This is a genomic window from Streptomyces sp. CA-106110 (assembly GCF_050936285.1).
In the GTDB taxonomy this organism is placed as follows: Bacteria; Actinomycetota; Actinomycetes; order Streptomycetales; family Streptomycetaceae; genus Streptomyces.
In genome coordinates this window covers 4,376,394-4,434,064 of record NZ_JBNJNB010000001.1, presented here as the reverse complement: position 1 = coordinate 4,434,064, position 57,671 = coordinate 4,376,394, and the positions used below count along the sequence as shown (strand labels likewise).

Genomic DNA, 57,671 nt, shown 5'->3' with positions numbered 1-57,671 from the left:
CGACGCGTTGTAAGGGCTGCCCGCATCGTCGATCGCGAGGCCGTGACTGCACCGGGAAGTGTCCCCGGCCAGCGTGGCGGTACCGGTGTCGAGGTCCATGCGAGGAGCGTTGACGGTGCCCGAACAGAACGAGATACCGGTGGGCAGCAGGACGACCGTGCCGTCCTTGGGGTCGATGGCCAGCTGCGACCACTGGACGGGGGCGGCGCTTGGGTCTGTGACTCCCGCGCCGGAGACGGGGATCGGAATCACCGGGGAGGGGGCACCCGTCGTCAGACTGATCGGCAGCAGGACGTCGGTGTTGTCGGACACCCGGTGGAGCAGGACGACGCCCCGGTTCCGGGCGGGATCGACCTTGGCGTTCACGAAGGCGTAGTCCGAGGCGGACAGCGTCTGCTGGGCGACCATCGTCCGGTTCGCGGTGTCCCAGATCTGCAGGTCGACGTCGCCGTTCGGCTGGGCCTGGTGGGCCACAAGGGCCCGGTGGGTGGTGGCTGACACCCCGGTCACCGCGTAGGTGGACTTCGGTGTGCTGTCGGTGGTCAGGGCGGGGCCGTAGGTGCCTGTTGCTGGGTCGTAGGGCCGCACCATGGACGTACCGTCCGGGTCCAGCAGGGAGACCAGCGAGTCCTTGCCGGCGAAGGCGAAGTCGAGCACCCGCGCGCCGTCCGGAGCGAGACCGTCGTCGACCTCCAACTCCGCGGTCGGCGAAGCCTGTCCGATGACCTGGTGGTCGCTGTCCAGCGCTAGCACGCGCACGTTGTACAGCTCGGATGTGGGCAGCCCGAGCTTCAGGATGTCCAGGTCGGCCGTGCCCGACGTTCCGGACAGCGTCTGGTGGAGGACGGACGGCGTGTTGATGCCGTCATTGTCCAGTTGCGACCCATTGGGGTTGTCGAACGTGTTGTACCTGTTGCCACCCGTCGGCCCCGGCGCGGAGAACTCCACCTCGGCCGCGGCCGCCCCGTGGACGGCACTGGCGTCGTACGTGAGACGGAACTTCGGGTGGGCGCGGTCGGCCATGGCGAAGTGGCCGGGGACTCCGCTCGCGTCGGTGATCAGCGGCGCCACCGGGCGGTCTTCGGCACGGTCGGTGCCGATGCGGATCGGAGTGAACTCGGCGTAGACGTTGTTCGCGAGGTTCCCGGACCTCTGGATGATGCCGATGCCGTAGAGGCCGGCACCGCCGTGGAAGGCGCTGGCCGGAATGGTGAGGCTGCCGGAGGTGCCGGTCAGAGGCTGCGTCCAGGCCGGGTAGAAGATCGGTCCGAGTCCGGGGTTCCAGTGGCCCACGCCGGATACGGCGATGGCCGGGTTGGACATTCCGCTGACACCGGTCAGGTCGTAATGCACGGTGACCGAGTGTCCCAGCGGGGCGACCGCGGGCGCCGTCGGCCCGTGGGCTTCCGCATATGTGCCGTCGGAGGGACCGACGGTGATCGTACGGGCGGCACTCGCCACCACGTTGCCCTTGACCAGCACGTCGTAGCGCAGGTCGACGGTGCGGTCGCTCGTGGACACGACCGGCAGACCGGCCGCGGTGAGCAGTTGACGCGGCGTCACACGGATCGCCGGGGTGTCGGACGTCCACACGGTTGAGCCCACGGTCAGCCGGTACTGGGCGTCCGTGTCGCTGGGCAGGCCCGTGACGTCGCCCGCGAAGGTGACCGGACCCACCAGACCCTCTCCGTTGCCCCCGGAGGCAGCGTCACCGAGATCGATGCGGTTCGGGTCCGAGGTCTCCGTGAACATGCCGCCGAGACTGCCGCGGGTCACCCGGTGCGCGACCGACAGCCGCACCAGGGCGGGCTTGTCCTGGTACGCGGAGCCGAGAGCCGCCTGGGTGGCCGCGGTGACGTCGATCTGCGGTCCCACATGCAGGGTCTGGTCGATCTGCCGCGGGCTGGCGACGCGTCGCCCGGTGTGCTCCAGCAGGGTGCGGACATCGGCGGGCGTCAGGTGGTGTCCGGCCAGCTGGGACGCCTGCAGCACCACGGCCGCCGCTGCGGCGATCTCCGGTGCGGACGCGGACGTGCCGCCGTTGAGGCTCACATTCACGTCCGAGGGCCCGCCGGCGGGAGTGAACAGCGTCTGGACGGGGTGGACGAACGCGGGGATGTTGTCGCTGGGCGCGGAGAGGTCGACCCGGCTGCCGAAGCCGGACGAGAACGTGCCGAAGCCGCTGATGCGGGTCTCGGCCACGGTGGGGCTGCCCGCCGGGTCGGCGAGCGTGTCGTCCAGGGTGGTGCCGCCGGCCGCGATGGCGCCGGTGTCCGGATCCCGTGACGGCACCGACGAGAACGCGACGTCGTCGATGTTCGTGGCCGCGGCATCGTCGGCAGCCAGGTCGGTCGGTGTGCTGCCACCGTCCGGGCCCACCGCCGCCTTGGTGAACAGGCGGGTGCCGTCGTTGGAGGAGATGACCACCACGATGCCGTCTTGCTTGACGATGTGCTGGACCGTGGCGCGGACGACCGGGTCGTCCTCCAGGTAGCGCCCGGCGAAGCCCAGGGTGTCAGTGCCGATGCCGAGACTGGCGGTGATCACGTTGGGGCGGGGCGACTGGTTGGCCGCCGCCATGAGGGCCGAGGCTATCTGATCGGTCGTCGGGGTCTGCGGGACGACGAGACGGTACTTGGCACCAGGCGCGATGCCGAGCAGGTCGGTGTAGCCGCTCCCGACCCGGTCAGGCCGCTGCAGGTCGTGGGGCAGCGGGCTCATGACGCTGAAGTCCAGCAGGACCTCGTCCAACGCGGGGTCCTCACCCTGGACCGCGGCGGAGCCGCTGAGGCCGCCCTGCCCATCGGACACATAGGTCGGGATGAGCGGCATCGACGGCAGGTCGAGGTAGCGCTGACCATCCTGCAGGATGGTGGTGGCTCCGCTTCGGACAGCTGCCGGGTTGCTGTCGTTCACCATCGACTGGTCCACCAGGTCTCCGATGGAGACGTTGGTGATGATCTCGCCGTCCCCGGGCTCCTGCCCGAACTTGTCCTTGAGCGTCGCGAAGGCGCCCGTCGCGTCGACCCCGCCGGCGTTGAGCAGCGCCTGAGCGGAATCCGCCAGGCCGTAGTTGCTGGGAATCCCATCGGAGTCGGTGGTGGCACGTGCCGTATCCGACGGCGTCGCATGAGCCTGCGCTGCCGCCGCCCGTGCGGCGGCCTTGACCACGGACGCGGGCAGCTGCTGGCCCGGCACGTCCAGCGTGTTGACGTAGCGGTCCGGTTCCGCGAACGCGACACCAGGCGTCTTGCGCAGTTTCTTCGCCACCGCATCGGAGTCACGCTCTGCCGTCTGGAGCACGTAGGTGCGCGACAGAGCGGAGGCCGCGGCCGGCTGCGAGGCGGCGTTCTTGCGGAGCGCAGTTCCAGAGGACTGGGACAGCGCCGGGATGACGGTGCGCATCGCCTTGGCGCCGACCGCACGAAGGGCGGAGTTCACCGCCGCTTTGTCCGTCTGCGGAGCCAACGTCGCCAACCGGTGGCCGGTCAGTGGCTTCCCGGTGACCGACGTGCCCGCGGACAGGGTCACCACGACCTGGCCGGGTACCACGCCGGTGCGCTGTCGTGGCTGCTGAACCGGCAGGCCCTTGCCCAGTGGCGTCTTGACGGCGGGCGCGTGGGAGGCGGAAGACCCGCTCGAGCCCGGAGCCGGGGAAGACGACGCAAAGGCGGAGGCGGCCACCGCAGACGTGGAAGGGAGCATGGCAGCACTGGTGGCCATGACTGCGAGAAGGACGGTATTGAGTCGCCTTCCCGGTCTATGGAAATTCATCGAGGAACCTCCTGCAGGTCGAGCCAGTGCGCCGCGGAGCAAGGCGGGGCGGCCCGAGAGATGTGGATCGCACGGTTCCGGATGAAGGGTTCGGGCCGCAAGATCTTCGGATGGCGAACTCCCGCCATGCGGCATAGATCCGCCAGGTGATCGGGCTCTGTTAGAAGCCGTCTCTCAAGCCGCCCCTGGCGGGACGGGCTGCCGGTGACCGTGCTGGCGCCCGACTACCAGCGGATTCTGGGCGTGTTGGAAGAGCAGCGATCAGCAGGCAAGGGTCCGGTGAAGGCAAAGGAGATCGCAGCGGAGCTGGGCCTGGAGACGACGCTGGCGAAGGTCGAGGGGGTGCGGTCAAAGGCCAGGCGCCCGGCCGAGCGCGGGGGGCCTGGACCTTCAGGCGTCCATCCTCGGAGGGCGGCCGTACGACCTGCGACACACCTGCATCACGACGTGGCTGAACGCCGGCGTACCCGTGGCCGAGGTCGCCCGTCGGGTCGGCAACTCGCCTGAGGTGATCCATCGCGTCCACGAAGGGTGCATTTACGGCCAGGAGCAGGCCATGAACAAGAAGATCGAAAAGGAGCTGGATTGGTTCGAGTGACGGGCCGGTGTGGCTACGGCCGGGGCATGCGGATGTGCCCCGGCTATCGGGTGGTTCTCGGTATCTACCAGAAGGCGTTACGGCGTTCCCGTCCGGAGGCTTCCTGTTATTGGCCCGACACTCCCTGCTCGCTGCAAACACCTTCGAGCGTGCGGCGGACCATGACTGCCGTGGCTGTGTACGCCTTGGCCTTAAAGCACTGGCGTGCTTCCTCGTGTTCTCGCCGCAAGGACTGAGGAACGTGATGACTCAAGGGACGGAGCTGCTCGGGCCAGAGCACGCCTGGCCCATCCCAGCCTTGCCCGTAGTCCTCTTCGACGGTGAGGAATGGTTGGTTGCAAACGCTGCATCGGGCCAGCTCAAGCAGGTATGGCGGTTCTTCCTCGCCACCGCCGGCGGCTTCGCCAGTGATCGTGGCCAACGCAGGCTTCTCGCAGTGTGGACATATGAGGGGGAAGGTGTACCCGACCGTGTACTCACGGCTCATGAGGCGAGGCTAGTGCTCTGACCGGGAAGGTTCACCGGGTGAGTCCTGCGAGATGATCGCGTTATGAGTGAGATCGTCTTGATGTCGGATCCGAAGGTTGCCGCCATACCCGTTGCGGAGTGCGGTGAACGTCTCGTAGACGTCCGCCGGGGCGGCTCGTTGCTGATCGATTCGCGCAAGCAGGACCCGGCAGATGCCTACGCATATCTGCGGGAAGGTGTGGTGGAGCGGCTGATGAAGGCCCAGGAGCTTCTCCCGCAGGGCTTGCGACTGCTGTTTGTTGAGGGATACCGGCCACCCTCGCTCCAGCGCGCGTACTTCGAGGAGTACGCCAGCCAGCTGCAGGCCATCCATGCCGACTGGTCCGCCGAGCAGATCCACTCGGCGGCGAGTCGGTACGTATCACCGCCCGATATCGCTCCGCACAGCGCCGGCGCGGCCGTGGACCTCACCCTGGCTGATGCCGAGGGGCGCGAGCTGGACCTGGGCACCCGGATGAACGCGGACCCCGAGGAGAGCGAGGGCGCCTGCTACACCCACGCCGCCAACATCGGCACGGAGGCCCGGGCCAACCGGAAGCTGCTGGGTTCCGTACTCACCGACGCGGGGCTGGTGAACTACCCCACCGAGTGGTGGCACTGGTCCTTTGGCGACCGATATTGGGTTCTGATCACTGGTGAGACCGCAGCCCTCTATGGCCCGAAGGAGATGGCCTCGTCAGCCTGACCGGCCCCGGACTTGCTGGACGACTGGTCACGCGGCAGCGGGACTTCCGCCCCAGCGGATGCTCTTCTTGCTGCGGATGCGGGCGCGCTCGTGGCGTTGGGCGGCGAGCACGTCGGGTGGAGGGCAGAACTGACGCGTTCCAACTCGCCTTCCTGTTGGACCAGTCAGCCGTGGCGGCGCACCGCGTCTAGGGCGCGTGAACGTCTTCCACGGCTCGGTCGCTTTCGCCGCTGGTTCCGCCCCGGTCGGCCTCAGCCCACCGCCTTCTTCACGAGCGCGCTGATGAGCTGTTCGTCGGCCGCGGTCAGCTCCTTCAGGGCGTAGGCGGTCGGCCACATGGCGCCGTCGTCGAGTGCCGCCTGGTCGCTGAAGCCAAGCGTGGCGTACCTCGACTTGAACTTCTCCGCGCTCTGGAAGTGGCAGACGACCTTGCCGTCCCTGGCGTACGCGGGCATCCCGTACCAGAGCTTGGGCGCGAGGTCCGGAGCGGCGGTCTTGACGATCTCGTGGATCCGCTCGGCGAGGACCCGATCCGTCTCCGGCATCTCGGCGATCTTCGCGAGCACGTCCTGCTCCGCTGCCGCCTCCTTCTCAGCCCGGGACGAACCGCGCCGCGCCGCCGTCTTCTTCTGCTCCTGCGCGTGTTCCTTCATCGCGGCCCGCTCCTCGGCGGTGAATCCGTCGTACTTCTCGGTGGTCGTGCCGGAGTTCTCGGCGGGCGACTTCGTGGACGGCATGGCAGGTTTCCTCTCGTACAAGGTGAGACAGGGCGGTGCAAAAGTGCAGGGTCGGGAGTCAGGACGACGTGGGGCGAGCTACGCCGCGGCCTCCCAGGCGAAGCCGTCCGGGTCGATGAAGGTGTCGGCGGTGCTGCCGAGGACGATGTGGTGCGAGCCGGTGCCGTCGGCGGGAACGCCGAGGTCCTTGGCCAGGGCGCGGCGCTTGTACAGCGCCAGCTTGACGGAGCTGGAGGCGTCGGAGGCGAACTCGGTGTACTTGCCGCCGAAGCTCTTGGCCACGGTCAGACCCCGGCCGACGTAGAACTGCTTAGTGGCCTTCACGTCCTCGACGCCGAGCAAGAGGACGACCTCGTCGATCTCGCGGGTGGCGGGGCCGGTGTCCTTCTTCGCCGAGGTCGCGATCTTCCAGATCGTTCCGTCCGGGGCCTGGACGACGCCGCCGTAACCCCAGAGCGACTTCGCGGCGGGCTTCAGCACCGTGGCTCCGGCATCCACAGCTGCGGCGACGTAGCCGTCGACGGTGGCCGGCCCGGACACCGTGAGCGCCAGGGTGAAGCCGCGGAATCCGGTGGAGTGGACCTCGGACGCCCGCAAACGTATGTACGTGTCCACGCCGAAGGCGCTGTAGAGGCGGCGGGCGGCCTCGGGGTTGGCCACCTCAAGGGTGACGGACGCGAGGGACGTGTGGGCTGCGGTGGAAGTGGTGGTTGCCATGACCATCACGCTAGGGGCCGCGCGGCGGCCGGGGCTTCTCGATTCCTGACCGGTCTCGCGACTTGCTTTGCCACGCACGCGGGCATCCCTTCCACCGTGATCGCCGAGCCTGCGTCGTGGGCCGTACCCGCGGCATCGGCATCGTCGGCGGCCGCATAGACCGCCTGGCGCCGGAAGGCTCCGGGCGGCATGCCGACCAGCTCGGTGAAGCGGGTGGTGAACGTGCCCAGCGACGCGCAGCAGACCTCGGTGACGCTGAGGTCGCCCCGCCGCAGCAGTGCCGCCGCCCGCTCGATGCGACGCGTCATCAGGTACGCGTACGGCGACTCACCGTAGGCGGCCCGGAACTGCCGACTCAGGTGCACGGCGGACAAGTGCACATCACGGGCGAGCGCCTCCACGTTCAGCGGCCGCGCGTACTCCCTGTCGATCCGGTCTCGGACACGGCGCATCCGCGCGAGATCAACCAGGCGCTGCGCCTGGACGCGCGCACGCCGCCATTCAGGCTTACACATGAGAACACTCCCCTTTGTCGTTCCTCTTCCATTGCCATCGACGTCTTCGAGTGTCTGGGGGCGCCCGCCGAGGCGGGCACCCCCAGACACTCGAAGGTGTGGACCGGCCCGTCGGACTCGACGAGCCGGTCGAGCAACTGCCGGACATCGGCGGGACGGAGTCCGGGCTCATGGCCGGTTCAACGAGGCCCCGAACGCGGCCCTGGCGGGCGGCCGGCAGGGCCGGCACCTCCGCTCTGGTGCGCCGCCGCGTTCCTCATGGGAGGGGTCGCGATGTCGGCCCCCACGGCCACACCGACGCCCGCAGGGCTCAGCGCAGCTCCTGGATGTGAGAAAGGCATCCGCTGGGGGGACGGAGGTCCATCCCGGTGTCCTGACCATCGGTGAAGGCGAGCTCGCAGGCGAGGGATAGGGTCACCCGCGTGCGGTCCCGGCGCAGGCCCACCGCAGGCGGCACGGGAGGACGGATGGCCAGATGGCGGCGGTTCGAGCGGCAAGAGGCCACGCTCGAATACTGGGAGATCCGTCAGGAAGGGATCCGCTGCTTCCTCAAGTGGGGCTCCGACCGAACCCCGGGCAAGGGGAGCACGACGACGCTCGACGACGAGGAGCAGGCACGGCGCCACGCAACACGCAAGATCAACGAACGTCTCCGCAAGGGCTTCACCGAAGTGGACCCGCCCTGCGATCCGGCAGAAGCCGAGGCCGATACACCGGTGCTGGACGTCATCACCGGGGCCGCCGGCCCCTACGCGCCGGTACCCCAGTTCCTGCCGGTCGACGGATTCGACCAGGTCTACCGCTGCGCGCGCACGCCCGAGCACCCGATGGGCTTCTTCGAGTACTACGTGCTGCGTGAGCAGGGACGCAGCGCGGTCCGCTTCGCAGTGCGAGCCGGCAGCCACCAGGACACGGTGGTCGCCGGGTTCCTGGAGTTCCTCTGCTCCAGGCGCGACCTCGCCTTCGACGGCCGGTCCCACCACAAGGTCCCGTTGCCAAGCCCGGTCGGGTCCTTCGACCACGCACTGTTCTGCTCGTCGGCACTGGGCCGAGCCTGCGCTGCATACCCGGGAGCGGCAGCGCGGGTGGCGACAGCCTTCCCCGTGTTCAACTGCGAGATCGGGGACGAGGACCCGGAGGTGCTGGTCGACGCCCGCATCCACGGTCACGCTGCGCTGCCCTATAGCGACTGGGGACGCTCGCCGTATCCCGTCGTCGACATGCGCTTCGACATCCAGCCGTCGTACTACCGACCATCACCGAAGTTCAAGGTCCACCGGTCGGCCGACCTCCAGAAACTCGTGGACATCCTGCCGACCGCATCGCCGCAGAGCTGGCTAGAGGTGCGGTCCTTTCGAGGCGAAACGACGCGCCTCGAACCCAACACGACCGTGTCGTTCGCTGACGTGTTGTCCCTTCTAGCCAACTGAAGAAACGGCCTGGCGGCCGGTCCCCGGACTACCAAACGGCGAACAGACCCCAACCGGTGAACCTTCTTGGTCACAGCACTAGTAGGGCTTGGTTAGGTTGGGATGGGCTTGGTGTGTCTGGGTGGGGGCAGCGGCGTCCGGCACAGCGGGCAGCGCCCGGCCCAGCAGGCCAGCAGGACCTGCAGTCCGGCCACGACCTGGTAGGTCGTCAGGCCGTGGCCGCCGCTTTCGGGGACAGTCGCTCCAGGGTGCAAAACGCCTGGGCGACCGAGGCCAGGGTGAGGTGCCGGTGGAAGCCGTTCCAGGTGCGGCCCTCGAAGTGACCTAGCCCCAAGGCGGTCTTCAGCTCGCGGTAGTCGTGCTCGACCCGCCAGCGGAGCTTCGCCGAGCGCACCAGGTGCCGCAGGGGGGTGTCCGCGGGCAGCGTGGAGAGCCAGTACTTGGTCGGCTCCTTCTCGCCGGCGGGCCACTCGGCCAGCAGCCAGCACACCGGCAGGTCCTCGCCGGGGTGCGCCCGGCGCAGCCGCACTCCGGCGGGGCGCACCCGCAGTGCGGCGAACCGCGAGCGCAACGGGCCCTTGGAGCCCTGCCGCCAGGTCACCCGGTGCAGGGCGCCGTGCCCGGCGTCCTGCACCAGCGTGCGCACCGAGGTGGGTGCCTGCCGGTAGCGGGGCACCGGGGGCCGGCCGGTGCCCGACCAGGCCGGAGCGGTACGCGTGGCGGTCTCGGGCAGCACCGCGGTGTCCGAACGCACCCCGACCACGTAGTCGATGCCGCGCTCTTCCAACGCCAGCCGGAAGGCACCGTCTTGACCGTAGCCCTCGTCGGCCACGATCAGCGGCGGGTCCAGCCCCCAGCACCGCAGCTCGTCGACCATGTCGACGGCCAGCTGCCACTTGGCGACATGCCAGACCTCGTCGGGGATGTGGGCCCGGCGGCGGCGCTTGGCCACCTGGTCGGCGTCCTCGGCGGGCGCGGCGGTCACGTCCCACTGCTCGGGCAGGAACAGCCGCCAGTTCACCGGACAGGAGGCCGCGTCGGTGACCAGGTGCACGCTCGGGGCGACCTGGCAGTTGGCGGTCTTGCCCAGCGCCCCGCAGTACTGCGCGGCCACGCCGGGCGAGGCGTGGCCGTCCTTGGGAAAGGACACATCGTCGATCACCCAGGCGGCCGGGCGGATGACCGGCTCCATGCGCCAGGCCAGCTCGGCCAGCACCATCTGATGGGACCACGGGGCGTCGGCCAGGAACTGCTGCAGGCCCTGCCGGTCCACCCCCAGCCGGGCCGCCATCGGCTCCATCGACTTGCGGCGGCCCGCACCGAGCAGCCCGCGCACATACCGCTCGCCCCACCGCCGCTGGTCGGACCGTCCCAACGGGGCGAACACCTCGGCCGCGAACGCCGCCAACCGGTCCTGGGCCTCCACGAGCTCCTGCGGAGTCATGGCCCTCACCTCCGCGAGGCCAACACGCCCTCCTTCCCCCAAGATAACCAAGCCCCACTAGCGATGGCGTGTACGTCGCGTAGCTAGATCGCCACGGCTATCGCAGGTCTATCGCGAGCAGTGCGCAGCAGTGACAAAGGGCGGGACTCAGTGAGACTGATCCCCGCCCTTTGGCATCGGCATTCGCCCTGGTCAGCGCATGATCTGTGCTGGTTATCGGCGAGTGCCCCCGGCAGGATTCGAGCCTGCGCACGCGGCTCCGGAGTGAATGCGTCGATCACTCTGCATAGCTCTCTGACCTGCGGCGATGTCCATCTAAGGGCGCCAGCGACACAGACTGTGTCGGAGGTGTGTCGGACGCCTTGGCGCAGCTGACCGTGTCTGTACCTGAGGCGGCTCCGGACCACTGCAGGGAAACCCCGCCGCTCCATCTATCGCGGCAGCGAGATGCCTCGACCTCTACCGCGGCGCACGCTCTGGTCGATGGCCCCAAGCTGTTCCATCCTGTCGAGCTGGTAAGCCACGGAGGACTGGCTCGACAGGCTAACGACTTGACCGATCGCCCGCACCGAGGGTGTCTCTCCGTACTCGCTGATCCAGTCCCTGATGCACTTCAGGATTCGTTTCTGACGCTCGGTTAGGTGATTGTTCACGACACCTCTTCCTTCTGGGAGCGGGCGTGACGGCGCAGTTCCACCTAGGCCGCCGATGGCGCGGCGTTCATGCGCGAGCCAGGCGTCGACGTTGTCTGGCAGGTGGGGCATCCGGCCTACGCCGGGCCGACCGTGATCAAAAGTCAGCCCGGAGAACCGGGCATTTTCTGATCTTGAAACTCGTGCGACGGACGGCCACTCCCTCGTCGTAAAAGAGGCAAAGGTCCTCGCGTCAACTGCAACTGACAGTGCAAGCCCGCACTACACAGCCCTGCGGCGACGTGGCATATGCCGCAGGGTCACAGGTAGTGTCCTAGAATCGAACGCTTGTTCACTCCTTCGGATGAACCGTGTTTGCCCAGCGCATCCCGCGCACCAGACGCGGGAACCAAGGCCACGCACCCCCCACGCTCCCCTCACATGCCACTACACAGGAGATAGGTATGGATCGCGAGCAGATCCTCAAGCTGTACGCCTGGGAGTTGGGGGCCTGCTTTCGGCACCCAGGCAAGGGTGAAGTGCCGACCACTCACGTCTGGACGGTGCGGAGCGCGGCCGGCGGCACCCAGGACATCCGCGCCTGCGAGGAATGCGTCATCGCCATGGAGGACATGCGGCGCGAGACCACTTACCGCCGGGGAGTCGAGTACGAGCCCGGGCGCGTCTCGCAGGCGTAGCAGTAGGCTTGGTGCAAGGGGGTTGGCGCAGGTGGGGAGTCTGCTCGCGGCGCAACTTCAGGGAGGATTCAAGGGGTGAATCACTCTCAGAGAGCCGTGAGGGAGCGCTGGATGCCTCCCTTCGTCTCAACGACGCTCAATTCGTCTCACCACGTCTCTGTACTTCAGGGGCCTGAAGTGGGCAAACGCGAGCGTCTCCGCAGGTGCCAGGCTCAAGGAGTTGAGATGACCGTCGTCTGGACCCTGCGTTCCAACGGCTGACGGAATCGCGTTGAACCTCGAAGGGTCCCGGCCGGGGTGCACTCCCCGGTCGGGACCCTTCGGCGTTTCGCCGCCTGTGGCGTGCCTGCGGGCGGCTTGCAGCCTGGCCAGGACCTTTTCGCGTCGGTCCAGCTCGGTGGGCAGGTCACTCTCCTTGCCGTCGATGCCGAAGGCCTGGTCCCTCGGCGGTGTCGCTGGTCTCGGCGTCGGCCAGCAAAGGGCCGCGTTGCCCTCCAGTTCAGCGATCTCGGCCTCGATCCGCTCCTCCTTGTCGACCAGGCGGCCGTAGCCCATCACCTTGTGCTTGGAGGCGTTGGCCTCCAGTTTCGTGCCGTCCAGGGCGCCGCGAACCATCTGGACCATGCCGAGCTTCTGCGCGAGATACAGCGACTGCAGGAACAGATCCGCGAGGGAGTCCAGGTGGCGGCGGCGGAATCGGGCGATCGACCGGAGTCCGGGGCCTGGCCGGCGGCCGGGAAGCGAAACGCGACATCGTCCACGCGCCGGCGCTCGATCTCCCAGGAGGAACGGACCCCGGTGGTGTAGCCGTAGATCAGCAGCATCAGCCGCGGGTCGTAGGGCGGGAAGCGGCGCTTTTCGGTGTGGTCCGCCAGGATCGGTGAGAGGTCGAGCACGTCGTCGACCTGCTCGGCCACGAACCGGGCCAGATGATCCTTCGGCAGCCAGTCATCCAGCGACGGCGGTAGCAGCAGGACCTGGTGCGGGTGGAAGGCCCGGAACGTCTTATCCACCGCCCCCGTACGACGGGGCGGCTGTTCACCCTCGACCGGCTCGACCTCGAACAACCCCTCCCGATCACGCATGCCGGGATCATCCCGCACGAGTGATCACCAGACACACACGGGTTGCCGGTTACTGAGACACGCTCCCAGTGAGGCCAGCCTCGGACCGCCGAGGTGGGTGTCCGGGCGTTCGAATGACAGCCGCGGTGGGTGGGTGGACGCTGCGAGCAGCTGGTTCGTGTGCTCGGTTGGGCGGTGGTCAGGGTGACGGCTGGTGCACAGGCGCGCAGGGCGATCGCAGCGGGCAACGCAGCCGGAGCAGTCACCGTCCACGACGTACTCGACGGACATGTCGCGCTCGATCTGGAGTGCCTGGACCGGATCTACCTCAACGGCTATGTGCCGAACCTTCAAGTCGGCGGCCAGGTGGTGACGTTCCTCACCGGGCACTTGGGTCACCCGGTCCCCTCGCCGGCACTGCTGGGGCAGATCGGCGACCGCTTCCGCGCGGCAGTGGCCCGCTTTGCCCGCGACGAGCACATCCCGGTGGTCCGCTTCGCGAAGGACGCCCGCAAGGCCGACGTGATGAAGCCGTACCTGGCCGCCGCGCAGGCGTCCGGTCGCCCACAGGTGGTCGCGATCGGCGTGGCCCAAGAGTTCCAACGGGTGTTCACCGGCTACGACCGGGCTACCACACCCGGAGCCGTGTGCTTCGGTTTCGACAAGGCTGACCGGCGGGTGACCTGCTTCTACTTCTACCTGTGGGACTCCGACTTCGGCCCGGCGTTCATCAAGATCTGCTCCTACTTCCCTTACCCGATCAAGGTGTGGGTCAACGGCCACGAGTGGGCCAAACAGCAGGCCGCCCAAGCCGGGATCGCGTTCACGGCCCTGTCCAACGGGTTCGCCTCCTGCGGCGATACGCCCGGACTACAGGCGATCTGCGACCGGCTGGACTCCGGCGCCATCGCCGTGTTCTTCGAACGCTGGATGGCCCAACTGCCCCTGCCCTTCGGTCCACGCGAACGCGACGGCGGCTACTGGTGGGAGCTGTCCATGCGCCAGATCGAGGTCTCGCGCACCCTGGTCTTCGACGCACCCCGCAACGCTCGAACGTTCTTCGACGCCCTGGTCAGCGACAACCTCGGACTGGGCCGCCCGGACGAGATCTCCTACATCTTCGACCGACGCATCCGCTCGGACACCCAGACCGGGTTCGCCACCAAGGTGGTCACCCGTGGCGTCGACGTCACGGTCAACCTGTTCTACAAGCACTCCAGGATCAAGCAGTACCTCAAAGAAGGCCGGGCACTGCGCATCGAGACCGTCGTCAACTCCCCGAAGGACCTCGCAGTCCTGCGCCGCCTGGACCACCTCGAGGAACTTCAGACCAAAGCCCGTGCCGTCAACGCCCGACTGCTGCACGCTGAACGCGTCGGCCAGGGCTGCGTCCTTGCGAGCCCAGCCTTTGAGCGGGTCGCGCTGCCCTCGGTGACCACCGACGGCAGGAGGGCCCCGGCCCTGCGGTTCGGCGACCCCGGGTCATGGCCCTGGCCGGCGCCCTGTCCATCCTGCTAACCACCGTCGTCGGGTTCACCAACCGGAGCCTTCGCGCCCAGGTGAGCGCCCTGCTGGGCACCCCATACTCGACCAATCAGATGGGCTACGACCTTGCCCGGCTACGCCGCAACGGACTGATCCGCCGCCTGGAGCACACCAACACCTACGTGCTGACCGACGACGGCCAACGAGTCGCGATCTTCTACACCAAGGTCCACGACCGGCTGTTACGGCCCCTGCTGGCAGCCAACACCCCACCCGCACCCCCACCGCTGCGCGACGCCCTCGCCGTGATCGACAAGTCCGTCGCGCACTACACCCGCACCGCCCGACTCAAAGCCGGATGAAACTCAAGCAAAGTGCACGTGTTCTGACCACCAAGGAGACCTAGCGCTTCGGCCGCCCGCATGCGGTCGTTCATGAAGGGCCATGTGGCAGCGGGCCGGATGGAGATCGGGCAGCTGGTGCTCAGGCCGACCCGGAGGCCACCGAACTCCAGCTCCATCTCCAGCAGTTGAGCCTCAACACCGGCGAGGGCAACGGCAACTCCAACACCAGGTCGATGACGCGGTGCGGAACTGGCAGGTGGGCGCGCGGCATCAAGAGCGACGAGCTCGGAGTGCAAGGCAAGGCGGCCCCGGCGCGACTGGAATCGGAGACGTCGGAGCCGTAGGGGGCCCGTACCAGCGCATCCGGCCGATGCTCGCGCGGCTGCGCGTCGTGCGCCCGAGCCGGTGCGCCCCGCGCATTCGATGTCCGCGCGCCGAGCGTGCGCGCCGCCAACTGCCGCTCCCGGTTGCTCAAGGTGCGGCGCAGTCACGGCGCGCGCATCCGCAACGGATTCACGGAATCGCGTGTGGATCGGCGACGAGCTCTGCATAATCGCAGGCGTCTATAGGGGGAAGGATTCACATATGGATGGGCAAAGGTGTTCGAAGTGTTCCAATGAACGGGCGACGGGGGGCAGTGACGCCTGTCAGTGCACTCAGCAGGTGGCCACCACGGCCCGCCGCGCCGGCCCGTCCGAAACGGCCGCGCCGGAGGACTTCCAATCGCTGGGCGTCCGCCCATACATCTACGTCAAGCTGCCGAAATCGCCCGGCACCAAAGAGCTCCCCTCCAACCCGCCTCCGGGCCAGAGCCCCACCGCTCCGCGACAGCACGGAACGCCGTCGGCCCCCACCACCCCGCCTTCTGCGACCCTCCCGCCGGGCATGAGCGTGGTGGGCGGCCGCACGCTGAAGGTGCCCCACTCGCTCTTGGAACCGTCGGCACCGCCGACGACCGGGCCGGACGAGGCCGACACCCAGCCGCTCCAGAAGCCGCACGAACCGGTAGCGCCGAGTGATCCACGCACACGGCGCACACCAAGTGCCACGCACGGGCCGGACAGCCCGCTGTCGCCGCCGCGCCCCCCTTCCCGCAACAGTTCCCCCGGGAGGCAGAGGCGCCGACCGAAGGGCCGGCGCCGACAGGCCCTGATCGTCGCGGCGATCGCGGTCGCCGTCGCCGGCTTCACGAGCGCGCTGCTCATCCCGGACGAGCCAAGGCGCGACACCGCGCTGCAGGACGGACGCACCAGCGTGCCGGAAGAGTCCGGCCGCACCCCGGCCTCTTTGTCACCCTCCGCGTCGGCGTCCACCGAGCCATCCGCTGCGAAGCGCGCGAGTTCCTCGGCGTCGACGGCAAGACCGGCGCCGGCCACGCCGGCAGCGCTCTTGGCGTCGACGTCGAGGTCGGCGCTGGCGTCGGCGTCGGCCACGCCGACAGCCCCGAACCGCGTGCCGACGGTCCCTACCGCTGGCTCGGTCGGTTCCGCGCAGCCTCGTGAGAGCCAGACCGTCACGGGACCGGTGCTGCGCCGCGGCGACAAGGGCCCCGAGGTCGTGGAACTGCAGCAGCGCCTGCGCCAGCTCTCGTTCTACACCCACGACATCACCGGTAACTTCAACATCCAGGTCGAGAACTCCGTGCGCCGCTACCAGAGCGCCCGAGGCATCTCCGGAGAGCCGGGCGTGTACGACGCGGCGACGCGCCGCAGTCTGGAGTCGGAGACCTCGGAGACCTCGGAGACCGACTGAGCGTCTGGCCCGCTGATCGGCCGACACGGTCACGTCTGTCATCAGGTGTTACTTCCTGCTCGAAGATCCACCGCTGACCGTACGGACCCTCCGCCCGCCTCGGCCTGAGGGGAGACCTCTGGAAATCCCCCTCAAAGAGGGATGGTTGGGTGTGTAATCATCGCCGGATAGCCCCTGTGGGTGGGCTCTTCGGCTTGGAGGAGCGTTGGAAGAGCTGAAGGTGGGAGACCCGCGACGGGTAGGGCGGTACCGGATCGTCGCGCGCCTGGGAGCGGGTGGGATGGGCCGGGTGTACCTGGGGTGCTCCCCGAGCGGACGCGCCGTGGCCGTGAAGGTGGTGCGGGCGGAGCTGGCGGAGGACACGGGGTTTCGGCGGCGGTTCGCCAGGGAGGTCGAGGCGGCCCGGCGGGTGACCGGGTTCTTCACTGCGGCGGTGGTGGATGCCGATCTCGAGGGATCCCCGGCCTGGTTGGCCACCGCGTATGTGCCGGGGATGTCGCTGGAGGCGGCGGTGCGCACCCACGGGGCGTGGTCGCAGAGGTCGGTGCTGACCCTGGGAGCGGGGTTGGCCGAGGCACTGGAGGCCATCCACGGGGCCGGGCTCGTCCACCGGGACCTGAAGCCGTCGAACGTGCTGCTGTCCGCTGATGGCCCACGCCTGATCGACTTCGGAATCTCAGCCGTAGCCGGGGCGAGTGTCCTGACCCAGACCGGGACGATGGCCGGGACTCCCGGATTCATGTCGCCCGAACAGATGACCGAAAAAACGGTTGGCCCGGCCAGTGACGTGTTCTCCTTGGGCGCGGTACTGGCTTTCGCGGCCACCGGAGTCGGCCCCTTCGGGACCGGCTCTGCGCTCGCGGTGAACTTCCGTGCCGTGTACGAAGAGCCTGACCTCGGCGGGGTGCCGCCCGGCCTGGACGTGATCGGCCAGTGCCTGGCCAAGGACCCCGGCCAGCGGCCCACCGTACCCGACCTTGTGGCGGCACTGACCCGAGCGCTCGGCGAGAGTGATGGGCACACCACTGCCACCCAGGTGCTCGCCGAGGCCGGCTGGCTCCCCGATGCGGTAGCACAGGCCCTCCTCACCCACGCCCCGTCGCCACAGCTCCAGCGCCAGGACCAGGGGCATGACGATGGCGAGACCGCCGACGACGGGGCCACTGGGCCATCTGCTACCTCCGCCGATGCCTTGCCCTCACCGTCCGCAACCCCGACGGTGCCGCCCGAGCCGCGCCACCCGAACCGCAAGAAAGTCCTTGCGGTGACGGCGGCCATGCTCACTGTGGTCCTGGGCGTGGTGGCCCTCACGGTGGCGCCGACCATGCCTTGGCGCGAGAAGTCCTCCGGCCAACACGACTCCACCGTCCCGGCCAGCACTACCACCTGGCCCGGCACAAGTACGTTGCCGACCAGACCGGCTCAAGAGCCGGTCTCCGACCTTTCAGGCACCCCCGTCAACACCGCTGACGCCATCAAGGTGACCACGGCAACCTCCACCTCCTCGCGGCCCCCCGCTACACCCGCAGACCTCACCAGCGGCGGAACCACCAGCATGGATTCCCCTCCCACCCCCAGCCCTACCGCAATCGACGGCGGCGGCTTGCTCGGCGGCTTGCTCGGTGCCTTGCTCGGCTGATCAGCGCCATAAAGCGCGGCAGACCACGCCTTCGCCAATCGTCATGGATCGCGACCGCGGAGGCCCGTCGGATCTGTTGGTCGTCGCGACGGTGGCTGCCGTCAGCTACCGCTGGGTAGCGGTCCTCACGGCCCTGTCCGCCGCCGTGTGGTTCGCGTTCTTCTTCACCACTCCGCACGAAAGCTTCACCCGCTTCAGCAACGCGGACGACATCGTCACCGCCGGGCTGCTGCTCGTGGTCGGCCTTGTGGTCTCTCAGCTGGCTCGCCGCTATTCCCGTGAGCACGCCATCGTCATCACGCTGCAGCGCAGCCTGCTGCCCCGGGTGCTGCCGACACCAGCGCCGTCCAAGTGGCGTGTCGGTACGTGCCCGCCGAAGCCGAGGTCGGCGGGGACTGGTTCGACGTGTTTCCCTCCCAGGCCACCGCACCGCTCTGGTGGTCGGGGACGTGGTCGGCCATGGCCTGCGCTCCGCGGTCACCATGGGTCGGCTGCGCACCGCGGTGCTCGCGGTCGTCGACTCGTCGGGCTGTTCGCCTGTATGTACTACGGCGCCTTACGCCCGGCCGAAGCCGTCGGTCTCACGGTGGCGGACCTGAAGTTGCCCGAGGACGGCTGGGGAACGGCGCTGTTGAACCGCACCCGTCCCAGCGTCGGCAAGCAATGGACCGATTCCGGAGAGACGCACGACGACCGCGGACTCAAGAACCGGCCTGTGGAGGAGGTCCGGCTGGTGCCGATCATGCCTCAGCTCGTCGTGATCCTCCGGGAGCACCTGGCCGTGTTTGGCACCGCGGGGGATGGGCGGCTGTTCACGAACGAGCGTGGGGGAGTGGTCGCTCCTCGACGTACTGCCGCGTCTGGCAGGAGGCTCGGGCGCTGGCGCTCCCGCCGGCCGCGGTCGCCTCACCGCTCGCTGCCCGGCCGTACGACCTCCGACACTCGGCGCTGTCGACGTGGCTCAACTCCGGAGTGGACCCGACCGAAGTGGCCGAACGTGCGGGCAACAGTGTTGAGGTGCTGCTGAGCCGCTACGCCAAATGTATTGATGGACGACAGGAAATCGCCAACCGCAAGATCGAAGAGTTGTTGCGCGAATACGAGTGATAAGGCAGATCGGCATTAGCCCCTGGTTCGCATGGGCCGGGGGCTTCGTCGTGTCTCAGCCGTACGACTGGCACGCCGAGCTGTTGGACGCGCCCAAGGCGGCTCCTAGCCGAAATGCGCAAATTTGTTACGTTATTTCGTCTGACTCGTCAGGTCAGGGCCGCTCCCAGCGGGACCGGCCCCTTGCTAGGACGGCTGGAAGATGGCTGACAAGACGAAACCGATGTATCTGGGCAGCGGCGACCCGGCGCGGCAGCGCACGGATTATTACCCCCATTGGCTGGACAACCTTGCCGACGATGTGACGATGGAGGGCTCGACGCTGAACGGGGTCGTGCGGGGGGTGGAGGACGTTCGCACGGTGCTGTCCCATGCGCGCACTCTGTACGAGTACCAGGACTTCATCTACATCGGCGGGTACGGAGAGAACGGCTTAGTCGAGGACTACACGTCGACGGTGGGCGGTGAGCCGATCGCAAACATCGCTGTCGTCTACAGGAACGCAGAGGGACAGACGCAACATCTCGTGGTGAACCACCGTCCGCTGTCGTCGGTCCTGCTCCTTTCTCGGTTGATGGGGGAGCACTTTGCTGGGACGCGGTACGCCCAGTACTTTGCTGCCCCGTCGGTCGATGCCGACCGTGGCTGAAGAGGAGCTCTCATGCCCACGCCATGACAGGGGTCCTCATGGTCACCGGAACCGTTGACGTCCTGCTGGGCACCGTTGATGGCGCATGTCTCGGAGCGGTCGGGCGCGGCATGACGTCACGCCGGCCGGGTTCAGGAAAGGCCTCGATGACCTGGGCCGATGCACCAAGATCCTGTCCACGAATAGTCCACAGACGGCGTCATAGGGCCGCTCAGGGCCGCATATGGCAGCGCATACACGAAGACCCCGGCCTCAGCGTTTCCGCTGGTGACGGGGTCTTTGGGCACCTCAGAAGGGGTGCCCCCGGCAGGATTCGAACCTGCGCACACGGCTCCGGAGCCCAATCAAAGTTGGGCTTGCAAATGGGCTCTGAGCAGCAGGTTCCTTGATCACGGGAGGTGTGCGGTGCCCTCCTGTATCGCAGATAGTGCGTATCAGGCAGGGAGTAGGTCCGTTGTGGGCCACGCGCGCCTCGTGAAGGCAGAGCAGATCGGAAGTCGCCTCCAGCTCCTACGCCCGTTGAGAGGCCGGCTTCGCCGGCGGGCTGTAAGCCCTGCACGGTAAGAAGGGCCCCATCTTGCCTGACCGCCACCCCAGCGTTCGGGACACCAACTACACGGATGAAGACTCCGAAGCGCTGGCGACCGATGACCTCTCCACCGACGTGAGTCCCCACCGGCAGAGCGACGACGGGCGCCTCCCAGCTCTGCCGAACCGCCTAGGCTGCCCGGGTCCGCACAGCTCCAGATGGAGGTCGGCGCCGAACGCGGGGGCGGACCGGACGCGGAATTGGTCCGGGAATCTGTCATATAAATGGACCGTTTTCTCGTACTACTGAGACCGTAGCGTCGTCGGCATGGTGCTGAACGAATCGACGCGCGAGATGTCCGAGTCGGCGGTCGCGATGCTCGACGAGCATGGGACGGTGGTCGCATGGACGCAGACCGCCGAGCGGCTTGTCGGATATTGCGCCGGGGAGGTGGTGGGCCGGTCTGCCGCACTCGTACTGCCATTTTCCGAGGAAATGCCGACGATATCGGCGTACATCGAGCATTGGCGTGTCCAAAATGGCTGGTCGGGCACTATGGCGGTGCGCCACCGAGACGGCCGCGTCCTCAACATCAACCACCGGAGCTCGATGTTGTGGGGGCAGGACGGAACGGTCCGGTGGCTTGTGTCCATCACCGACATCGACACGCTCTCCCAGGAAACGACGGACGGATCGGTGCGGGAGGCGCTCATCACCCGCGAGCCGATCGGCATCGTCGTTCGTGACCCGCAGCTGCGTTGTGTCTGGGTGAACGACACGATAGAGAGCCACGACGGCATCTCCCGTGACCGGCGGTTCGGCCGCCGACTCACCGAAGAACTGGCCGGCCTCGAGGCCGAAGCCCTTGAAGCGGTGATGCGGCAGGCGCTGGCGAGCGGCACCACCGCGGTCCAGGGGTACCGGGCGTGGCCGGCGGAAGATCCGCGCCGGGCGCACGCATTCTCGGCCTCGTGCCTCCAGGACACGGACGGCAAGGCGCTGGGGGTGTGCAGCATGAGCGTGGATGGCACCAGCAGCAGGCGGGTGCATGAGCGCCTTGCCATCCTCAGCCAGGCCAGCACGCGTATCGGCCGCACCCTGGACATCATGCAGACCGGGCAGGAATTGGCCGACCTTGCCGTGCCCGCGCTGGCCGACTACGCCGCCGTCGACCTGGCGGAGTCCATCCCGTCCGGCGAAGAGCCCTCTGCCCGATTCGACGTGATGAGCGGTCGCCCTCCCGTTTTCCGCCGTGCCGGTCAGGCCTCGATCCGCCCCGGGGTCCCGGAGTCGTCGTTCGCGCGAGGGGAGACGATTTCCGTCCCCCCGGCCTCGCCGCTCGCCAACGTCCTGCGTACGGGAAGGTCCCACCTGGAACCGGTACTGGACACCTCCCCTGGGACATGGATCGACCACGACCCAGCGCGGGCGCAGAAGATGCGTGAGAACGGGGTGCACTCCCTGATGATCGTGCCCATCCGCGCACGGCGCGCCGTCCTGGGCGTCGCGCTGTTCGTCCGCACCGAGGACCCCATACCGTTCAAGGAGGATGACCTGATGCTCGCCGAGGAGCTCGTCACCCGGGCCGCGCTGTCCTTGGACAACGCCCGCCAGTACGCCCGCGAACACACCACAGCCCTCGCGCTGCAACGCAACCTGCTCCCCCACCGTTTGATGGGCGGCGCCGCGGTCGAGGTGGCCTCGCGCTATCTGCCGGCCGACACGGACGCCGGCGTCGGAGGCGACTGGTTCGACGTGATCCCGCTGTCCGGCGCCCGGGTGGCCCTCGTCGTCGGCGATGTCGTCGGACACGGCATCAACGCCGCCGCGACCATGGGGAGGCTCCGCACCGCCGTCCGCACGCTCGCCCACATGGAACTGCCCCCCGACGAACTGCTGGCCCACCTCGATGACACCTTCCAGCGGCTGGCCGAGGAAGACACCGACGCCCCGGACCAGCCCCCCGCGGTGATAGGCGCCACCTGTCTGTATGCCGTCTACGACCCGGTCACCCGCCGGTGCACCATGGCACGGGCCGGGCACCCTCCGCCCGCGATCATCGACCCGCACGGCCAGGTCACCTTCCCCGACCTGCCCGCCGGAAGCCCACTCGGCCTCGGGCTGGGCGTCCCCTTCGAGGCCGTGACGTTGGAACTGCCCGAGGGAAGTCTCCTCGCCCTGTACACCGACGGCCTGATCGAAACCCGCGACGACGACATCGACGCCGGCATGCACCGCCTCGGCACCGCCCTGGCACAACCAAGCCGCTCCCTGGAAGACCTCTGCACCCGAGCAACGGAAGACTTCCCAGGCCAGGCACCCTCCGACGACATCACCCTGCTCCTGGCGCGGACGCTCTCACTCAGCCCCACCCAGGTCGCCTCCTGGACACTGCCGAGTGACCAGAGCGCTGTCCGCAGCGCCCGGCACATGGCAGCCCGCCAACTGACCGCATGGGGCCTGGAAGATCTCCAGGACCCCACGCAACTCATCGTCAGTGAACTGGTCACCAACGCCATCCGCCACAGCACAGGCCCGATCGGACTGCGCCTGATCCACCACCACGTCCTGACCTGCGAAGTATTCGACACCGACGCCAACTCCCCGCGTCTGCGTCACGCACACACGACCGACGAAAACGGCCGCGGCCTCTTCCTCGTCGCCCAGCTGTCCCACAGATGGGGCGCTCGCCCGGTAGCGAGCGGCAAGGTCATCTGGGCCGAACAAGACCTGGCCATCGCAGCCTGACACGCACGGGCCTCCAGCACGCCACCCGCACTCAACAAGCAACTGTGCACCCCTCGAGAGGCGAGCGGATCGGAAGTCGCCTCGGGCTCCTGCGCCCATCGAGAGGTCGGCTCCGACGACGGGCTGTAACACCCGGGGTGTTGCAGCCGTCTGTGACCGGACAGCCCGGACACCGGCACTTTGAGCTGTCCGGCCCGTTTCTGCAGATGAGAGCCCTAACCGGACAGCCGGACAGCCCGGACATCTCCAAGCAGGGTCTTATGAGACCCGGACAGTCCGTCCGGGTTCTCTCACGTTCAGCGCCACACGCTGGTCATGGTGGCGGAAAGGGGTGAGTTCACTTACTCGCTTCTCGCCACGTCGGTACCGTGAATGACGCCCCTACTCAGCAGCCGGAGGCAACGCCCCATGCGTGGTCTTGGAGATCACCTCAGCATCGGCGAGCGCATCGCGTTCTACCGGAAGCGCCGCGGCTACACACAAGAGGTGCTGGCCGGCCTTGTCGGTCGTAGCACTGACTGGCTCGCGAAGATCGAGACGGGGCGTAGGAAGCCACCCCGCATCGACATGCTCGCGGAGCTGTCGCGCATCCTGCGCGTGCCTCTCGGGGACCTGCTCGGTCAGACCGTTCTCATGGACGATGAGCGGCAACAGGATGACGTCCCCGCCGTACGTGACGCCCTCATGAGCCCGCGTCGACTCTCGGCGTCTCCTGTTCGGCCTCGAAGCTGAGGCGCAGCTTCCGACACCCGCTCCAATGGCCGTACGCGTCGAGCAGGCATGGAGCGACTACCAGGGCGGACGACTCGGCAGCGTCATCGCCGCCCTTCCCGCACTGCTGCAGACCGCACAGGAGCTGGAGGATCGGGCGGTACGCCAGGGTGATGAGCGTAGCGATTGCTGGGCCGTATCCGCCCGCACGCACCACCTCGCCGCAACCACGCTCGCGAAGATCGGCGAGTCAGACATCTCATGGCTCGCTGCCGAGCGCGCGATGCGAGCCGCTGACGAGTCGGACGACCCGCTCGTGTTGGCGTCCGCCGCACGCTCCGGCACGCATGCCCTGCTGGCCAACGGGCGCTATGACGACGCCCTGGAACTGGGGAACACGGCAGCCGCGTGGCTGTCGGCTCAGGTCACGGACAGCGACCCGGCCGCGCTTAGTTTGCTGGGGATGATCCACCTGCGTGCGGCTGTTGCGGCGGCTCGGCATCAGGACCGACCCACCGCAACGTCACTGCTGGGCCGAGCCCAAGAACTCGCGGATGATCTCAGGGCGGATGAGAACCACTGGCAGACCGGATTCGGACCGACGAACGTACTGCTCCATCGCCTGTCCATTGAGCTGGACCTCGACAACGTGTCCTACGTGGTGGAGCACGGCCGGATCAACGTCGACCATATGCCGCAGGAACGCAGCGTCTCGCATCGCATCGACTTCGCGCGGGCTCTGTCGCTCGCGGGGCAGGGGGATGAGGCGTTCGCGGAGCTGCGTACGGCTGAGCGCACGTCGCCACAGCTGGTACGCAACAATCCCAGGGTGCGCGAGACGCTTCGGGATCTCATCAAGCAGTCTCCTGTGACCGGCGGTTCGCGTTCGTCCGAGGTGTTCGCGATGGCTCAGCGATGCAGGGCGGTGCAGTGAGTTCAGGCAAGCGTGGGGTGCTCGGAATCGTCGGGTCAGCGGCCGGCGGGGTGGAGAAGCTTCGCACCGGTCTCGTTGAGCCCGCGATGGACCGCGGATGGCGGGTGGCCGTCACCCTGACGCCGACCGCAGGTGAGTGGTTGCGGATGAGTGGCGAGGTTGAGCAGCTGGAGAAGCTCACTGGCCTGCGCGTGCGTGATGAACCGCGCCTTCCCAGCGAGGCTCGCCCACACCCGCCAGTTGACTGTTACGCGGTCGCTCCCGCGTCGGCCAACATGGTTGCCAAGCTTGCCACTGGGGTGATGGACAATCAGGCTCTGACGCAGGTCGGTGAGGCTATCGGCACCCTTGGTCTCCCGGTCGTCGTCTTCCCGCGGGTGAACGCGGCGCACGCTCGCCACCCCGCATGGCAAGGCCACATCGACGCCCTTCGGGCCGGGGGAGTGCACCTCGTGTACGGGCCGGCCGTGTGGCCGCTGTACGAGCCGAGGGAAGCGCCCGCAGGACGTGAACTCCCCTGGGCAGTAGTACTGGACGCTGTGGACAGGGCAAACCGATGACGAAGCGTCAACGTGCTTGACGTGCAAGGAACGAGGACCCGGACAGTCTGTCCGGGTCCTCTGCCGCTTCCGGCCGCATGCTCCTTGGCATGTCAGGGATCAACGAGCGAAGCGGCGAGCTGGGAGGGCTGACCCCCTTAGAACTCGCCCTGATCGAAGCGAGTCTGAGCGAGGCGCGCGCCAAGGCTGAACGACTGCTGAGGCGTACGGACGAACTCACCGCGAGGGCGGAGTCCCGTTGCCAACGATCTGCTCAAGACGGTCCAGCCGGTCACCGAGCAGACGAAGAGCGTCATGAATCGAGCTGAGTTCTGCCGCCAGCGCGGTGAATGTGGGGCTGCTGCCCGGTTCGGTGCCGAGCGGGGCAGACGGATCGCGGACGAACGTCCCGCGGCCTTGCTGGGTAAGAATCAGCCCCTCGTTGCGGAGCTGGCCGTACGCGCTCTGCACGGTCATGAGCTGCACGCCAAGTTCCTTGGCGAGCTTACGAGCGGCAGGAAGCTGGTCTCCCGGTTCGTACTCGCGGTTCGGGCCTGTGATCTTCGCGCGGAACTCCGCAGCGATGTCCTTGGCCGTCGGGGCCTGCCTGGGCGCCTCTGAGCTCTGCTCCATGGGTTCGAGAGTAGCCGGACCTAGGTCAATCTCTACTCTCCCGCCGTCCCCTTGACAGCTAGATTGACCTAGGTCAATCTGAATCTATGGCGCGGGACTCCCCAGCAAGGTCGCCCGTCGTCGTGGCTCTCCCTGTCCCATCGACTCAGGAGAAGGTCCATGCGCACGTACATCGGCCAGCAACAGGCCGTATCCGCCGAGGACTTCGTGGAACTTGCCCTCGGCACCCCGATTGAGCTGTGGCTCGGGGTCGAGGGCGAGACGGATGAAGAGCGTGCGGCCCGCCTGGACGCGGCGCGCGACATCCTCTCCGACCCGGAGTACTGCAACTTGTCGGACGACGTGGCTCGCATCGCCGCCGAGGTGATCGAGGCGCACGCCCCGGAGCTGTTCAACATCGTCTCGCTGGCGGGCCCGGCCAGGTGCCGCCGGTCCTCCCGGAAGGGAGCGGCGGCATGACGATCGCAACCGATACGGCGCGGCAGACGGTGCCGCCGCTGACGAAGCCGGAGATGGGCCTTGCCGGGCTGGGCGCGTTAGCCGCGGCCGGCGTCGGCGCACTGGGGCTGATCGCCTCGTTCGACGCGGTCTCCTCTGCCGCTGCCCGGTGGGGGTTCGGCGAGCCATGGATGCTGCCGGTCGGCATCGACGTGGCCATTCCGGTGTTCACCGTGGCCAACCTGCTGCTGATCCGGATGGACATGGCGTTGGCGTGGGTGCGGTTCGTGCCCTGGGCGCTGACGCTGGTCACCTGCGGGCTGAACGTCGCGGCCGGGCACTCGCTGTGGGCGCAAGTTGCGCACGGCACGATGCCGCTGCTGTGGGTGGTGTTCTCCGAGATCGGGGCCCATGTCTACGCCGTACGGATCGGCGCCGCGACCGGCCGGCGCATGGAGAAGGTGCGGTTCTCCCGCTGGATGCTCGCCCCGCTGTCGACGTTCGCCCTGTGGCGGCGGATGACGCTGTGGGAGATCACCTCGTACTCCGAGGCGCTGAAGCGGGAGCGGGAACGGCAGTTGGCCCACGCCCGGCTGCGGGAGCGGCACGGTCGGCGGTGGCGGTCGAAGACTCCGCGGCCGGAACGCGTGCTCCTGAGGCTGGGCGAGTTGGCCCCGGCGAGCGAGGGCGTCCCGCCCATTCCGACGCAGCAGGCGGGGAAACCGAAGCCGGAGGCGCCCAAGGCGCCGCGCAAACGCCAGGCCAGCACCAAGGGCAATGCCAAGAGTGCCAAGGCGCCGCGGACCTCGGCGGAACTGCTTGCCGAGGCGCGTGAGGCCACGGCCGACTGGGCCGATGACGCGATCAACGCGGAAGCCATCCGGACCACGCTGCACTGCTCTGCCGCCAACTCCCGCGCGCTGCGGGACCTGCTGCTGAATGAGCGGGCCGAGGGGCGCCGCCTGCACTCCGTCGACGGCGACGACGACGGGACAGAGGGGGCGGCGGCATGAACACCCTGGTGACCATGTTGTCCGCGGCGGCGCCGGTCGCCTCCGGCTGGACGGCCCACACGCTATGGCTGCGGCGCCGCCTGAACGTCGCCCGCCGTGACCCGCTGACCGGGCTGCGGACGCGCGAGGCATTCACCCGCCGCGCCAACGCCCTGCTGCGGGACCCGCGAGCGGTCGTGGTCCTGGCCGACGTCGACCATGTTGACCGGACTACCGCAGGCCAAGTCGGTGTGTCGGAGGTCGCGGTGGGATGGCGACCGGTACGAGACATACAGCCAACTGGAGGAGAGGTTGTATGTCTTTGTCCCCCGACGTTCACCGCGATCTGCGGGCGATTCTGCTTCCACGATGGGGGCGCGTCGTACCGACTGGCGACGTGATCCCGTACATGGTCCTGGACCAGCGGGGTCAGCCGGTGGAGCCGATCCGTCGGTTCCTGCGCGACTTTCTGGCCCGCGGCCATTCTGCGGGCAGTGTCCGCAGCTACGCCTTTGACCTGTACCGATGGTGGCGCTTCCTCCAGGCTATCGACGTGCCCTGGGACAAGGTGACCTCCGCCGAGGTCCGCGACTTCGTGCTGTGGATGGGGCAGGCGGAGAAGCAGCGGCGCTTGCCGAGGACGAGGTCGGCTGCGACGGCGGGTCAGGTCAACCCAGTGACGCGGAAGCAGTACCCGGGAGACCGCTACAGTGCGCGGACGATCCGGCACAGCAACGCGGTGCTGCGGTGCTTCTACGAGTTCGTCATCGACGCGGGTGACGGCCCGCTGGTCAACCCGGTTCGACGGGATCGGAGCCGGGGTCGGCGGGCGAACGCGCATCACAACCCGCTGGAGCCGTTCCGGGCGGAGGGGCGGCTTCGCTACAACCCGAAGCTGCCCCGGCAGCGGCCCCGGGCCATGCCGGATGAGCGGTGGATCGAGCTGTTCGCGGCGATGCGCTCGAACCGGGACCGTGCGATCCTCGCGCTCGCGGTCAGTACAGCCGCCCGCGCAAGTGAGCTCCTGGGTCTGCGGGGCACCGATCTGGACTGGGGTGATCAGCTGGCCCAGGTCCGCCGCAAGGGCAGCGGCATGCAGCAGTGGCTGCCGGCCAGCGCCGAGTCGTTCATCTGGCTGCGGCTCTACCTGGAGGAACTTGGCCCGCTGGGTCCGGATGAGCCGGTCTGGTGGACGCTGCGGCGCCGGGAGCGGTCAGGGGATGTGCTGGAGCGTCGGCCGCTCACCTACGACGCGCTGCGGGCGGTACTGCGGCGCGCGAACGAGGCGCTGGGCACGAACTGGACAATGCACGACCTGAGGCACACCAGCGCCCTGCGCATGGTCCGCTCCCAGCGGCTGTCCCTGCGGGACGTCCAAGTGATCCTCGGACATGCGCACTTGACCACCACCCAGATCTACCTTGTCGAAGACGACCAGGAGGTCCTGCGCCGGGTCCATCAATACCTCGCCGACCAGGCAGAACCGGCAGCGGAGACGGCAGCAGACCACGGCGCCGTTGGCTACGACGCGGACGACCTGGCGGTGCTGCTGGGAGGTATCCCGCGATGACCGACACAACCACCGTGTCACTTCCCGCACCCCGGTCCGAGGGCACCGGCACCACTTCGGCGCCGGAGACGCCGCGCACGGGCCCGAACGACGATCTCACCCCTTCGGGCCTTCTGCCGCTGCTGACCACACACGGCAAACGCATCGGCTACTCGGAGGATCGGCTGCGTGACCTGAAACTCGGAGCCCAGGGCATCCTCGACTGGCTGAACAAGCAGCCGGGCGACGGATGGCAGCGGCGGTGGATCGCCGCCGGCGCCGACCGCAGGCTGGACTGGCTCAACACGTTGCCCGAAGGCTATTCCGCGGGTGTTGACCGGCGGCGAGCCCTGTCCCGACTCGGAGCGATCAGTCTCTTGCTGAACCGAGTCGTGCTACCCGACTACGACTTCCTGACGGCATTCAGCTCTGGCTGCCTGTTTCAGGAAGTACAGCGCACTGTCCAGCCGGACCTGGTCGCAGAGATGCTCAGGCGGTCGGCTGCGGCCGGCATGCCCTCGCGACGTCTCGAACAGGGCATAAAGGTGCTGGCCAAGATGGTCCTGCACACGGGAAAGAACTTCGACCAGCTGTCCGGCGAGGACTTCGAACACTTCCGCACTTGGGGTCTGAACCGGGAAAACCGGGTCCCGCCTGGCATCTTCCCAGCCTGGGATCTGCTGCGAAGCGTCGACGTCCTGCCGGCGAACGTCAGCTTCAAGGAGTTCTGCCACCAAGGACAACGGCCGACCCAGGAACTCGTCGACCGCTACCAGCTGCGCTGCCGAGAAGTGCGGGACGTGCTGATCCGCTACCTCGACGAGCGCCGACCGAGCCTGGACTATCCCTCCTTCGTCGCCCTGATCGGCCACCTCGTGGGTTCCTTCTGGTCCGACATCGAAGAACACCATCCCGACGTCGCCAGCCTGCACCTGCCCGAAGAGGTCGCGACGGCCTGGAAGGAGCGATTGAAGTACGTCACCAAGCGCCGGTCTGCACCCCGGCGGCGCAAGTCCTACCTGCTCATCCTGGTCGAGGTCCGCAGCTTCTACCTGGACCTTCAGGAGTGGGCCCTGGATGACCCGTCCTGGGCGCCGCACGCAGTGCCCAGCCCGGTGCGTCGCGGTGAGACCGACGGCCTGCAAAAGCAACGCCGCAGCACCATCGCGAAGATGCACCAGCGGGTCCGCGAGCGGCTGCCGCAACTGCCGGTGCTGGCCGAGACGGCCGAACGCCACCGTCGTGACCAGGAGACTCTTCTGGCTGCGGCGAAGGCCACGGCCGTCGGGGAGACGTTCGAGCACGCTGGGGTCGCCTATCGCCGCGTGATCTACAAGACCCATCTGAAGTCCGAGAAGCGGGCCCGCACCGAGGTGGTTCTCGTCGAGGACCCCGGCACCGGCGAGACCATCGACCTGAACCAGCATGAGGATGAGGCGTTCTGGTCCTGGGCCGTCATCGAAACTCTTCGCCACACCGGAATCCGGCGCGAAGAGCTCCTGGAGATCACCCACCTCTCTCTCGTCTCCTACCGCATGGCTGACAGCGGCGAGCTGGTCCCACTCCTGCAGATCGTGCCGTCGAAGAACAACCAGGAACGGCTGCTGCTGGTCAGCCCGGAACTGGCCAGCGTCCTGGCCACGATCATCACGCGCCTGCGCAACACCAACGGCGGCACGATCCCGATGACCAGCCGATACGACACCCATGAACGGGCCTTCGGCCCGATACTGCCCCACCTCTTCCAACGACGCCCGCGCGGTCACCGCAACGAAGTGATCTCCCCCGGCACCGTCCAAGACCTCCTGGACGCCGCCCTCGCCCGCACCGGACTGTGTGATGCGGCCGGTGAACCGCTGAAGTTCACCGCCCACGACTTCCGCAGGATGTTCGCGACCGAGGCGGTCACCGGAGGACTCCCCGTCCACATCGCTGCCCGCCTTCTGGGACACGAGGACTTGGCGACCACGCAGGCATACCTCGCCGTGTTCCAGGACGACCTCATCCGCTCCTACCGGTCCTTCCTCGCACAGCGGCGCAGCCTTCGGCCTGAGGCTGAGTACCGGGACCCGACCGATGAGGAATGGCGCGAGTTCCAGCAGCATTTCGCGCTTCGCAAAGTCGAGTTGGGCACCTGCGGACGTCCCTACGGGACTCCCTGCAAACACGAGCACGCCTGTGTTCGCTGCCCGATGCTGCGGATCGACCCAAGACAACGACAGCGACTGATCGAGATCACCCACAGCCTCAACGACCGTATTAAAGAGGCCAAGTCGAACGGCTGGCTCGGCGAAGCGGAAGGACTCCAGGTCAGCCTCGAAGCCGCAGGCAAGAAGCTGGCCGCCCTGGACCGGGCTGCTACGCGCAGCTCAACCCACATCGCTGATCTCGGGATCCCGCAGATCAGAAACCGAAAGGGGACCTCGTGACCAAGACGCATCGGCCGCTCATCCGCAGCCGCTAAGCACGGATGGGCTCCCGCCAGCGAGTCCGTCAAGGATATGAGGCCACGCAGCCTTGCCGAGGAGCGCGTCAGCTTCAGGCGCAACGTCGCTTGGATAGTCTAAGATCGCCTATCATCTCGCTCTTGTGTCGAGGGGTCACATAGCTGGTGAGACGTACCCGGAGCGGATCCGGATGGGGCTGCTGTCGCGGACCTTTACGCCCGAGTTGGTTGACTTTGTGGTTGACGAGGCTGGGGCGCGGGAGGAGCGGACTCGGTCCTTGCCGTCGCGGCTGGTGGTGTACTTCGTGCTCACGATGTGGCTGTTCACGGGAAACGGATACGGGCTGGTGCTGCGGGAGTTGGTGGAGCATTGGCCGCGTCGACGGGGTGAGGAGTGGCGGCCGGCCGGCACGGGCTCACTGACGTTGGCCCGCCAGCGAGTGGGGCCCGGTCCGCTCCGGTTGTTGTTCGACCGGGTCGCAGGGGCGAGCGGGAGTCCGGCCACCCCCGGTGCCTTCTGGCGTGGCCTGCGCCTGGCTTCCCTGGATGGCTCCCTGCTCGACGTGCCGGACAGCGAGGCGAACGCCGCCGCCTACACCCGCGCCTCCAACGGAGGCCGGCCCGGTCCGTATCCGCAGGTACGGCTGCTGGCACTGGTGGAGTGCGGCACCAAGGCGATGATCGGCGCGGTCTTCGACTCCTTCGCGGTGGGTGAGCGGACCCTGGCACGGCGCCTGCTGGTGCACCTGCACACGGGGATGCTCGTGATGGCCGACCGAGGCTTTCCCGCCTTCGGCCTGTGGCAGGCCGCCGCGGACAGGGGCGCCCAACTCCTTTGGCGCGTCTCGGACTCCTTCACCTTGCCGGTGGATCACGTCCTGTCGGACGGCACCTACCTCTCCCACCTCAACGGCCCGCGCGGGGCGCGGATCACGGTGCGGGTGATCGAGTACACGGTGCTGACCACCACCCTCGATAAGGACGGGGCGAGCGGGGAGACCTCCGAGCTGTTCTGTCTGATCACCACGCTGCTCGACCCGGCCTCGGCGCCCGCCCGCGAGCTGGCGGAGCTGTACACGGCGCGCTGGACCAGCGAAACGATCTTCAAACACATCAAAATCGAGCAGCGCGGCGGGCGAACCGCCACCCTCCGCTCGAACAGCCCCGCCATGGTCGAGCAGGAACTGTGGGCCATGCTGTGCGTCTACCAGGCCCTCCACCAGCTGGCCGCCGATTCCGCCCACCGCGCCCACCTCCCCGTCTCGCACATCAGCTTCAAGCAGACCCTCGCCGCCGCCCGACGCTCCGTCGGCGCGGACTTTTCCCCTCGCCAGCTGACCGCCAAGGTCCGTGACGTCCAGGACGACCTGATCCGCGAGGCCGTCAAGCCCCGCCCCGGACGCGCCGCACCCCGCGCCACCAAGCGCAGCGGCACCGGCTACCGCAGCCTGCGACCCGACGAACCGGCCACCACCCACGTCACCCACACCATCGAGCTCCAGCTCTTCCCCCAAGACCAACGCCCCGCACCACCGAACAGCCCAGCCATCCCGCAGATCACCACATATGACGAGACGTCGCCTCCGCCTCGACAGATGGCATCAGCTGCCTAAATCAAGCGACGTTGGCTTCAGGCGTGCCTCCGTACTGAAAGTGCGGGGACGCTGAGGCGGGACTCTCCCCAGGAAGGCGCGGCCGGTGCCCGGCATCGTCGCGCGCGATCACACGCACAGTAGCTCCGGCCGAGCGCCGGCGTTGCGCCAGTTGTTCGGCGAAAGGCAGCGACGGCCACATCGCGTCGTCGCCGCCTGCAATCAGCAGCAGGTCGGCTCTGGCAGCCTCCACGGGAATCTCTGCTGGCGGAAGGAGGTGAACGAAGGTCCGTTCACTGAGTTCGTACCACCCGCGGATGGCGACGGGCCCGCTGTCCGGCTCCGGGGAAGACCACGAGTCGTCCATCGGGACAAAAGGCAGCGGCCGCCCCTGCCACGTCCAGCACGAGCGATACGGGTGATGCGCTCCGTCACGGCCTGGACCGACGTTGCACCAGACCCGCGAGGTGGGCGACAACGCGACGACCATGTCCACGCGTGAGTCGTGCACCGCCGTGAGCAATGCTGCTTCAGCTCCCTTGGAGACACCAAGAATTCCGATGCGTCGCGCTCCCTCACGTTGAAGGACGTCGACGGCGATGGTGAAGGTCTCCAAGGGGACTTCGCAAATTCCCGGGCTCTGCGCTGGCCCACCGAACCAGCGGATCGCCAAGGCAGTGACTCCTTGCTGAGCCAGGATGCGCGCTCGTTCGCGGTCAATGCGCCCGCTGGATCCTGCCAGGACCAGCACTCCGACGTCACTGCCATGAGCAGGAGCGACGAGAAGCCCTTCCCACGGATCGGCCAGCTCGTGCTCCGTGATGTCCACGCGCTCTTCCCACCTCCACAACTCTCACAACCCCCGTCCAGCACGCGGGGCGCGGCCACCTACCAAAGCCACCGCGCCCCGCCTCCACTCGCATGGAGGTCTCCATCATGACGCCCCACACGCCACCTGAGTTAGTCCGGGAAAACCACTTCAAGCAGATCAACGACACCTTCGGCCACGCGGCCGGAGACACGCTGCTGAAGGCGACCGCCGACCGGCTCGCCCACCACGTCGGCCCCTCCGGAGTGGCCGGGCGGCTCGGGGGAGATGAGTTCGCCGCCGTCCTGATCGACGGCCACGGCACCTCCGCCGACCTGCTCGCCGTGCTCGCCCGCCCCGTCGACGGTCAGGACCCGGCCGTACACACCACGGTCTCTCTCGGCTGGGTGCGCGCCGCAGACTTCCCCGGCGACGAGCTGTCCGGGCTGCTGCGGCGGGCGGATGAGGCGATGTACGCGGCCAAGCAGGCACGCGCGGGGACCCGTCGGGCGGGGCTGGGGCGGCTGTTCGCCACGGTCACCGGGCGCCGCGCCGGCCGCGCCGGGGCCCGCCCCGATGCTCCGGTCGTGGGGATGGCTGCCTGATGTCCGCCCACGGCAAGTGCTACGACCCCACCGGCGCCCGGTTCGGGGTCCCCACGTACCCGTGGCAGTTCGCCCCGGACGGCTACGCCACCCGCGGCCAGCTGCGTGCGGCCGGGCTGAGGCCCGGCGGACAGCCGGTCGCCGCGCAGGTGATGCGCCACCACCGCGGCCGCAAGTCCGGGGTGCAAGTCGCCTACCTCTACCGCATCGACCGCGCCTGCCCGGTCCGGCCGATGACCTCCCGCAAGTGGGGTGCGCTCGCCCTGGCGATGCTCGCCCGCCGCACCTGCCCGCAGTGCCAGATCACCTACAGCTACTGCATCCCGACCTCCCTAGGGGTGTGCGTCCCCTGCGCCTATCCCGAGGAACAGCGCGCCGCGTGACCAGCTACGGGGCCCGGTCTCAACCGACCAAAGCAGCGGCCGGGCCCCGCATTCCTCCAGAGAGAAGGAAGTCTCAGTGAAACACCCCGACGACGACAGCGAACTCTTCAACCGGCTGGAAGCCGAGATGGCCGCTGACTCCGACGGCGGCGTGGTCGACCTGGACAAGGCCCGGTCGGCCCGTACCGAGTCGGCCGACCGCGCGTCCGACCGGTCGCCCAACTCCGGGCGCGACCGGTCGGGCGACCCGAGCGAGGGGGAGTCGGACGACTCCGGCCCGACCCTGGTCGACCGTCCGGCGCCGACTCAGTCGGGCCCCGGTCTAATCGACCGCATCCGCGACTCCAAGCGGCTGGACATTCTCCCGGCGTGGGTGAAGTCGGGCCCGGAGTTCACCGAGGCGATGCGGTGGCTGGCCGGACACGTCTGGCACACCATCGCCTTCCACGCGGTCCGCGTGCCGTTCCTGTACGTGCCCAAGCTCATCTGGCGTTCCCCGCGCGGCCTGACCAACACCCTGACCCGCGTGGGTCGGTGGGCGGTCGACGCGGAGGGCGAGCCGCTGCGACAGGCCGAGGCACGCCGGGAGAACTCCGAGCTGTACCTGAAGCTCTCGCGGCAGCGTGACCGGCGGGTGCGGCTGCGGATGATCCTCACCACCTTCGGGAGCCTGTTCGCCCTGGCCATGGGCCTGTTTCTGGTCTACGGCGCCGAGCCGCGCACGCAGGTCATCGCCGCTGCCGTCACCGTGCTGACGCTGGGCTGGCTAGGCGCGCCGGCGGATGCGCCGCTGGCCACCCGCGCGGTCATCAAGACCGAGGTGCAGAAGCTGACCAGCGACATCGTCATCAAGGCCATGGCGTCCATCGGCATCGGCCAAATCGCCAGTGCCGTGGCCAAGGGCCAGGACGGCATCAAGTTCGTCGCCCCGATCACCCGCGAGGGGCCGGGCTGGCGCGCGGACATCGACCTGCCGTTGGGTGTGACGGTCGCGGACGTGGCCGACCGGCGCGCCCGACTCGCCTCCGGCCTGCGCCGCCCTCTCGGCTGCGTGTGGCCCGACGCCGACCCCAGCGAGCACGAGGGGCGCCTCATCCTGTGGGTAGGGGACCGGGACCTGTCCAAGACCGGCATGGTCAAGTGGCAGCTGGCCAACGCCCAGCGGCACGACATCTTCAAGCGGAACCCGTTCGGCATCGACCCACGTGGGCGCGCTCAGTCGGTGCCGATGATCCAGCACAACATCCTGATCGGCTCGCTGCCCGGCCAGGGCAAGACTGCCTCCGTACGCGTGCTGGCCTGCGGCGCCGCCCTGGACCCCTCCGTGGAACTGTGGCTGCACGAGAACAAGGGCACCGGCGACCTGGACTCCCTAGAATGCGTCAGCCACCGGTTCGTCTCCGGCATCGACGACGACTCGATCAAGTACGCGACCGACTCCCTCAAGCTGCTGCGCGAAGAGGTCATGCGCCGCGCGGCTGCGATCAAGAAGCTGCCGCGGGACCTGTGCCCGGACAAGCGCATCACCCGGCAGATTGCCGACAAGCGCTCACTCAAGCTGTGGCCACTGGTCGGCGTGTTCGACGAGTGCCAGAACCTGTTCGCACACCCCAAATACGGCAAACAGGCAGGTGACGACGCCGAGTTCATCATCAAGCTCGGTCGCGCGCTCGGGGTGATCCTCATCCTGGCCACGCAGCGCCCCGACAAGGACTCGCTCCCGACCGGGATCAGCGGCAACGTGTCCATCCGCTTCGCCCTCAAGGTCGCGGGCCAGGTCGAGAACGACATGATCCTGGGCACGTCCGCCTACAAGAACGGCGTGCGCGCCACCTCGTTCCGCCCGGAGATCGATGCCGGTAACGGCTACCTCGCCGGCGCGACAGCGCTGCCGGTCGTGGTGCGTACCGCCTACCTGGACGACAACGCCACCCACGCCATCGCCCAGCGCGCCTACGCCCTACGCAAGGCCGAGGGAACCCTGTCCGGGCACGCGCTCGGAGAGGACCCGCAGGCCGTGACCGGTCCGTCCTACGACCTGCTCGCCGACGTGGCAGCGGTCGTGCCGCCGTCGGAGGAGCGGGTGTGGAACGAGCGGATCGCCGCCCGGCTCGCGGAGCTGCGGCCGGAGGTCTACGGCGGCTGGAAGGGTGAGAACGTCACATCCGCGCTCAAGCCGCACGGCATCAAGACCCGCGATGTGGCCGGGACCACCGACGACGGCACCCGCACCACCCGCCGCGGCATCGTTCGCGCCGACCTCACGAAGGCGATTGCTGAGCGTGACGAAAAGCGGGGCGTCGCCTAGCCCTGGATGGTGCTACCGGTAGCACGTCGCCCTGCTACCGGTAGCACCCCCGCTAGCGCCGTGCATAGCACCTGATCTGCGATCTAGTGCACAGCACCCTACCTGCGGAAACCCCGAAAACCCCGAGAAAGGGCCCCGATGACCCTCATCGCCCTTGCTGTCGCCTGCCTATTCGTCATCACGCTCGGTTACGGCGCTCTGTGTGCGGGCAGCCCGTTCGGCACCTGCCGCAAGTGCAACGGCTTCGGCTTCGCCATGGAAACCGACCGCAAGGGACGGCCCAAGCGCGGCAAGAGCTGCCGCCGCTGCAAGGCCACTGGCAAGCGCATACGCATCGGCCGCTGGCTCTTCAACCGCGCCCAGCGGATCTACCGCGAAGGCACCCACTGACCACCCGCCCGCACCACCCGAAGGGAGGTTCCACCCGTGGCCGTCACTGTCTCGCTCGTGGCCCTGTTCGGACTCGTCCTGTTCTTCCTGCTGCGCTCCAAGTCCCTCGGCTACGGCGCCGCATTCACCGCCGCCGGGTTCGGCTTCTTCCTCGCCTCCACCGGCGCCGCCGGACCCATCAACCAGCTCGCCACCGCCGTCATCCGCGCCATCCCACACCTGTAAGGAGCCCGGCCATGAACGAACAGATCATCGCCCGGCACTGGCTTGCCGCCGCACTGCCGAAGGTCGCACCCGCCATCGCCACGTCCACCGTGCTGATCCTGGCCCGCATCTGGAACGCCAACGGCGCCGAACACTCCGTCGGCAACGCCGTGCTCATGACCGCGCTGTCCCTCGCCGCCGCGGCGGCCGGCGTGTGCGCGAGCATCGGCCGCGCCGGAGACTCCATCATCGCCGGAACCGCGTTCGCCGCCTCCGGCGGGCTCGCACTCGCCGGAGTCGCCGGCTACGCCGACGAGCTGTCCCTGCCGCTGCTGCTGTGGGTGCTGTCCACCGTCATCGCCTACGGGCTCGCCGCGCGGTACTGGCGCACCGACCGCCACGAGCGCATCGCCTACGAGCGGCAGACCAGCGCGCGCCGCGAGGAACACGCCCACATCGAGCGCGTCGAAGCCCTGCGCGCCGGAGCCCAAATCGAGGTGGCCCGCACCGGCGCCGCCTACGCCGAACAGCTCGCCCAAGCACTCATCACCCGCGCCTCCCTGCCCGGCTTTGACTTCAAGACTGTGGAAGCCGCTGGTCTGCCCGAACTCCCCACTGTTGAGAAGAAGCCCGTATGAGCGCCGTCCTGTGGCCTGTCACGGCCCGCATCGCCGCCGCCCTGAACGCCGCGAACGGCACCGGCGAACACGAAAGGGCGATGCGCCTGCTGAAGGTGACCGAGGAAGCGGGCGAGACCGCTGCCGCGTACATCGGCATGACCGGCCAGAACCCCCGCAAAGGCACCACCCACACTGCGGCGGACGTGGCCGACGAACTGTGCGACGTGATCATCGCTGCCGCCGTCGCCCTGCACGCCTTCACTACCGCCCCGCCCGCCGTGCTGGACGCCAAGCTGCACGCCGCCGCCCGCCGACTCAACGCCGCCGCTCCGGAGCGCACCCACTGATCCCGAGGGAGACGAAGGAAGCCATGTTCGAGATCCGCATCATCTGCGACCCGGCTGACACCGACCGAGTGAGCGCGGCCCTGTCCGCCGCCTTCACGACCGGCCCCGTGCGCCAGCACCCCGCCCGCGACGTCCAGCGCACCCGCCTCTACATCACCGCCGACCACCGCCCCGAACCGGGAGCGTGGCCCACGCCGGAAGAGGCGTACGCGCTCGCCCCGAGCATCATCAGCGAGATCGGCTGGACCGCCCGCACCGCAGCAGACAGGCCGTTCTACGACGGACTACACCGGGAGTTCTGGCTCCGCAAGGCCGCCCTGCTGGACCGCATCGCATTGAGCGACGAAGCCGACAGCGTCCCCAACGATGCGGCCGACCTCGCCATCCGAGCCGCGCAGCGCCTGATGGAGATGGACGCCACGCCCGTCATCTGCGACCCGCGCCACTACGTCCGCCGGCAGTACGCCGCTTGGGCCAAGAACCAGTAGCGCCGCCGCGGCGGCGGGACTCCCCAGCAAGGTCGCCCGCCGCCGCGGTTCTCCCTGCCCATCCGTAGACAGAACAGGAGAACCACAGCATGCCGTACCCGGTTGGCTCTGCCCAGCTCACCGCCGCGCTCGACGCAGCGGCGCGTGACTGGCGCGTCTTCCCCCTCATCCCCGGCGACAAGCGCCCGGCCGTCTCCAACTGGGAGACCCGCGCCACCACCGACCCAGAGCGCATCACCCGCGCATGGACTGCTGCCGCCTTCAACGTCGGCATCGCCACCGGCCCTTCCGGCCTGGTCGTCATCGACCTGGACAAGCCCAAGCACCCCGGCGACACCCCGTCGGCTGCCTGGGCGGAGCAGGGTGTCACCGACGGCGCCGACGTCCTCGCCGTGCTGTGCGAGCGCCACGGCCAGCCCTTCCCCGCCGACACCTACACGGTGCGCACGTGGAGCGGTGGCACCCACCTGTACTTTGCCGTCCCCGAGGGCGAGCCCCTGCGCAACACTGCCGGGGACAGTGCCCGCGGGCTGGGCTGGAAGGTCGACACCCGCGCATGGGGCGGACTCGTGGTCGGCGCGGGCAGCACCTTCGACGGACACCCCTACGAGGTCGCCCACGCCGACCCCGTGGCACCGCTGCCGGGCTGGCTCGCCCAACTCCTGCGCCCGGCCCCGCTGCCCCTGCAGAAGCCCATCACGGTCGCCCTCACGGGTCGCGGACGGCGCACCGCCTTCCTCCGATCCGCCGTTAACGGTGAAGTGGAGCGGGTCACCGGCTCCGGCGCGCACGAGCACAACAACGCGCTCTATCTCGCCTCCGTCGCCCTCGGACAGCTCGTTGCCGGAGGCGAGTTGAGCGAAGCCAACGTCACCGGCTGGCTCCTGACGGCCGCGCTCCACGTCGGGCAGGGCGAGCGCGAGGCACGGCGCACCATCGCCTCTGGCCTGCGCGCCGGGGCACGGCGCCCCCGGACGGTGGCGGCGTGAGCGCCAATCCCATCCCGCCCCTGCACCTGTATTCCGTGCCCAGCGACCCCGAGACGGCCCCCACGGCGCCGCCGAAGCGGGAGCGCCCCCGGACCGCGTGGACGGCCGATCAGCTCATGGCCGCGCACTTCCCCGAGCCGAAATGGGCCGTGCCCGGCATCCTCGCCGAGGGCGTCAGCGTGTTGGCCGGACCGCCGAAGGTCGGCAAGTCCTGGCTCTCCCTGGGGCTGGGCCTGTCGGTCGCGGCCGGCGGCCAGGCGTTCGACTCTGTACCCGTCGAGGGCGGGCCGGTGCTCTACCTCGCCTTGGAGGACACCCCGCGCCGTCTCCAGACCCGCATGGGCAAGCTACTCGGGGGCCAGCCCGCTCCGGCCGGGCTGACCTTGGTCACCGAGTGCCCGCCCTTCCCTCAGGGTGGGATGGAGGCCATCGCCCAGTGGTTGGAACGCCACCCCGAGGCGCGGATGGTCGTCATCGACGTGTTCGCCAAGATGCGCGGCCAGGCCCCGCAAGGGGTGTCGGCGTATGACGCGGACTATGTCGCCGTCGGCTACGCCAAGCGGCTCGCTGACTACTACGGCGTGGCTGTCGTCCTGGTGCACCACGTCCGCAAGGCAGGCTCCGAGGACTTCCTCACCGAGGTCTCCGGCACTAACGGTATCGCCGGAGCCGCGGACGCCACGCTCGTACTGAAGCGAGCGCGTGGGCAGGCGGACGGCATCCTGCACGTCACCGGCCGCGACGTGGACGAAGCCGAGTACGCCCTCAGCTTCCAACCCGCCTCCGGCGCCTGGCACTTGTTGGATGGTCCGGTGTCCGACCACACCGTCGGCGACACCCGCGCCTCGATCCTGCGCTACGTCCGCACCCACCCTGGCGCCAAGCCCAAGGACATGGCGGGCGAGCTGCCGAACGTCGACCTGGACACGATCCGGCGCACCTGCAACCGCATGGCCGACGCCGGACAGCTCACCAAGGACCCCGGCGGCCGGTACTACCCGGACACCGACACCCGGACAGAGGATGCCCAAGAGGTGTCCGCACTGTCCGCCTGTCCGGTTACACCGTCTGACCAGCACGAACACTCCGGACAGTCGGAATTGGAGCTGTCCGGCCTGTCCGGTGCGGACGAAGCGGAGGGGGAGACGGAATGAGCGCACGTACGCAGGACGAAAAGATGACCGTCCAAGAGGTCATCGCCGATCTGAAGGTCGCCCCGTCGACCTTCTACCGGTGGCGCCAACTCGGCAAAGGACCCCGCGCAATCAAACTCCCCAACGGCGACGTACGGATCCGGCGGTCGGAGTACGAGCGCTGGCTTGCAGAGCGGGAGGACGCTGCGTGAGCAAGGACGAAAACGCTCCCGTCCTCCGGCCGCACGGGGAGGCGAAGCCGGGGTATTCCCTCGATATCCGGCTGTGGAAGGTCACGAAGGTCAACCGGAAGGCGCGTCCGTATCAACTGCGTTGGGTCGTAGGCGGGAAGGTGAGTAGCGCGACGTTCGCCACGTCGGCACTCGCCGAAAACCGAAGCTCGGAACTGCGGCAGGCAATGCGCCGGGGCGAGGCTTTCGAGATTGCAAGCGGACAGCCCGAGTCCGAAGTCCGCGCGGCAGCGGAAGCGGCGAAAGCCTCAGAGGAAGAACCACTGTTGCGGTGGTTCGAGTTCTGCCGCAAATACTTCGCCGGGCGGTGGCGTACGAGCGCGGCCAAGACCCGAGAGGGCATGGCCGACAGTCTTGCAGCCGTGACGCTCGCCATGGTCAAGCGCGGAGACGGCGCTCCCTCGGATGAGCAATTGCGGTTGGCCTTCCGGTGGGGGATCGTGCCCGCGAATGCGGGCGAGGATCCGCCGGCCGACCTCAAAGCCGCGTACGACTGGCTCACGACGACGGATCGTCCGGTGGCCGATGTGGCAGACGCTGCGGTGTTCGAGGACGTGCTCTATCGCCTCGGGTACAAGCTGGACGGCACCCCGGCAGCAGGCGACACCTACAGGCGCCGCCGCCGCGCCCTGAACACCGCTCTCGAACACGCGGTGATCGCGGGGGACCTCTCGGAGAACCCGCTTCAGCGCGCCCGCCGGAAGCACGTCGGCTCCAATGACGTGGTGGACCGGCGAGTCCTCGTGAACGCCCTACAGGCCCGCCAGTTGCTCGCGGCAGTCTCCTACGTCGGATCCTGGGATCGGTGCCGTGGGAGGCGCCTGGTGGCCTTCTACGCGGTCCTGTACTACGCGGGCCTGCGTCCGGCTGAGGCGGTCGGACTGAAGCAGTCTGACTGCCATCTCCCGGACGCAGGATGGGGCACGCTGACGCTCCGGGAGACACGTCCCGTCTCCGGGAAGCAGTGGACCGATTCCGGGGAACGTCACGACCGCCGCGGACTGAAGGCGAGGGAGGCCAAGAGCGACCGGCCGGTACCCATCCCGCCCGTCCTGGTGGCGATCCTGCGGGCGCACCTGGACGCGTTCGGCACGGCCAAGGAAGGGCGTGTGTTCGGCAACGAGCGCGGGGGAGTGGTGGGCTCCTCTACCTATTGGCGGGTGTGGGAGGAAGCGCGGGAATACGCGCTGCCACCCGAGCGGGTCCACTCGCCGCTGGCCGGGCGCCCTTATGACTTGCGGCACGCATGCATCACGCGGTGGCTGAATGCGGGGGTACCGATCGCTGAGGTAGCCCGGCGGGTCGGCAACTCTCCCGAGGTGATCCACCGGCGCTATCACGGTTTCATCGACGGTCACGAGGAAGCCGCCAACGCGAAGATCACAAAGGCGTTGGAGGAGGACGGAGACGCTGTATAGCGGTCCGTGTCATTACGCTGCGAGGGCGGTCCAGGAGACTCAGACCGCCCTCTAAGCGGTTACGGCGAAGTCGGCTGCTGATCCCTTCGCTGCCCGAGGCCAGCGACAAGATCCGACGGTGGAGGATCGGCAGAGCACATCGGCGAGTCCGCATAGCACGGGAGTATTTACTGCTACGAGGCCGGAAATAGGTGGAGAATCGGGGGCAGCGAGGAGCGGGGCCCACTCCCCCCAGGATCAGCACCGCGTACGGACTGCCCTGCATAACGCCGCCATGGTAAGAGCACGCCCCCTGCCTGCCGATTGATGGAGACAACCAGCCGTCTGCACACGTGGTGGCCGACGGCATGGAAACTGCCAGCGCCTCCGTGGGGAGCGCTCCGATGTCCTGCGCCCGGCCAACGACTTCGGCTTCCACCTGGCCCCCCTCCTCCGGCGTCCCACTCAACGTTGACCTGGACACCACACTGACCGTCGTCGCCGGGAACCTCCACCGGATGCTCGCCCGCAAACTGCCCCGCTACGAGACCGCCACACCCGACAAGATCTGGCGACCTTCCTCGACGCCACCAGAACCCTGCACGTCGGCGAGCACACCGTGACCTGCGCTCTCAACCTGCGCAGCCATCACCCCGTTCTGATCGACGCAGGCTTCCCCCACCTGGAGATCCCCGTCCACTGGCGGAACGACCGAACCCTGTGCTTCCGCTTCCCCCACGCTGAACCGGGCAGAGCAGACCTCGATCAAGTTTCCGCACCGGGAATCGAGGCTGACCCGCTCCCGAGCGTGGCGCCCCGAGCACGCGACGTGGCGCTTCGCGGTGCAACCGGTCTGACAGGCGGTGCCCGGGGGCCCACCTGGCCGTTCGGCGCGAAGTGGTCCGGTCCTTTGCTCAGAAAATGGTCCGCACATGTGGGCGGACGCGCGCATACGGTCGGGTCGCGACGCATCTGATGGGAACCATGATGATGAGCACTGACCAGGCCGCACTCTTGGAGCCGCTGGGGCTCCGCGAGATGTCCGACGCAGCGATAGCGATGATCGACGAGCAAGGGACGGTGGTCGCGTGGACGCAAGCCGCTCAGCACCTTGTTGGGTACTGCGCTGAGGACGTGGTGGGCCGGTCCGCCACACTCCTGCTGCCGTCCTCCGAGGAGGCGCTGGGGGTATCAGCGTTCGCCGAGGAGTACCGTGCCCAAGGTGGCTGGTCCGGCACCGCGGCGGTCCGCCACCGCGACGGCCGTACGCTCAACCTGAGCCTGCGCCTCTCGCTGCTGTGGGGACAGGATGCAACCCATCGGTGGCTGGTATCCCTGACCGACATAGGCGCGTTCTCCTCGGGGATGATGAACGGATCGGTGCGGGAGTCGCTGCTTACCCGCGCACCGGTCGGCATCGTCGTTCGTGACTCGCAGCTGCGCTGTACCTGGGTGAACGACACGATGGAGTGCTATGACGGCATTTCCCGTGACCGGAGGTTCGGACGTCGACTCACCGAGTCGATGCCCGGCTTCGAGACCGAAGCGCTCGAGGCGGTGATGCGGCAGGTGCTGGCGAGCGGCACTTCCGCGGTCCACGAGTACCGGGCGTGGCCAGCGGAAGAGCCGCGCCGGGAGCATGCATTGTCGGCCTCGTACGTCTGCCTCCAGGACGCGGACGGCCAGGCACTGGGGGTGTGCGCCATCAGCGTGGATGTCACCGGCAATCACCGGGCGCGCGAGCGCCTTGCCATCCTCAGCGAGGCCAGCACGCGTATCGGCAGCACCCTGGACGTCATGCGGACCGGGCAGGAACTGGCCAGCCTCGCCGTGCCCCTGTTGGCCGACTACGTCACCGTCGACCTGGCAGAGTCGGTTCCATTTGGCAAAGAGCCCTCTGCCCAAATCGACACAATGTACGATCGCCCCCCTGTGTTCCGTCGTGCCGGTTTGGCCTCGATCCACCCAGGAGTCCCGGAGTCGACCTTTGGGCGAGGGGAGACGGTTTTCGTCCCCCCGACCTCGCCGCTCGCCACCGTTCTGCGCACGGGAAGGTCCCACCTGGAACCGGTACTGGACACCTCTCCTGGGACATGGGTCGACCAGGATCCAGCGCGGGCCCAAAAGATCCGTGAGTACGGGATGCACTCCGTGATGATCGTGCCCATCATTGCGCGGCGCGCCGTCCTGGGTGTCGCGCTGTTCTCCCGCGGCGAGGACCCTGTTCCGTTTGATGAGGGTGACCTGCTCCTCGCCGAGGAGCTCGTCACCCGGGCCGCGCTGTCCTTGGACAACGCCCGCCAATACACTCGCGAACACACCACGGCCCTCGCCCTGCAACGCATCCTGCTCCCCCACCGTTTGAGGGGTGGCGCAGCGGTCGAGGCGGTCGGGCGCTACTTGCCGGCCGACACGGACGCCGGCGTTGGAGGCGACTGGTTCGATGTGATCCCGCTGTCCGGCGCCCGCGTGGCCCTCGTCGTCGGTGATGTGGTCGGACACGGCATCAACGCCGCGGCGACCATGGGCAGGCTCCGCACCGCCGTCCGCACGCTCGCCGACTTGGAGCTGCCTCCCGACGAACTGCTGGCCCATCTCGATGACACGTTCCAGCGACTGGCCGCGGAAGACGCCGACGCCGCTGACCAGACCCCCACGGTCGTAGGCGCCACCTGCCTATACGCCGTCTACGACCCGATCACCCGCCGGTGCACGATGGCACGGGCCGGGCACCCCCCGCCCGCGATAGTCGACGCACAAGGCCAGGTCACCTTCCCTGACCTGCCCACCGGAGCCCCACTCGGCCTCGGCCTCGGGCTGGTCCCCTTCGACGCCGTGGAAGTGGAACTGCCCGAAGGCAGCCTGCTCGCGTTCTACACCGACGGCCTGGTCGAATCCCGTGACGACGACATCGACGTCGGCATGCACCGCCTCGGCACCGCCCTGGCACAACCCGAACAGTCCTTGGAAGACTTGTGCTCCTCGGTGATGGAAACCGTGCCGACGCGGGCAGCATCCGACGACGTCACCTTGCTCCTTGTCCGGATCCACACACTCAACGCGGCCCACATTGCCTCCTGGGACCTGCCAACCGAGCCGGCCGCCGTCAGCACCGCCCGGCACCTGGCCGCCCATCAACTCAGCGAATGGGGACTGGAGCAGCTCGTGCCCACCACGGAGCTGATCATCAGCGAACTGGTCACCAACGCTATCCACCACGGCGCCGGCCCGATCCGGCTACGGCTCATCCAGCACCAAGTCCTGACCTGCGAAGTCTTTGACAGCAAAAAGTGTTACCCGCGTCTGCGCCATGCCCGCATCGTCGACGAAAACGGCCGGGGACTGTTCCTGATTGCCCACTTGTCCAGCAGGTGGGGCGCCCGCCTGGAATCGGGCGGCAAGCTCGTCTGGGTCGAGCAAGACCTGCCGTCCACACTGTAGAGCGGGGATCGATGAGGGCTTCGCCCTCGGTCCCCACGCCGGCACACCAATGCCGCCACGGAGATCCTCCGCAACGACCAGGTGTACGTGGGGTCCGCGACGAAGACGATCACTATTCACCGCAGAGTCCATCGGGCTTTCAGCGAGGGAGTGTCTCATCAAGCGCGTGAGTGTGTCGGAGGTGTGTCGCGTGTATCGCAGATAGTGCGTGAACACTGAGAGACAACGAGAGAGAGCGGGCGTCAGTGAGACTGACGCCCGCTCTCTCGTGTCGGCATTCGCGCTGGTCAGAACTTGATTCTTACTGACTGACAGGCGAGTGCCCCCGGCAGGATTCGAACCTGCGCACACGGCTCCGGAGGGCGCTTCAGTCTGTGCCGAATGCCCAGGTCAAGGCATCTTTGGGAACTAGTCGTACGCAACTGGTCCACACATAGTCCATGGGCAGCCCACGGATGCGGCCGTGATGGTGCTCCCCTCTCCAGGAGCATCAGGTGCGGGATCGCTCCATCTTCCCCCCTCCGTCCCACGACACCCTTGACTGTCGCTCTCATGGTGGCCTCAGTCCGTCAGCGCGCCAGACAGAAGTCCCGCTCGACGCGGCACTGAGACGGACTCCACGCCTCCCTGCCATGACAGACTCTGTCTCGACCTGTATGGTGGGCACTGATCCGCGGGGTAGATACCCACCGGAGGGGTTGAATCAGTGCGCACTGACTCAACCCAGCTTCGTAAGGTGCTGGCAGTGTCTAGATGGCGCGATTATAGTGATCGAGCCCCGAAGGAAGATCCTTTGGTAGCGGTCCATCGGTGCCACTGCTTTTGAACCTACGCAAGTGTAAGAGCTCGATACAAAAAAATACTCCAAAATGCCTCGCAGGTTTGCGAGGCATTTTTGTTATTTTCTCGGCCACACCTTTCTAGCCGAAGAATTTCCCTGCCCAGCTCGAACGTACCCGTCAGGGTAGACGTTGCAGTAGCATGACGAATTTTTGAACTCCCAAACTTCATGGGTGGTCATCAGGTGCTTCTCTCCCTTCTTCCGGCATACGTCCCAGTGGAATCCCTTCGGAAGCGTTTGACCGGAAATTGCGAGAATGTCCCCGCCGTGCAGAGCTTTGGCGCGTGACCACTCTCGTCGCCCCGAGTCCAATCGACGAGTGTTTCCCCCAAACGCATCTCGAAATGCCTTCTGACTAATTTCCGTTTCTAGTGAATCCCATTCGCTAACCTGGTCAAATATGTGGAGGGGTAGAACGCGAGGGTCAGTAATATCAAAGCTCGCGATCGGGGGAAATAGATCTCTGAAAGGCGTTGAGAAGCGCGAGGCATCTGCCGGGGTCCGGAAAATCTGAAACGGCGCCTTGTATCTGACAAAAGCCTCAAGGCTAAGTAGCTGTTTCCGCCTTACGGGAAGGCTGCTGGGGTCTCGGCGCACGAAAGCGCCTGAGGTAGCCGCGACAAAGACGTTGGCCCTGTGAAGCTTTTCGTAGAGTTCCTTTGCGTCCTCAAGCTTCAACAACTCAAAAGGTCTTCCAGCAGTCCCACCTCCAGTCACCTTGACAGGCTCTAGGCGACGAACGTAAGACTGGATTGACTGAGTGCTGGCTTGCTCCTCGATAATTCTTCGGATGTTCCGTTGCTCGGTGTTTTCCTTACTTGGGGCAAATATCCTGATCTCGAAGACTTCATCATGACCGCCTGCGGAGTGCTGGGCCATTTTTCCCCTCCCGAACCGGCGTCCCCTGGTTCAGAGCCGGTGTGTTCCGTGTCCGACGGCGCGCAAGACTGCGGCAGGTGGAAGCTTCAAGCTACGCAACTCCTCCTCGTTCATTGCGTGGACACATCGCAGGATCAGCTCCCGAAGTTGTGCCGTTTCAGAGGACACCACTCGGCGTGGTTGCGGGCGTTGCTGGACTAGATCAATGGGCGGTGTGAGCGATTGCTCCCGAAACCAATCCGCAAGCCTAGAGATCACATGCTGCTTAAGCTCATCGTTCCAGGCGGCTCGTGCTGCGGCTGGCAACTCCTTTGTTGGGAGAAAATCTGAATGCCAGCGCCTGACCTGTGCGACTTCCTCGTCGTCCTCTTGTAGCCTTGAGATGAAGCTAGTTGCGAACCTCTCTCGCCATTCCCTCATCTCGTCTCTCGAGACAGTGGGGATCTTGGGGAGATTTGCAATATCGCTTTCGAAGGCGTCGCCTGTAACAACTTCGGAGCCGTTCCAGTGATATGAATCACCGGACTGGTAGTCCACTGCAGCGGTCCATAGGTCTGGGCGGATTCTCCTCCCTGCGATCGTGACCTCGCTTACGACAGTGCTAGATACATCGCCGATGAGAACAACCTTGGGAGGCATTGAAGACTCATCCAAGGCGATCAGGTCAGGATACTGTCGAACAAAAGCCGTGAAGTTCGGAGCCCTGTAGTCTTCCTCTTTGAACGCCCGCTCGGTCAAGTTCAATAGGCGGTTTTTGAGAACGGCCGTGGTCATCTGCGACCAATTGCTTCGGCCGCTCTGCTTGGCCGCCTCGAAGGCTCTTAGGATGAGTAGCCGGCCTTCAGTTGAGGCCGTAGAGTCTGCCGTATTCTCTTGCCGCATTGCGAGATCTCTATCCTATTCTTAGATGAGGCTATGGCATGGACTGGCGAGCTCGATTGCATGGGAGCCTTCAATGCTCCATTGCTTCTTGTTTAGGATGCACGTTAATGAGCCTGACCCTACACCTATGAACTAATGGTGCGTCACAAGAACAACCTAATTTCCTCGACGCTTAGGTGGCCTTCGACTACCTCTCCGTGCATGATGCGTTCACCGAGCTCCTGCCTGCCATTCCTTCCGGCAGATCACTGAGTGAGGAGTGCCATCCTTGCGGCCGCCTCCGTGGTCATGGGACGAGGTGATTCGGCGAACGCGGAATCGAGTCGTGTAGCCGCACGCCGTCTCGGCTCGGACCGGGTCGCCGCCCGCTCTCCTCCACGGCGTGTCTGACGACGCGGAAGAGCAGGACTAGCCGCTGTCGGCCAAGCGCTTAGAAGATGCGGGCACTCCCTGGTGGCTTGGCCCGACGGGTCCGTGTCACCTCCGCGACAAGCCGCCGGGGGCTGTGGCCGCCCACGCACGTTACTTGCCGTTGCGTCGTGGTCGCGACCAGGTGGCTGCGCAGCCGTGGCGCTTGCACCGCTATTTCTTGCAGCGTTGGCAGGCTGTGAGCCCCTGTGTCTTGGCCTCGTCCTCGGACATCGACTCCTGACCCTTGTGGGTGTCCTGCCTTCCGTTCAGCGACGGACAGTCAGCGTCAGTGTGGTACGCGGACCGGTAGTCCCCGATGCGTACGTAGACAGCGTTCATAAGGCTTCCTTGGTTGCTTGACCTGCAGGCTGGCTGCGAACTCAGATGCTCGCCCGAGAGTAAACCGCTCGACTCGTGCTGGCGAGTGGGGACAGCTGCGGAAGTCCCAATGCAGGCAGACACTTTGATGATCACTAAGGTCTGGTGGGCTGGCTAGGTGTCGCCTCCCGGCGCCAGAGCCGTCGTTGAACCGCTGGTCGCTCATCGTGGCAGGATGGCGGAACGCGTCAGCCCGGAGCCGTGTGATGGACGATGGACCGCACATGCGGTCCCTGATCAGCACGGTGCTGTCCGTCTGTGGAGACACTGGCACGGAAACAACTGGACTACTGGAGTGGGGACTCCGAGGACACTCGAGGGCTGGTTCCTGGCATGATGTCCGGATGCAGCAGCTTGAGGCGCAGGAAGTCCCTCTGCACAAGGTGTTTAGTCACGACTACGACTTCCGAATACCGGATTACCAGCGGCCCTACGCCTGGGACGTCGAGCAGGCCGTTCAGTTGCTCTCCGATCTAGAGGAATCACTGGACCGGAGCTCGGACGAGCCGTACTTCCTAGGCTCAGTGGTACTGGTGAAGACGAAGGGCGTTCCCAAGGCCGAGGTCATCGACGGGCAACAGCGCCTGACCACCCTCACCATCCTGCTGTCGGTCCTACGAGACTTGGCTGAGAATTCGAACGTGCAGGGATCTCTCGACAAGTTCGTCACTGAGCCGGGCGACCAGATGCTCGGGTTGGCGCCGAAACCCCGGCTCAGGCTGCGCAAACGCGACGCCGGGTTCTTCCGGGACTACGTCCAGACCCCTGGGGCAATCACGGCACTGCTCGAGTTGAAGGAGCACACGCTACCCACGGATGCTCAGAAGGCCGTGCGGCGCAATGCTGCTGCCCTGAAGGGCATCCTGTCCGGCTGGTCGGACAGGATGCGGCTGCAGTTGGGCCAGATGCTCGCCCAGCGGACGTACTTGGTCGTAGTCAGCACACCGGACCTCGACAGCGCACACCGCATCTTCAGCGTGATGAACTCCCGAGGACTGGACCTTTCGCCGACCGACATCTTCAAGGCGCGGATCATCGGCGCCCTCGGGGCCAGGGAGTCCGAGGAGTGCGCACGCAAGTGGGAGGACGCGGAGGAAGCGCTCGGGCGAGAGGACTTCGCCGACCTGTTCCTCCACCTCCGTATGGTGTTCTCCGGGCGACGGGCCGAGCGGGAACTGCTCAGGGAGTTTCAGGACCAGGTGCTCAGCCAGTACCTGGCCGGCCGGGCCGAGTCGTTCGTCAACGATGTTGTCGTACCATACGCGGACGCGTATGCGCAGATCCGCGATGCGAACTACGCAGCGCCGAACGGCGCGGAGAAAGTCAACGCCTGGTTCAAGAGGCTTGGGCAGACCGACAACAACGACTGGCGGCCCGCCGCGCTCTGGGCGGTGCGCAATTACGCGGACAATCCCGGGTGGCTGGACCGTTTCTTCCGGGCTCTGGAGCGGCTGTCGGCGAGCATGTTTATCCGCCGTGTCTACACGACCCCGCGAGTGACCCGCTACGCGGACCTCATGCGCGAGTTGGACGCCGGCATGGGCCTGGCATCGTCCTCCCTCCAGCTCACGGAGGAGGAGAAGGCCGACACTCTTGCCCGCCTGAATGGTGACGTGTACTCAGTCACCAAGACACGCAAGTACATCCTGCTACGGCTGGATGAGCTATTGGCGTCCGCCTCCGGCGTGGTCTACGACCACAAGGTGATCACCGTCGAACACGTGCTACCGCAGTCCCCTAAAGCGAGCTCCCAGTGGCTCAAGGACTTCGACGACGAGCAGCGCGCTCACTGGACCCACCGGCTCGGCAATCTCGTACTGCTCAACCGAGCGAAGAATGCTTACGCCCAGAACTATGACTTCGTCGAGAAGAAGGGCAAGTACTTCACGGGCAAGCATGGCGCATCCCTCTTTGCCCTGACCATCGAGGTGATGCATGCCACCGAGTGGACGCCGGAACTGTTGCGGAAGCGACAGGAGGAACTCGCTGGCCGGCTCGCCACTGAGTGGGATCTTCTTCCCGCCTGACTGTCCGGCGGAGCTGGGGCCGACCGACGGCTCGGTGGGTGGTGCGCGCCCGCCCAGCCGTGGGCCTGCGAAGAGGGTAGGGGAGGCGCCGATTTCGAAAAGGCTGTGAGGTCGCTGTCGGGACCCCCTTGGGCGATCTTGCACTGATCGTAGCCGTTGGCGTTGCGCGCACCTCTGGGGTGGCGCCTTGGCAGACTCCCAGTTGTGTGGGCCGAGAAGCGGAGGGAGGACGCTGGGCGTCACCAGTATCTTGACTTGCGCAACAGTTCCGGAGGGCCCGAGCGGCTCCGGCGTCATTGCAGATCAGGGCCGCTGTGGCCGGTCGTGTGGTGACCTCTCGTCCACACATAGTCCACGAGTGCGGTCATCGCGCACGATCTGTGGGTCAGCTCGTGTTGTGGGTGCGACGGTACCCGAGTGCCAAGTCATCCGCTGACCGGCTAAGACCACTGTCCCTGGGGATCGATCACCTAGAACTGACGAGCTATCATTCTCCCGATCGCAGCACGGCATACCAACCGGTAGTTCGGGGGGATGGATGGCGTTTGAGCGACCGCAGGTCGCTGCCACATCAGCATGGTCGCCGCGCTTGGCGATGCTCCGTCCCGACGCGGATTTTCTCCATCTGCTGGGCGCAGACCGCGCCAAGGAGCGCTCCTATTCGCAGTCCTGCCGCAACTGGCCGGGGACCAAACCGCACCTTGCAATCCTTGTCGCTCAACCAGTTCAGCAAGGTCAGGAGCAGATCTGGGGATTAGGCATCGTGCGCCCTGCCCATGAGACCGACCGGGACCGGAAGGTTTTCGTCACTCATCCGCGAAGGTTCAGGGAGTCAGTGCCTCTCTCACAGCTTTGGCACAACGGACGCGAGCTTGATGACGCACTCGGTAGGTCCCTGCCGGCAAGCGGTCCAGTCTCGGGCCATGCGGGTATCGTGCTTGCGAATCTCCAGCGGAGTTCACCCCACGTCGCCGCGGAGGTCGACGCGCTGGCAGCTCTGCTCGATGAAACCGAAGGCTGGAGCGGCAAGGAGCTTCGGTGGCGGGACGAGCGAGATGCGCTGCTGCTCTTCGCGAAGATCGCCGGGGTGGCCGCCAAGGACTTGGTCACGGTGCACGATTGGAACAGGACAGCTGCCACGGCGAGCTTCATCAGCGGCCTCGCCGGAGACGCGGTTCAGCCTACGCTCGGTAGCTTCCGCGGAGAGGCAGCAGCGAAGCTCGACAGCAGCGGCGAGATTGCGGTCCGGGAATTTACGAACACCAGAGGGCGACAGACTTACGACCTTGAAGTCACCTCTGTCACTGCTTCGCGCGTAACCGACGGCGAGGAGAGCTCGCTAGACTCGTACTACTACCACGCCTCCACCGGGACGCTGGTGGTTCTGCGCTATCTGCGCCTTGGGCCGGACGCGTTGCTCCTGCCCGGCACCTGGCACGGCCTGGAGGAACCTTCCGGCCGTAGCGGCGCCCGGGCAGGGGCCACCGGACGGGGCACTGATGACTATGGCCTTCTGGAAGATCCCGTCTTCCTTCGCGTCCACGAACCGGTTCCCTTCACCGCCACCATGCACCGGACGAGCTCCGGCGCCATCTACCCCTTCAGCCAGGTCGTTGGAGCGTTTGCTGCTGCGGTGGAGTCCGGCCTCGCCGGCCTTCCCGCTGGCTCACTCGCCCGCCACCTTGTACCGACCGACTTCGCTCGCCTGGTGCGCGACGGCTGGCTTGGTGCGCGAAACGTGGCCTCGGACATCACCCTGGCTCGGGTGAAGCAGAGCCTTGCGACGGTTGGCGCAGCCCTGTTGGTCGTCGATTACAGCGATCGGCCGCGCGGCAACGGCCCCGGGCTCGGCAAGCACAGTTACTGGTGATCTTTGAGTGGAGTCGTCCGTGCGACGGCGCGCCGCAGTTCAGCGGCTCGGGCAACATCACGCGACGAATCTCAGTAGACCATCCCAGACATCCCGCAGCAGGAAGGTCAGCATCCATGGCTACTTCGGGAACGGCAGTACCACGCCAGGTCACGCAGGTTCGCGAGCAGTTGCATGAGACTTTTGACGGGTTGATCGATGTCAGTGACATCGCCCACTTCCGAGGCGATGGGCTCGAACAGCGCTTTCTCTCACGTGCCCTGGCAGCTCTGGCTGTACGCCGCGTAGGCAAGTGCAGCGGGGTTGAGGCCGCCAGCTTCGTAACTGACGGTATCGCCGATCAGGGACTGGACGCCATTGCCCCCTTGCCGGAGAGCGGACAGGTCCTGTTGGTCCAGGCGAAGTGGAGCGACGAGGGCACGGCTACGTTCGACGTGGCGGCCGCAAAGGCAATGGTGGACGGCCTGAACCGGATCGAGAACGAGCTCTACGAGCAATTCAACCAACGCGCCGCTGTCCTCGCTCTGGAGGCCAGGCCGCTTATCGTCAATGAGAAGGCCATCCTCGTCATCGCGCTCATGGGCACGGTCGAGCCCTCTCCGCCGGCACGCGAGGTTCTGGAGAACGCCCTGCAGGAGTTCAATAAGCACGGCGCGCGCTTGAGCGTTCAAGTACTCCTTGCCGCTGACTTCCACGAGCAGATCCACACAGACCTGCGGCCGGAACCGATCTCCCTTACAGTGCGCCTGGATGAGTGGTACCAGCAGAAGGGCCCCCTGGACGCCTATCAAGGCACGGTGTCAGCGGAGAGTGCGGCCGAGTGGTATTGGGAGCACGGGGCGCGCCTATTCGAGCAGAACCTCCGCGCTCCGCTCGGGATCACTGCCACGAACGCGGAAATCGGCCAGACACTCGTTTCCGAGCCCACCAGCTTCTGGCATCTGAACAACGGCATCACCTTGATCTGCGACTCCCTTACGGCGAAGAACGACAGTGCTAGGGCTCCGCAGAGCAAGCCGACCACCCTCACCGTGACCGGCGCGAGCATCGTCAATGGTGCTCAGACCATACGAGCCGTCGCCCAGGCGATGTACGACGACGGCGAGGCTGCCGCCAACGCGACCCTCAGCATCAAGGTAATCAACACGCAGGGTGACAAAGATCTCGGCGTACGGGTGTCCCAGGCAGCGAATCGGCAGAACGCCATCGAGCAGCGTGATCATATTGCACTCGAACCAGTGCACCAGGCCATCAAGGCCAACCTGCGGGCAGAGCTTCGCAAGCAGTACGTGATCAAGCGTGGTGAGCCAGTTCCGGCTCCCGAGACAGGTTGCTCGCTCGACGAACTTGCCCTTGCGCTCGCCTGCCTGGACCCGGATGCAGAACAGGCCGCACGGGTCGCTAGCTCCACGGAGAACCTCTGGGAGCAGGGGTCGAATGGTAGCCACGATCTGCTCTTCGGTAAGGAGCCATCCCCACAGAAGGTCTGGCGCTCCGTGTTGACACTGCGCGCTGCGCGAGCTGTGGTCTATCAGCTGGGAAGCAAGTTGACCGGAAGGCAGGCGGCAGTCGCTGAGCACGGCGGATTTCTCATTACGCACCTGCTTTTCCAGCACCTCGGCGCCGCGAGTATCGATGATCCGGATTTCGATTGGGAGAGCGAGGTCCTCGCGAAGATTCCGGCACTGGTGCCGGAGTTGCATCTGCGCCTGTGCCACCGCATCGACAGCGTATATGGGGAACGTCCGCAGATCAGAACGACCTTCCAGACCGCGCGGTCGTGCCACGAGCTCTCGGAGCACGTCCTTGGCCAGCTTGCTGATGGGGTTGCTGCCCCCGAACCTGCGGTTAAGGAGCGCAAGCCGCGTCGTCAAAACACGGTGCCGCTTCTAGTCGACCGCCGCGTCTTGAAAGACGGGACGCCGCTGCGCTACGTGGGGTCCGTCGAGCTGGAGCGTTTCGCGCTGGCCGATTGGCTTGCCGCGGACGAGCGACGCCGTCAGGCTACGTGGGTCAACCATCGAACAAAGCCGATCCTGTGGGCCTACGACAAGCTGCAGTATTCGCCGTCCGGGCTAGTGTCGAAGATGTGGTGGGAGGCCGGATGGGATGAGCGGCCTGTGGCCAACCAGGGCACCGTACGTTGGCTTATTGCGGACGGGAAAAGCCTATGGGATCTGGCGCAGGGTATCCATGCCCAAGAGAACGAGGACGGCGGTGAGAACGAAGCTTGACCCTCCATCGTCTGGGGCACCGCGGATTCCGCTAACGGACAGGAATCCCACTCCCGACGCTTTCTGGGAGACGCCCAGCTCTCCTATGGGCGCGTGCCTGGCCGAGGGGTTCGACGGTGTTGTTCAGGCGGGCAGTCTGCTGGAGCGGGAAGAAGATCAACAAGCGGGGGCGTCTGGCCACTGCTGGCTGCGTCGTTCAGTGGGTCGTTTGCCGTATTTGGTGGTCCTGGGGAGGGATATCGTTGGTGAGTCGTCCATACGACGCCCCTGTGTGTTCACCCGGCAGGACACGCCCGGCGTGTACATGCCGGGCACGCCCGAAATAGGGTGCCCAGCAGAAACACCACGGCCTTCGGGCGCCACCCTTTGACGAGCAAGGACACCCCCGACTGATGGCAGTGACCCAGCAGGAGATCGAGAACCGGTTGTGGGACGCCGCCGACGAGCTGCGCGTGGCGATGCCCGAAGCGCAATACTCCTCGGTCGTCTTCCCGCTGATGTTCTGGAAGTACCTGTCGGACACCTGGGAGCACAACCACCAGGAGTTCCTGGTCGACAACCAGGGCCTGGACGATCTCTCCGGTGAGGAAGCCCGCGAGATCGAGTACCGCGACTACCAGTCGTTCGAGATCCCGTTCATCCACCCCGGCACCGTCCAGGAGCGTCGCGCCTCCTGGTCGTCCATCCTCGCCACCATCACCCAGCCCGGCCTGGGCCAGCGGGTCCGCGCTTCCCTGCAGGCCATCGAGACAGCTAACCCTGACAAGTTCTCCCGCCTGTTCGGGTCCATGACCTGGACCTCCGAAGAGGTGCTGTCGGGGGAGGTGTTGGCGGCGGTCATGCAGGCGATGGACCGTACCCCGAAGATGCACGAGGGCAACATGTCCCATGACGTACTCGGCGGGGCGTACGAGTACCTGCTGAAGCGGTTCTCCGACGGGTCCGGCACCCGCGCCGGCCAGTTCTTCACCCCGCGTGAGGTCGTCGAGCTGATCGTCGAGGTCTTGGACCCCAAGGGCTTCGAGTCAGTGTACGACCCTACCTGCGGGTCGGGCGGCATGCTCATCGCCTCCGCAAACCTCCTGAAGGCCCGCGGCGGGCGTGGCTACACACTCAGCCTGTACGGGCAGGAGGCCGTCCCGGACACCGCCGGTGTGGCCCGCATGAACCTCTTCATGCACAACCTGACCCAGTTCCAGGTCGAGGTCGGCGACACCCTGAAGGACCCGCGCTTCAAGAAGCCGGACGGGTCCGTGGCGCAGTTCGACGTGATCGTCGCCAACCCGCCGTACAGCCTGAAGTGGAAGCCCTGGACTAACGACCCGCGCGCCATCGGTGGGGTCGCCCCGCAGTCGTCGGCGGACTGGGCCTTCGTCCAGCAGATGATCGCCAGCATGAACCCGAAGAAGGGCCGCGCCGGCGTTGTCCTTCCCCACGGCGTTCTGTTCCGCGGTGGCCAGGAAGCAGCCATCCGCCAGCGCGTCCTGGACGACGACCTTCTGGAAGCCGTCATCGGGCTGCCAGCGAACCTCTTCTACAACACCACCATTCCCACGGCGATTCTGGTGTTTCGAGCGCCCAGCACCAAGGCCCCGGAGCGTCAGGGCGGGGTGCTGTTCGTCGACGCCTCCAAGCGGTTCACCAAGGTCAAGAACCGAAACATCCTCACCGACGCGGACATCGCAGACACGGTGACCGCCTACCACTCAAAGCTCGACGCTGACGGCAACCCGGTGGACCCAGACGGCGATGGCGGCCTGGCAGCACGCTTCGTGCCAACCACAGAGATTGTGGCGAACGGGTACGACCTGAACATCGGCAGGTACATCAAGCGGGCCGCCGCTGAGAGCGAAGACCTCGGCACCCTCATCGACGC

The 57,671-nt window shown here is 67.1% G+C and carries 47 protein-coding genes and 6 pseudogenes (2 of these 53 cut by a window edge); 39 read left to right on the top strand and 14 right to left on the bottom strand.

Translation table 11 applies throughout. The annotated features are described in order from the left end of the window. Positions 1-3,723: the 5' portion of a S8 family serine peptidase gene (locus ACQEXA_RS20390; protein WP_433130749.1), read on the bottom strand. Its footprint begins 426 nt before the window's first position; the window shows 3,723 of its 4,149 coding nt (coding positions 1-3,723); the start codon lies at positions 3,721-3,723; its stop codon lies off the left edge, out of view. Between the two features lie 520 nt (positions 3,724-4,243). Between ACQEXA_RS20390 and ACQEXA_RS20385 the strand changes: the two genes are divergently transcribed. Both ACQEXA_RS20385 and ACQEXA_RS20380 read left to right on the top strand, forming a co-directional pair. Continuing rightward, positions 4,244-4,372 carry a hypothetical protein gene (locus ACQEXA_RS20385; RefSeq protein WP_432932526.1) on the top strand — a complete coding sequence of 43 codons (129 nt, stop codon included), beginning with the start codon at positions 4,244-4,246 and terminating at the stop codon, positions 4,370-4,372. Positions 4,373-4,922: 550 nt separating this feature from the next. Continuing rightward, positions 4,923-5,585 (top strand): M15 family metallopeptidase, encoded by a 663-nt coding sequence (locus ACQEXA_RS20380; protein WP_432932527.1) that lies wholly within the window; start codon positions 4,923-4,925, stop codon positions 5,583-5,585. A 27-nt stretch (positions 5,586-5,612) separates the two neighbouring features. Here ACQEXA_RS20380 and ACQEXA_RS20375 read toward each other — a convergent pair. The 4 genes and pseudogenes from ACQEXA_RS20375 to ACQEXA_RS20360 form a co-directional block, all read right to left on the bottom strand. Beyond that, positions 5,613-5,702: pseudogene (locus tag ACQEXA_RS20375) on the bottom strand (integrase); the annotation flags it as partial. Positions 5,703-5,836: 134 nt separating this feature from the next. Then, positions 5,837-6,322, bottom strand: a complete 486-nt coding sequence (locus ACQEXA_RS20370) for an iron chaperone (protein WP_432932529.1) — start codon at positions 6,320-6,322, stop codon at positions 5,837-5,839. A gap of 78 nt (positions 6,323-6,400) precedes the next feature. Next, the gene (locus ACQEXA_RS20365) at positions 6,401-7,045 is read right to left on the bottom strand and encodes a glyoxalase (protein ID WP_433130747.1); all 645 of its coding nucleotides are present in this window, start codon (positions 7,043-7,045) and stop codon (positions 6,401-6,403) included. Beyond that, complete coding sequence (locus tag ACQEXA_RS20360) at positions 7,045-7,554, bottom strand: helix-turn-helix transcriptional regulator (protein WP_432932533.1); 510 nt, start codon at positions 7,552-7,554, stop codon at positions 7,045-7,047. Before ACQEXA_RS20360 ends, ACQEXA_RS20365 begins: the two co-directional genes overlap by 1 nt. A 467-nt stretch (positions 7,555-8,021) precedes the next feature. Here ACQEXA_RS20360 and ACQEXA_RS20355 point away from each other — a divergent pair, with 467 nt between their 5' ends. Then, positions 8,022-8,984, top strand: coding sequence for a WGR domain-containing protein (locus tag ACQEXA_RS20355; protein WP_432932535.1), 963 nt, complete (start codon positions 8,022-8,024; stop codon positions 8,982-8,984). Between the two features lie 208 nt (positions 8,985-9,192). On the opposite strand, the gene ACQEXA_RS20350 is transcribed toward ACQEXA_RS20355, so the two are convergent. Together ACQEXA_RS20350 and ACQEXA_RS20345 are read right to left on the bottom strand one after the other, a co-directional pair. Next, positions 9,193-10,428 carry an IS701 family transposase gene (locus tag ACQEXA_RS20350; RefSeq protein WP_432937488.1) on the bottom strand — a complete coding sequence of 412 codons (1,236 nt, stop codon included), beginning with the start codon at positions 10,426-10,428 and terminating at the stop codon, positions 9,193-9,195. A gap of 431 nt (positions 10,429-10,859) precedes the next feature. Then, positions 10,860-11,192: a hypothetical protein gene (locus ACQEXA_RS20345; protein ID WP_432932538.1), complete on the bottom strand. Its 333-nt coding sequence runs from the start codon at positions 11,190-11,192 to the stop codon at positions 10,860-10,862. Between the two features lie 332 nt (positions 11,193-11,524). On the opposite strand from ACQEXA_RS20345, the gene ACQEXA_RS20340 reads away from it, so the two are divergent. Next, positions 11,525-11,758, top strand: a complete 234-nt coding sequence (locus ACQEXA_RS20340) for a hypothetical protein (protein ID WP_432932539.1) — start codon at positions 11,525-11,527, stop codon at positions 11,756-11,758. A 318-nt stretch (positions 11,759-12,076) separates the two neighbouring features. Here ACQEXA_RS20340 and ACQEXA_RS20335 read toward each other — a convergent pair. Next, positions 12,077-12,771, bottom strand: a pseudogene (locus ACQEXA_RS20335) (transposase); the annotation flags it as partial. Positions 12,772-13,026: 255 nt separating this feature from the next. Here ACQEXA_RS20335 and ACQEXA_RS20330 point away from each other — a divergent pair. Both ACQEXA_RS20330 and ACQEXA_RS20325 read left to right on the top strand, forming a co-directional pair. Then, on the top strand, positions 13,027-14,340 hold the full coding sequence (locus ACQEXA_RS20330) for a hypothetical protein (protein ID WP_433130745.1): 1,314 nt from the start codon (positions 13,027-13,029) through the stop codon (positions 14,338-14,340). Then, positions 14,307-14,669: a hypothetical protein gene (locus tag ACQEXA_RS20325; protein ID WP_432922668.1), complete on the top strand. Its 363-nt coding sequence runs from the start codon at positions 14,307-14,309 to the stop codon at positions 14,667-14,669. The genes ACQEXA_RS20330 and ACQEXA_RS20325 overlap by 34 nt, the downstream gene beginning before the upstream one ends. Positions 14,670-15,397: 728 nt before the next feature. Here ACQEXA_RS20325 and ACQEXA_RS20320 read toward each other — a convergent pair. Next, positions 15,398-16,084 (bottom strand): hypothetical protein, encoded by a 687-nt coding sequence (locus ACQEXA_RS20320; RefSeq protein ID WP_432932542.1) that lies wholly within the window; start codon positions 16,082-16,084, stop codon positions 15,398-15,400. A 19-nt stretch (positions 16,085-16,103) separates the two neighbouring features. Between ACQEXA_RS20320 and ACQEXA_RS20315 the strand changes: the two genes are divergently transcribed. From ACQEXA_RS20315 to ACQEXA_RS20275, 9 genes and pseudogenes are all read left to right on the top strand, one after another. Further along, entirely contained in the window at positions 16,104-16,403 is a 300-nt protein-coding gene (locus ACQEXA_RS20315; protein WP_432932544.1) for a peptidoglycan-binding domain-containing protein, read from the top strand. A 205-nt stretch (positions 16,404-16,608) separates the two neighbouring features. Continuing rightward, positions 16,609-18,042: a protein kinase domain-containing protein gene (locus ACQEXA_RS20310; RefSeq protein ID WP_433130743.1), complete on the top strand. Its 1,434-nt coding sequence runs from the start codon at positions 16,609-16,611 to the stop codon at positions 18,040-18,042. A gap of 43 nt (positions 18,043-18,085) precedes the next feature. Then, positions 18,086-18,563: pseudogene (locus ACQEXA_RS20305) on the top strand (PP2C family protein-serine/threonine phosphatase); the annotation flags it as partial. Beyond that, a pseudogene (locus ACQEXA_RS20300) lies at positions 18,539-19,149 on the top strand (tyrosine-type recombinase/integrase); the annotation flags it as partial. The pseudogenes ACQEXA_RS20305 and ACQEXA_RS20300, both read left to right, overlap by 25 nt. Positions 19,150-19,351: 202 nt before the next feature. Continuing rightward, positions 19,352-19,798: a hypothetical protein gene (locus tag ACQEXA_RS20295; protein WP_432932548.1), complete on the top strand. Its 447-nt coding sequence runs from the start codon at positions 19,352-19,354 to the stop codon at positions 19,796-19,798. Positions 19,799-20,654: 856 nt separating this feature from the next. Further along, on the top strand, positions 20,655-23,075 hold the full coding sequence (locus ACQEXA_RS20290) for a SpoIIE family protein phosphatase (protein WP_433130740.1): 2,421 nt from the start codon (positions 20,655-20,657) through the stop codon (positions 23,073-23,075). Positions 23,076-23,483: 408 nt separating this feature from the next. Next, a complete protein-coding gene (locus ACQEXA_RS20285) occupies positions 23,484-23,807 on the top strand; it encodes a helix-turn-helix domain-containing protein (protein ID WP_433130738.1) in 324 nt (107 codons plus the stop codon). A gap of 25 nt (positions 23,808-23,832) precedes the next feature. Then, positions 23,833-24,720 carry a transcriptional regulator gene (locus tag ACQEXA_RS20280; protein ID WP_433130736.1) on the top strand — a complete coding sequence of 296 codons (888 nt, stop codon included), beginning with the start codon at positions 23,833-23,835 and terminating at the stop codon, positions 24,718-24,720. Between the two features lie 17 nt (positions 24,721-24,737). After that, positions 24,738-25,280: a flavoprotein gene (locus ACQEXA_RS20275; RefSeq protein WP_432932554.1), complete on the top strand. Its 543-nt coding sequence runs from the start codon at positions 24,738-24,740 to the stop codon at positions 25,278-25,280. Positions 25,281-25,496: 216 nt separating this feature from the next. On the opposite strand, the gene ACQEXA_RS20270 is transcribed toward ACQEXA_RS20275, so the two are convergent. Further along, positions 25,497-25,892 (bottom strand): GntR family transcriptional regulator, encoded by a 396-nt coding sequence (locus ACQEXA_RS20270; RefSeq protein ID WP_432932556.1) that lies wholly within the window; start codon positions 25,890-25,892, stop codon positions 25,497-25,499. Positions 25,893-26,051: 159 nt separating this feature from the next. Between ACQEXA_RS20270 and ACQEXA_RS20265 the strand changes: the two genes are divergently transcribed. The 6 genes and pseudogenes from ACQEXA_RS20265 to ACQEXA_RS20240 all read left to right on the top strand — a co-directional run bounded on the left by ACQEXA_RS20265 (position 26,052) and on the right by ACQEXA_RS20240 (position 32,930). Beyond that, positions 26,052-26,351, top strand: a complete 300-nt coding sequence (locus ACQEXA_RS20265; protein ID WP_432932558.1) for a hypothetical protein — start codon at positions 26,052-26,054, stop codon at positions 26,349-26,351. Then, entirely contained in the window at positions 26,348-27,343 is a 996-nt protein-coding gene (locus ACQEXA_RS20260) for a DUF2637 domain-containing protein (RefSeq protein WP_432932559.1), read from the top strand. The genes ACQEXA_RS20265 and ACQEXA_RS20260 overlap by 4 nt, the downstream gene beginning before the upstream one ends. Beyond that, positions 27,340-27,540, top strand: a pseudogene (locus tag ACQEXA_RS20255) (GGDEF domain-containing protein); the annotation flags it as partial. The gene ACQEXA_RS20260 and the pseudogene ACQEXA_RS20255, both read left to right, overlap by 4 nt. A gap of 98 nt (positions 27,541-27,638) precedes the next feature. Continuing rightward, positions 27,639-28,892 (top strand): tyrosine-type recombinase/integrase, encoded by a 1,254-nt coding sequence (locus ACQEXA_RS20250; RefSeq protein ID WP_433130734.1) that lies wholly within the window; start codon positions 27,639-27,641, stop codon positions 28,890-28,892. Then, a complete protein-coding gene (locus ACQEXA_RS20245) occupies positions 28,889-31,300 on the top strand; it encodes a tyrosine-type recombinase/integrase (RefSeq protein ID WP_433130732.1) in 2,412 nt (803 codons plus the stop codon). The genes ACQEXA_RS20250 and ACQEXA_RS20245 overlap by 4 nt, the downstream gene beginning before the upstream one ends. Before the next feature lie 208 nt (positions 31,301-31,508). Continuing rightward, positions 31,509-32,930: an IS4 family transposase gene (locus ACQEXA_RS20240; protein WP_432920441.1), complete on the top strand. Its 1,422-nt coding sequence runs from the start codon at positions 31,509-31,511 to the stop codon at positions 32,928-32,930. 1 nt (position 32,931) lies between these two features. Here the strand turns inward: ACQEXA_RS20240 and ACQEXA_RS20235 are convergent, their stop codons facing one another. Continuing rightward, positions 32,932-33,738 (bottom strand): acyl-CoA thioester hydrolase/BAAT C-terminal domain-containing protein, encoded by an 807-nt coding sequence (locus tag ACQEXA_RS20235; protein WP_433130730.1) that lies wholly within the window; start codon positions 33,736-33,738, stop codon positions 32,932-32,934. Positions 33,739-33,881: 143 nt separating this feature from the next. On the opposite strand from ACQEXA_RS20235, the pseudogene ACQEXA_RS20230 reads away from it, so the two are divergent. From ACQEXA_RS20230 to ACQEXA_RS20165, 14 genes and pseudogenes are all read left to right on the top strand, one after another. Next, positions 33,882-34,322, top strand: a pseudogene (locus tag ACQEXA_RS20230) (GGDEF domain-containing protein); the annotation flags it as partial. Beyond that, entirely contained in the window at positions 34,322-34,705 is a 384-nt protein-coding gene (locus ACQEXA_RS20225; RefSeq protein ID WP_432932563.1) for an RRQRL motif-containing zinc-binding protein, read from the top strand. The pseudogene ACQEXA_RS20230 and the gene ACQEXA_RS20225, both read left to right, overlap by 1 nt. A 76-nt stretch (positions 34,706-34,781) precedes the next feature. Further along, complete coding sequence (locus tag ACQEXA_RS20220) at positions 34,782-37,013, top strand: cell division protein FtsK (RefSeq protein WP_432932565.1); 2,232 nt, start codon at positions 34,782-34,784, stop codon at positions 37,011-37,013. A 138-nt stretch (positions 37,014-37,151) separates the two neighbouring features. Further along, entirely contained in the window at positions 37,152-37,403 is a 252-nt protein-coding gene (locus tag ACQEXA_RS20215; RefSeq protein WP_432932567.1) for a hypothetical protein, read from the top strand. 36 nt (positions 37,404-37,439) lie between these two features. After that, positions 37,440-37,628, top strand: coding sequence for a hypothetical protein (locus ACQEXA_RS20210; protein ID WP_432932569.1), 189 nt, complete (start codon positions 37,440-37,442; stop codon positions 37,626-37,628). Between the two features lie 11 nt (positions 37,629-37,639). Next, positions 37,640-38,245 (top strand): hypothetical protein, encoded by a 606-nt coding sequence (locus tag ACQEXA_RS20205; protein ID WP_432932571.1) that lies wholly within the window; start codon positions 37,640-37,642, stop codon positions 38,243-38,245. Beyond that, positions 38,242-38,574, top strand: a complete 333-nt coding sequence (locus ACQEXA_RS20200; RefSeq protein WP_432932573.1) for a MazG-like family protein — start codon at positions 38,242-38,244, stop codon at positions 38,572-38,574. The genes ACQEXA_RS20205 and ACQEXA_RS20200 overlap by 4 nt, the downstream gene beginning before the upstream one ends. A gap of 23 nt (positions 38,575-38,597) precedes the next feature. Next, positions 38,598-39,062: a hypothetical protein gene (locus ACQEXA_RS20195; RefSeq protein WP_432932575.1), complete on the top strand. Its 465-nt coding sequence runs from the start codon at positions 38,598-38,600 to the stop codon at positions 39,060-39,062. An 89-nt stretch (positions 39,063-39,151) separates the two neighbouring features. Next, on the top strand, positions 39,152-40,051 hold the full coding sequence (locus tag ACQEXA_RS20190; RefSeq protein WP_432932577.1) for a bifunctional DNA primase/polymerase: 900 nt from the start codon (positions 39,152-39,154) through the stop codon (positions 40,049-40,051). Continuing rightward, on the top strand, positions 40,048-41,205 hold the full coding sequence (locus ACQEXA_RS20185; protein ID WP_432932579.1) for an AAA family ATPase: 1,158 nt from the start codon (positions 40,048-40,050) through the stop codon (positions 41,203-41,205). The genes ACQEXA_RS20190 and ACQEXA_RS20185 overlap by 4 nt, the downstream gene beginning before the upstream one ends. Continuing rightward, the gene (locus ACQEXA_RS20180) at positions 41,202-41,396 is read left to right on the top strand and encodes a helix-turn-helix transcriptional regulator (protein WP_432932581.1); all 195 of its coding nucleotides are present in this window, start codon (positions 41,202-41,204) and stop codon (positions 41,394-41,396) included. Before ACQEXA_RS20185 ends, ACQEXA_RS20180 begins: the two co-directional genes overlap by 4 nt. Continuing rightward, complete coding sequence (locus ACQEXA_RS20175) at positions 41,393-42,853, top strand: tyrosine-type recombinase/integrase (protein ID WP_432932583.1); 1,461 nt, start codon at positions 41,393-41,395, stop codon at positions 42,851-42,853. The genes ACQEXA_RS20180 and ACQEXA_RS20175 overlap by 4 nt, the downstream gene beginning before the upstream one ends. A gap of 347 nt (positions 42,854-43,200) precedes the next feature. Then, complete coding sequence (locus ACQEXA_RS20170; RefSeq protein ID WP_433130728.1) at positions 43,201-43,455, top strand: hypothetical protein; 255 nt, start codon at positions 43,201-43,203, stop codon at positions 43,453-43,455. Between the two features lie 364 nt (positions 43,456-43,819). Continuing rightward, a complete protein-coding gene (locus ACQEXA_RS20165) occupies positions 43,820-46,273 on the top strand; it encodes a SpoIIE family protein phosphatase (RefSeq protein WP_433134584.1) in 2,454 nt (817 codons plus the stop codon). An 898-nt stretch (positions 46,274-47,171) separates the two neighbouring features. Here ACQEXA_RS20165 and ACQEXA_RS20160 read toward each other — a convergent pair. The 3 genes from ACQEXA_RS20160 to ACQEXA_RS20150 form a co-directional block, all read right to left on the bottom strand. Next, a complete protein-coding gene (locus ACQEXA_RS20160; protein ID WP_433130726.1) occupies positions 47,172-47,993 on the bottom strand; it encodes a hypothetical protein in 822 nt (273 codons plus the stop codon). A 30-nt stretch (positions 47,994-48,023) separates the two neighbouring features. Beyond that, the gene (locus ACQEXA_RS20155; RefSeq protein WP_433130724.1) at positions 48,024-48,767 is read right to left on the bottom strand and encodes a hypothetical protein; all 744 of its coding nucleotides are present in this window, start codon (positions 48,765-48,767) and stop codon (positions 48,024-48,026) included. Positions 48,768-49,457: 690 nt separating this feature from the next. Continuing rightward, positions 49,458-49,625: a hypothetical protein gene (locus ACQEXA_RS20150; protein WP_433130723.1), complete on the bottom strand. Its 168-nt coding sequence runs from the start codon at positions 49,623-49,625 to the stop codon at positions 49,458-49,460. Between the two features lie 383 nt (positions 49,626-50,008). Between ACQEXA_RS20150 and ACQEXA_RS20145 the strand changes: the two genes are divergently transcribed. From ACQEXA_RS20145 to ACQEXA_RS20130, 4 genes are all read left to right on the top strand, one after another. Continuing rightward, positions 50,009-51,691 carry a DUF262 domain-containing protein gene (locus ACQEXA_RS20145; RefSeq protein ID WP_433130721.1) on the top strand — a complete coding sequence of 561 codons (1,683 nt, stop codon included), beginning with the start codon at positions 50,009-50,011 and terminating at the stop codon, positions 51,689-51,691. 589 nt (positions 51,692-52,280) lie between these two features. Continuing rightward, on the top strand, positions 52,281-53,561 hold the full coding sequence (locus tag ACQEXA_RS20140) for a hypothetical protein (RefSeq protein ID WP_433130719.1): 1,281 nt from the start codon (positions 52,281-52,283) through the stop codon (positions 53,559-53,561). Between the two features lie 116 nt (positions 53,562-53,677). Beyond that, entirely contained in the window at positions 53,678-55,795 is a 2,118-nt protein-coding gene (locus ACQEXA_RS20135; protein WP_433130717.1) for an AIPR family protein, read from the top strand. A 392-nt stretch (positions 55,796-56,187) separates the two neighbouring features. Then, positions 56,188-57,671 carry the 5' portion of an N-6 DNA methylase gene (locus ACQEXA_RS20130; protein ID WP_433130715.1) on the top strand. The gene runs 91 nt beyond the window's last position, so 1,484 of the gene's 1,575 nt are visible here — the first part of the coding sequence; the start codon lies at positions 56,188-56,190; its stop codon lies off the right edge, out of view.

Coding starts and splice junctions, on each gene's coding strand:
- ACQEXA_RS20380 (WP_432932527.1), top strand. CDS start 4,923: ATGAGTGAGATCGTCTTGATGTCGGATCCGAAGGTTGCCGCCATACCC.
- ACQEXA_RS20370 (WP_432932529.1), bottom strand. CDS start 6,322: ATGCCGTCCACGAAGTCGCCCGCCGAGAACTCCGGCACGACCACCGAG.
- ACQEXA_RS20365 (WP_433130747.1), bottom strand. CDS start 7,045: ATGGTCATGGCAACCACCACTTCCACCGCAGCCCACACGTCCCTCGCG.
- ACQEXA_RS20360 (WP_432932533.1), bottom strand. CDS start 7,554: ATGTGTAAGCCTGAATGGCGGCGTGCGCGCGTCCAGGCGCAGCGCCTG.
- ACQEXA_RS20355 (WP_432932535.1), top strand. CDS start 8,022: ATGGCCAGATGGCGGCGGTTCGAGCGGCAAGAGGCCACGCTCGAATAC.
- ACQEXA_RS20350 (WP_432937488.1), bottom strand. CDS start 10,428: ATGACTCCGCAGGAGCTCGTGGAGGCCCAGGACCGGTTGGCGGCGTTC.
- ACQEXA_RS20345 (WP_432932538.1), bottom strand. CDS start 11,192: ATGCCCCACCTGCCAGACAACGTCGACGCCTGGCTCGCGCATGAACGC.
- ACQEXA_RS20340 (WP_432932539.1), top strand. CDS start 11,525: ATGGATCGCGAGCAGATCCTCAAGCTGTACGCCTGGGAGTTGGGGGCC.
- ACQEXA_RS20325 (WP_432922668.1), top strand. CDS start 14,307: ATGGCCCTGGCCGGCGCCCTGTCCATCCTGCTAACCACCGTCGTCGGG.
- ACQEXA_RS20295 (WP_432932548.1), top strand. CDS start 19,352: ATGGCTGACAAGACGAAACCGATGTATCTGGGCAGCGGCGACCCGGCG.
- ACQEXA_RS20290 (WP_433130740.1), top strand. CDS start 20,655: ATGGTGCTGAACGAATCGACGCGCGAGATGTCCGAGTCGGCGGTCGCG.
- ACQEXA_RS20285 (WP_433130738.1), top strand. CDS start 23,484: ATGCGTGGTCTTGGAGATCACCTCAGCATCGGCGAGCGCATCGCGTTC.
- ACQEXA_RS20280 (WP_433130736.1), top strand. CDS start 23,833: ATGGCCGTACGCGTCGAGCAGGCATGGAGCGACTACCAGGGCGGACGA.
- ACQEXA_RS20270 (WP_432932556.1), bottom strand. CDS start 25,892: ATGGAGCAGAGCTCAGAGGCGCCCAGGCAGGCCCCGACGGCCAAGGAC.
- ACQEXA_RS20265 (WP_432932558.1), top strand. CDS start 26,052: ATGCGCACGTACATCGGCCAGCAACAGGCCGTATCCGCCGAGGACTTC.
- ACQEXA_RS20260 (WP_432932559.1), top strand. CDS start 26,348: ATGACGATCGCAACCGATACGGCGCGGCAGACGGTGCCGCCGCTGACG.
- ACQEXA_RS20250 (WP_433130734.1), top strand. CDS start 27,639: ATGTCTTTGTCCCCCGACGTTCACCGCGATCTGCGGGCGATTCTGCTT.
- ACQEXA_RS20245 (WP_433130732.1), top strand. CDS start 28,889: ATGACCGACACAACCACCGTGTCACTTCCCGCACCCCGGTCCGAGGGC.
- ACQEXA_RS20240 (WP_432920441.1), top strand. CDS start 31,509: ATGGGGCTGCTGTCGCGGACCTTTACGCCCGAGTTGGTTGACTTTGTG.
- ACQEXA_RS20225 (WP_432932563.1), top strand. CDS start 34,322: ATGTCCGCCCACGGCAAGTGCTACGACCCCACCGGCGCCCGGTTCGGG.
- ACQEXA_RS20215 (WP_432932567.1), top strand. CDS start 37,152: ATGACCCTCATCGCCCTTGCTGTCGCCTGCCTATTCGTCATCACGCTC.
- ACQEXA_RS20205 (WP_432932571.1), top strand. CDS start 37,640: ATGAACGAACAGATCATCGCCCGGCACTGGCTTGCCGCCGCACTGCCG.
- ACQEXA_RS20200 (WP_432932573.1), top strand. CDS start 38,242: ATGAGCGCCGTCCTGTGGCCTGTCACGGCCCGCATCGCCGCCGCCCTG.
- ACQEXA_RS20195 (WP_432932575.1), top strand. CDS start 38,598: ATGTTCGAGATCCGCATCATCTGCGACCCGGCTGACACCGACCGAGTG.
- ACQEXA_RS20190 (WP_432932577.1), top strand. CDS start 39,152: ATGCCGTACCCGGTTGGCTCTGCCCAGCTCACCGCCGCGCTCGACGCA.
- ACQEXA_RS20180 (WP_432932581.1), top strand. CDS start 41,202: ATGAGCGCACGTACGCAGGACGAAAAGATGACCGTCCAAGAGGTCATC.
- ACQEXA_RS20170 (WP_433130728.1), top strand. CDS start 43,201: ATGGAAACTGCCAGCGCCTCCGTGGGGAGCGCTCCGATGTCCTGCGCC.
- ACQEXA_RS20165 (WP_433134584.1), top strand. CDS start 43,820: ATGATGAGCACTGACCAGGCCGCACTCTTGGAGCCGCTGGGGCTCCGC.
- ACQEXA_RS20160 (WP_433130726.1), bottom strand. CDS start 47,993: ATGGCCCAGCACTCCGCAGGCGGTCATGATGAAGTCTTCGAGATCAGG.
- ACQEXA_RS20155 (WP_433130724.1), bottom strand. CDS start 48,767: ATGACCACGGCCGTTCTCAAAAACCGCCTATTGAACTTGACCGAGCGG.
- ACQEXA_RS20150 (WP_433130723.1), bottom strand. CDS start 49,625: ATGAACGCTGTCTACGTACGCATCGGGGACTACCGGTCCGCGTACCAC.
- ACQEXA_RS20145 (WP_433130721.1), top strand. CDS start 50,009: ATGCAGCAGCTTGAGGCGCAGGAAGTCCCTCTGCACAAGGTGTTTAGT.
- ACQEXA_RS20135 (WP_433130717.1), top strand. CDS start 53,678: ATGGCTACTTCGGGAACGGCAGTACCACGCCAGGTCACGCAGGTTCGC.